This window comes from Actinomadura harenae (genome assembly GCF_003696215.1).
GTDB lineage: Bacteria > Actinomycetota > Actinomycetes > Streptosporangiales > Streptosporangiaceae > Spirillospora > Spirillospora harenae.
The window spans coordinates 168232-213302 of record NZ_RFFG01000002.1 but is presented as its reverse complement, the minus strand read 5'-3'; the positions used below and the strand labels follow the sequence as shown (position 1 = coordinate 213302).

Sequence of the window (45071 nt, the reverse complement as noted above, 5' to 3'; positions counted from 1 at the left end):
AGCTCCAGCCCGCCGCCAAGAACCTGCTCGCCGAACGCGGCTACGACCCCGTCCTGGGCGCCCGGCCCCTGCGCCGCACCATCCAACGCGAGATCGAGGACAACCTCTCCGAAAAGATCCTCTACGGCGAACTGACGGCCGGACAGATCGTGCTCGTCGGTGTCGAAGGCACCGGTGAGAACGCGAAGTTCACCTTCAAGGGCGTCCCGAAGCCGAACGGCGTGCCGGACAGCCCGCCGCCGATCGAGGGCGCGGTCAACTTCAACAAGGACTGAGGTCCCTCACCTTCGAGGTGAGTGAAGTCGATCGCGAAAGCGAGGCATGAGAAAAGCCCGTACCGGAAGGTGCGGGCTTTTCTCGTGGTCACTTGAGGGACGGGCGGTACTCCCGGGACGGATTCTGTCGGACCCGGTTCGTAGTATTTCGAACATGCGATCGAATGTGCTGGGTTCGGCGGCGGAGTTCCGGCGGCGGCCCGCGCGGCGGGTGCGCCCGCCCGTGGACTCCCATCTCGCGCAGGTGTTCATGCGCGATCTGCGCACGCCCGCTCCACCGCAGTTGCCGATCTTCCGCTCGCGGCGGCAGGGCGAACTGCTCGCCCGGCTGCTGCTTGGCCCCGAGCGCGAGATGACCATGCTGGACCTCGCCGTCATGCTGCGCACCGACCTCGGCACGGTCGCCGGTGAGGTCGAGCGGCTGGCCCGCGCGGGCATCCTGCGCCTGCGCCGCACCCCGGCCGGACGGCTCGTCGCGCGCGACACGTCCTCGCCGATGTTCGCGCCGCTGGCGCGCCTGGTGATGCTCGGGTTCGGGCCGTCCGCCGTCGTGACCGAGCACTTCGCGCCGCTGCCCGGCATCGCCGAACTGCACCTTTTCGGCGCCTGGGCCGGGCACTACGCGGACGACGGGTACCCGTCCCGCGGGTCCGAGCCGTCCGGTGAGGTCGAGGTCCTGGTGGTGGGCGACGTCTCGCGCGAGGCCGCCTTCGTCGCCGCGCAGGAGTGCGCGGCCCGGCTCGGCCTGCCCGTCCACGCCGTCGTCCGCTCACGGGCCCGCTGGCGCGAGGACGACGATCCGTTCCTGCGCGAGATCCGCTCCGGGCACGTCCTCCGCATTCCTTTGCCGTGACGCGGGACGCCCTCCGGGAGCGGGACCGGAGGGCGATTCACCCTTTGTTGTGCGGATAATCCGTTGACCGAGCAGTTCTCGTATCGGAAGCATGACCGGCATGGGACTCGACGCCTTCGTGCTGTGCCGTTGCTGGCAGGACGGTCACACCACCGAGCCGCCCGTCCCGCGCGAACGGGTCAGGACGGACGAGTACGGCCCCTACCTGGACGACGGCCCGGACGAGGCCGCGGTCGGCGAGTCGCTGGGCGCGGCGTTCTGGGAATGGAAGACGCACGCCGCGTGCGCGCACGAGGACATGGAGATCGCCAGTGAGCGGATCTCCAACTGGGGCGGCTACCGGTACCTGAAGCAGGCGATGGAGACCGCCGGATGGGAGCGGTTTCCCGTCCTGCGCGAACACCTGCCCGAAGGGAACGGCGGCGAGCTGCCCGCCGAGCGCGCCCAGGAGGCCCTGGACGAGCTGGAGGCCTTCCGCGCGTGCGACGACGTCGGACGCGAGACCGTCCTGCTGGACGAGGACACCGGGACCGTCCTGGCCGCGAGCATCCGCGCGTACGGGGGCGTGTTCGTCTGGGACGGCATCGCCAAGCGCCGCGTCGGCGTGGACGAGCGCGGGCTCTTCGTCGTCGACGACTCGGACCGCGAGCTGTTCCGGGCGCTGCGCTGCACGCAGAAGCGCGTCCGCGCGGGCCGCGTCCGGTTCACGACCGAGGACGGCGAGGAGACGACGCTCGACCTGACCTCGACCGTCGGCGAACGGGACGGCGCGTACCCGCGTCGCCTGAACGTCGTGGAACGGCCGCTGGGCGGGGCGTACTTCGACTACGCGGTGGAGCCGCTGAGACTCGTCTGCGCCGCGTCCGCCCGAACCGGAAATCCGGTCGTCTGGTGCTGAACGCCCACCGTCGGCCCGCGTGCGGTCGGCCCGGGTGACGTCGCCCGAGTGACGTGGGCCGAGTGATGTGAGCCGAGTGGCGCTGGGCCGCGTGACGAGGTCGAGGCCCCGCGGTTGAGCGGGGTCTCGACCTGGTCGCGCCCGGGGTCCGGGCTGAACGTGCGGGTGCGGGTCAGGCCGGTGGGTCCTGGAGGACGCCGAGGGGGTTGCCGTCGGGGTCCTTCAGGGTGGCGATCAGGCGGCCGTTGCCGACGTCGCGGATGTCCTCGACGACGGACGCGCCCGACTCGCCGAGCTCCTGCACGGCCTTCTTGATGTCGTCGACCTCGAAGAAGCAGACGGGGCCGCTCACGGAGGCGTCACCCCGCTTCGGAGTCACGCCGATGTCCTGGCCGCCGACCTTGTAGCCCACGTAGTAGGGCTCGTCGGAATAGGGCTCGACCCCGAGCAGCATGTCCATCCGGGCCTTGGCCGCGGGGACGTCCGAAACCGAGTAGATGATCGTATTGACGCCTGTCATGGAGTTCTCCTTCCCTCTCACCCCCCTGACACGCGGCGGCCCGCGAGTGTGACGGGTCGCTTGCCCAAAACTTGGTGGGATGTCAGCATGAGGGACATGTCCCTTCTGTGTGCGTAGAGAGCACCTCGCCGCTCGTCCCCGTGTCCGGGTGACCGAGGCGGCAGACGGTGTCCTCGCACATTCACGGCGCGCTTTCTGACGCGTCGTTCGCAGAAGGAACATTTCCATGTTCGCCTCCTATGGCGCTGTTCTGCGTTCCCCCCGTGCTGCCCGGGTCTTCGGCGCGGCCCTGTTGGGACGCCTTTCCTATGGAACCGTCGGACTGTCCCTGACCCTGACCTTCGTCCAGGCGACCGGCTCGTATGCGCGTGCGGGGGCGATGCTCGCCCTGTTCGGCGGTGTGAGTTGCCTGCTCACCCCCTGGCGTGCCGGACTGGTGGACCGGTTCGGACCGCGTGCGGCGCTCCGTCCCATGGCCGTCCTGTACGGGCTGGGACTGGTCGGGCTCGTGGTGGCCGCTCAATGGGCCCCGACCCCGGTGGCGGCCGTGGTCGCGGTAGTGGGCGGGGCCTGTGCCCCGCCGCTGGGCCCGGTGATGCGGGCGCTGTGGGCGCGTCTGGTCCCCGACCGGGACATGCTCCAACGCGCCTACAGCCTGGACACGGTCGCCGAGCAGGTCATCTTCACGGTGGGGCCGCTGCTGGCCGGGCTGTTCGTCGTCCTGGCGAGCCCGGCCATCGGCGTGCTGGTCAGCGCCGTGCTCGTGATCACGGGGACGTTCGGCCTGACCACCACCCGCAACACGATCACGCGTCCCGCCGAGGTGGAGACCCCCGCTGAGGGGGAGCGGATCGACGGCGCCGACCCAGGCGCCTGGGGTGTGCTCGGACGGCTCTGGCCGACGCTGCTCGCGATGGCGGCGCTCGGCGCGGCGGAGAGCGGGCTCGCGCTACTGACCGTCGCGTTCGCCGGAGCCGGCGGCGCGGCCTGGGCCGAGGCGGCGATCTCGGTGGCCGGGGTGGCCGGCGGGCTCGTCTACGGGGCCGTGACCTGGAAGATGGCGCCGGGGACGCGGCTGCCGCTGATGGCCGTCCCGATGGCGGTGGCGCTCGCGGCGGCGGGCCTGGCCCCCGGCGTCCTCGCGCTGATCGCGATCGTCTCGGTCTTCGGGTTGTTCATCGCGCCCGCGCTGACCACCGGATACCTGGTCGCCGAGGCCGCGGCGCCGCCGCGGCGCGGCACGGGCGTCGCGTCCTGGGTGAACACCGCGTTCAACGCCGGATCGTCCCTCGGGGCGGCGGGCGTCGGCGCGCTCACCGACCTGGTGCCGCTGTCCCTGTGCTTCGCGTTCGCGGCGCTGCCGGTGCTGGCGTCGTCCGTCCTGGTGCTGGCCGTGATGCGCCGGACGCCCGGACGCGCGGCGGATCAGGAGTCGGGATTGGCCGCGGAGGACGTGCTCGCCGTCTGATAGAGGTTCTTGACCTTGGAGCCGAAGGTCACCGAGTAGGACACGTCGGGTGTGCTGCCACCCTCCTCGTGTCCGCCGATCACGCCGACGACGGTCTTCTCGTCGTCACCGGCCAGGAACGGGCCGCCGCTGGTGCCGTTCGGGAAGCCGGCGCAGGCGAAACGGAGCTGGGTCGTGCTGTACGGCTCGACCCGGTTCCGGCACGACACCGGGAGCTCGGTCGAGGTCGGGTACCCCACCACGCGGGCCTGGCCGCTGACCGGGCCCTCGGCCTCCAGGGTCATCGCACCCGCGACGTCCTGGACCCGCTCGGCGCCGCCGCCCGTGCCCGTGACCTGGAGGAACGCGACATCGGAGTCGGGGTCACCGGACGACGCCCACTCGGGCGGGTCGTAGAACGCGACCGCCCGCCACACGCCGTAGGGCGTCTGGCCGTTGTGGTAGCCCGGCGCGAACGCGACGCCGAGGTCGCCGCGCCGGGAGCCGCCGCCCACACAGTGCGCGGCGGTGACCAGCAGGTTGCGGCCGGGGCTGTCCACGACGCTCGCGGTGCAGGTGTGGTTGGTCAGATTGCCGCTGTCGTCGACGCCGAACAGCGCCCCGACCGCCGGAAGCCCGTTGAACGCGGCGCTGGACGTGTCGGCCGGCTTCACCGAACCGGCGACGGTGTCACTGATGGGCTGGGCGTTGCGCGCGGCCTCGGCGGCCCCGCCTCCGGCGGCCGGGGGCCACGACACGACCGCCAGGCCGGCCACGACCGCCGCGGCGGTCAGCGCGGGGAAGCTCCGATGCGTCCCACGCGCCGCACGTGCCCGCCTGAACAACCCCATCCTGCCCTCCAGTAACCGTCGTCCGCCCATTCATCTCAGCCCGTGCCCGCCCGATGATTGTGCCTATCTGGTTCTGGAGAGGTCCTGGGACGACCCTGACACTTTCCTGAATGCCGCCCCACAATCGATCTACCTCTTCCCCGGCCCTTACGTTGTGCCTGGTCAGAGGGGTGGTGACATGGCCTGACAAACCCACGGACATGCGTCATCGCACCAGTTGTCACGCCTCCCCGGGGGCTCGGGCTAGGCCCTGGTCACGCGTTCGCGTCCTGCCCCTGGGCGGTGGCCTGCGGCTGGGGGTGGGTCTCCTGCCAGACCTGGGTGAGGGCCTCGGTGAAGGTCGCGGTCTCCTGGGCGCCGCTGATCCCGTACTTGCCGTCCAGGACGAAGAACGGGACGCCCTGGACGCCGATCTGGGTCGCGGTCCGCTCGTCCTCGCGGACGGCGTCGCCGTAGGCGTCACCGGCCAGGACGGAGCGGACCTCGGCGGCGTCCAGGCCGGCGCCGGTGGCGATCTCGGTCAGCGCGTCCGCGTCGAAGACGGAGCGCTCGCCGCCGAAGTTCGCCCGGTACAGCGCCTGCCGCAGCTCGTCGCCGAGCCCGCGCTCGGCCGCGAGGTGCAGCACGCGGTGCGCGTCGAAGGTGTTGCCGTTCGGACGGTCCGACGTGTAGGGCAGGCCCTCGGCCGCCGCGAGCCCGGAGACCCGGGCCTCTGCCTGCTCGGCCTGCTCGCGCGACATGCCGTACTTGGCCATCAGCATCTCCAACACGGGCCCGGTCTCGGCGGGGGAGAGGTCCGGGGCGAGCTCGTAGGAGTGCTGCACGACCTCGATCTCGTCGCGGTGCTCGAACCCGGCCAGCGCCGCGTCGAAACGCGCCTGTCCGATGTAGCACCAGGGGCAGACGATGTCGGTCCAGATGTCGACGCGCACGGTGGGGCCCTCCAGGTGGGCATAGGAGATCTACTCCAAGGGCAACACCTCGTCACCGTGCGGCATTTCCGCCGGTCGGAAGCTCGTTCGGGTCATGCGCCCCCCAGGGCCCGCTCCAGCGCGGCGTGATCGTGGTAGTCGCGACTGCGGACGATCAGCCCGTCCCGGACGTGGAGCACCTGGATGTTGCCGACCTCGAACCCGGCGCCCGTGGTCGTCAGCTCACCGGCGTAGGTGAACTCGGCGACGATCACCTCCGGGTCGGCCGTCTCGTGGACGAGCACGTCCTTGACGCGGAGCCGGAGCGGCCCCTGGCCCGCGCTCGCGAAGTGCTCGGCGAGGGCGGCGCGGCCCTCGATACGGATCGGCGCCGGGGGCATGCGGAACGGCTGGTCGACCACCGCGTCGTCGGCGTAGAGGGCGGCCAGCTCGTCCCAGCGGCCGTCCGAGATGCCCTGGTAGAGGCGGTCGAAGACCTCGCGCGGCGTCATGAACGGCTCCCCAGCGCCTCGGCGAACGCGCGGTGGTGGGCGTAGTCGCGCGCCTCGACGATCAGGCCGTCCCGGATCCGCATGACGAAGATGTTCGGGACGGTGAAGCGGACGCCGGTGGCGGTGTTGCGGCCGTCGTAGACGAACTCGGCGACGATCACCTCCGGGTCGGCCGTCTCGTGGACGACGACGTCGCGGACCGTCATCTCGAACGGCATCCCCGGCACCTGCGCGAAGTGCTCGCGCAGCGCCTCACGCCCCTCGAACCGGGACTCCGGATAGGCGAACGGATGGGTGACGAACGCGTCCTCGGCGTAGAGGAGGTGCAGGTCGTCGGTCTTCTTGGCGGCCAGGCTCTCGACCAATCGCAGGAAGACCTCGCTCGGGCTGGGCATGCTGCGCTCCCGTCGTAGAATCGGAGTGTTCACTCCGATTCCAAAAATACGGAGTCACTACTCCGCTTGTCAATCGAGGAGGTGCGATGGGCAGCGAGCCCACGCCCGCCAAGCCGTCCGCTCAGCCGTCCGCTCAGCCGTCCAGTCGGCTGTCCACTGAGCCGCCCGCCAAGCCGCTGCGGGCGGATGCCGCGCGTAATCGCGCGAAGGTCCTGCTCGCGGCCCAGGAGGTCTTCGCCGGGCTCGGCGCCGGCGCGTCCACGGAGGAGATCGCGAAGCGCGCCGGGGTCGGCATCGGCACGGTGTTCCGGCACTTCCCGACCAAGGAGTCGCTGCTGGAGGCCGTCCTCGGCGAGATCCTGGCCGGGTTCGCCGAGCAGGCGAGGCTGCGGACGGAGTCGTCCGATCCGGGTCGCGCGTTCTTCGACTTCTTCCAGTTCGTCGTGGTGGAGGCCGCCGCCAAGAACGCCATCTCCGCCGAGCTGGCCGGGGCCGGAGTCGACCCTCACGCCGGTGCCGACGAGGTGCGCCAAGAGCTGCGGGGGGCGTTGGGCGTCCTTCTGGCGCGCGCGCAGGAGGCCGGGGTGGTGCGCGCAGACATCGGCTTGGAGGAGGTGATGGCTCTGTTGTCCGGGACGTCCCAGGCGGCCGGGAACCTGGACGTCCTCATGCGCGGGCGTGTCCTCGACGTCGTCTTCGACGGCCTCCGCGAGCATCGATCCTGAGTGACGGATGCCCAGGACCGCCTCGGCGGGCCGTCAGGCGGCGACGCGGAGGTAGTGGGCCCAGTATCCAGCCCAGGGGCCGTACGGTTCGCCGAGTTTCCGCACGTCGGCGGGGGTGAGTGAGCGTCCGTAGGCGCGGGACGCGGCGGTGACCAGTTGCTTCTCGGCCGGGACCTCGTCCGTGCGTCCGAAACCCCTGATCAGGATGAAGGTGGCCGACCAGGGGCCGATGCCGGGGAGGCCCAGCAGGATGTCCTTGGCCTCCTCGAAGGGGGCCGTGCGCAGGTGGTCCTCGTCCAGGTCGAGCCAGGCGCGGACGGTGCCCGCGAGGTACTGGCCCTTGCGGGCGTTGCCGACGAGCTCGGCGATACGTCCCGGTGGCAGCGACGCCAGCTGCTCGACGTCCGGGAACGCCCGGTACTGGACGTCGTCCATGGTCACGACGTTGTCGAACGCGGTGGAGAGGGCCTGCTTCTCCTTGGCGGCGACGGGCAGCGCCGTGCGCTGGGACAGGATCGCCCAGACGGCGTTCTCCAGCGGCGTCGGGAATCTCACCTGGTGGTAGCCGTACAGGCGGTCGATCACGGGCGCGAAGCCGGGATCGCGGCGGCCGATCTCGTAGAAGTCGTGGAGGTCGTCGTCCAGGCTGAGCCAGGACGTGATCTGGCGGCGGACCTCCGTGATCTCGTCGTCCGACGGCGCGGGGCCGTCGGACGGGAGGTCGCAGCGCAGGCCCTCGCCGTCCGCGGCGAGCCGGACGGCGAACGTGCGGCCGCCCGCGCGGAGGGCCCGGGTCAGCGTCCCGCCGTCCACGCGCTGCTGCCCGGCGGTCGGGCGGAACCCGGACAGGAAGCGCAGCTGCGGCGCGAAGTCGTAGGGCCGGACGGCGGGAAGCGTGAACGTGATCATGACGCCCTCTCTTTGGCTGCGCGGAGATGATCTGCGTGCATCCTAAAAGCTCGCACCGACACTTCCGGACCTACCCAGGGGATCAGCCGGGGAGGGCGTAGCGGCCGTCGTCGAGCGGGTCGACGAGGCCGTCGGCGATCAGGCCGTCGAGGGCGCGCTCACGCTGGACGGCGTCCGACCAGACCACGTCCAGGGCGGGCTTGCCGACCGGGCCGTGGGCGTCGCGCAGGACGGCGAGCAGGCGGCCCCGGCACTGCCGGTCGGTGCCCGCGTAGGACTGGCCGCGGCGCGGCGGGCCGTCATAGGCCGGACGGCCCCGCGCCTGCCACTCGCACCGGTCCAGGACGGGGCAGTCCACGCAGCGCGGCGAGCGGGCCGTGCAGACCAGCGCGCCCAGCTCCATGACCGCCACCGACCAGCGGGCCGCGGTCGGCGGGTCCAGTGGCAGTAGCGACTCGGCCGTCGTGACCTCGGCGCGGGTCTGCGACTTCGGCGGGTACTCGGCGCCGTCGATCATCCTCGCCAGGACGCGCCGGACGTTGGTGTCGAGCACCGCGTGCCGCTGCCCGAAGGCGAAGCTCGCGACGGCCGCGGCCGTGTAGGAGCCGATGCCGGGCAGGTCGAGCAGGGCCTCGTGATCGTCCGGAACCCGGCCGCCGTGCCGGTCGACGATCGCCTGCGCCGCGGCGTGCAGCCGCAGCGCCCGGCGCGGGTAGCCGAGCCGTCCCCAGGCGCGGACGGCCTCCCCGGACGGCTCGGCCGCGAGCGCGGCGGGCGTCGGCCAGCGCTCCAGCCAGGTGTGCCAGACCGGGAGGACCCGGACCACCGGGGTCTGCTGCAACATGATCTCGCTGACCAGGACGCCCCAGGGGGTCGCGCCCGGCGCCCGCCACGGCAGGTCCCGGGCGTTCGCGTCGTACCAGGCCAGGATCGGTTCGGTGAACTTCCGCATGACGAGGTGCATTGTGGCACGGCGGGTCGCCACGTCCCGGACGATCCCCATATGCATACTGTCCGCATGGACGCGGATACTGAACGTGATCCAGAGGAAGAGTGGGGGATCGACCAGTACTGGCGGCGGCGGGCGATGGCGCTCGCCGGCGTGCTGGGCGTGGTCGGCCTCACCGCCTGGGCCTGCGGCGCGTTCGGCGGCGCGGGAGGCGACGCGAAGAAGGCGCCGACGCAGAGCGTGGCCGGGGTCGGCTCGGCCGTGCCCTCGCCGTCCGCCACGCCCGGCGTGCCCGTCCCGGCCCCGACCGTGACGGTCACCAGGACGCCCAAGGGCGGTGCTTCGCCCAAGGCCGTCGCCCACAAGGACGGCGACGCCTGCGAGGCCCGCGACGTGGTGGTGAACTTCGCCTCCGACGGCGACACCTTCGCCCGTGACGAGCGGCCGTCCTTCCGGCTCACCGTGGTCAACACCGGGCAGAACGCCTGCCGCTACGACGTCGGGACGAGCAGCCTCGACGTCCGCATCACGTCCGGTGCCGACAAGGTGTGGGCGGCGTCGGTCTGCGACGGCGGGTCCGGGTCGTCCGTGCGGACGCTCCGGCGCGGCATCCCGTACGTGACCACTCTGACCTGGGACCGCAAGCGCTCCGGCGCCGACTGCTCGGGCAAACGCGACAAGGCCCGGCCCGGCACGTACGTCGCCGCCCTGAAGGCCGACCATGTGAAACCCCAGAAACAGGTCTTCCACCTGCGCTGACGGCCTCCGGCATAGGGGATTGGTCCTCTGGAACGGGTCGCGGTTGGCCCTGTCCAGTGGACCGCCGTGGCGGCAGGGTGGTTCCCGACCATCACACCGGACGGGGGACCATGTACTTCCAGCACGCGCCGAACCTCTGGGCCGACCACCCGGACCTGGTCGCCGGGGCCGTCGTCGTCGTGGACGGCATCACACCGGACGCCGACGCGAGCGCCCGCGTCGGCGACCACACCGCCGCCGCCCTCGCCCGGCTGGCGGACGCCGGCCAGGAGGCCGAACTCCCCGAGATCAAGGCCTGGCGGCGGACGTTCGCCGCGATGGGCCTCAAGCCGACGCAGTACCGGTGCGCGTCCGAGGCGCTGTTGCGGCGCGTCCGGAAAGAGGGTTCGCTGCCCTCGATCCACCCGCTCGTGGACCTGTGCAACGCGGTCTCGGCGGCGTTCGCGATCCCGGTCGCCGCGCTCGACCTCGCGGCCGTGACCGGCGGTCTCACCGTCCGCCCGGCGGACGGCACGGAGGAGTACGAGACGTTCGGCGGCGAGACCGAGCACCCCGCGCCCGGCGAGGTCACCTACGCGGACGAGGCGGGCCGCGCGCACGCGCGCCGCTGGACGAACCGGCAGAGCGGGCTGTCCGCCGTCCGCCCGGCGACCCGGTCCGTCCTGATCGTGGCCGAGGCCCTGCACGAGACGGCGCCGTCGGACGTCCCGAAACTCGTCGCGACGCTCGCCGGCGAGATCGCCGCCCTCTGGCCGGTCACCCCGACGACGTCGCACGTCACCGCGGCCGCGCCGCGCCTCGACTTCTGATCCGTGACCGTTCGTCCCGGCCGCTTGGGAGGCGGCCGGGACGAACCGGTCAGACGTAGCGTTCGAGGATGGACGACTCGGCGAGACGGGACAGGCCCTCGCGGACGCTGCGGGCCCGCGACTCGCCGACCCCGCCGACGGCCTGGAGGTCGTCGATGGACGCGGCGAGCAGCTTCTGCAGGCCCCCGAAGTGCTCGACCAGGCGTTCCACGACCAGGCCCGGCAGCCGCGGCACCTTCGCCAGCAGCCGGTAGCCCTTCGGGGAGACGGGCAGGTCGAGCGCGTCCGGGCCGGAGAAGCCCATCACCTCGGCGACCGTCGTCAGGTCGAGCAGCTCGTTCGCCGACAGGACGTCGAGGTTCGCGAGGACCGTCTCGACTCCGACCGCGCGCGCCGTGGCGGACGGGTAGTCGCGGACGATCAGCTCGCGGTCGACGTCCACGCCGGAGACCAGCTCGTCGAGCTGGAGCGACAGCAGCCGCCCGTCCGTGCCGAGCTCGACGACGTAGCCCTCGATCTCGTCGGCGATCCGGCGGACCATCTCCAGCCGCTGCACCACCGCGGACACGTCCCGGACGGTGACCAGGTCCTCGATCTCGAGCGCGGAGAGCGTGCCGGACACCTCGTCCAGGCGCAGCTTGTAGCGTTCGAGCGTGGCGAGCGCCTGGTTCGCCTTGGACAGGATGGCCGCCGAGTCCTCCAGGACGTAGCGGACGCCGTCCAGGTACAGCGCGATGATGTTCATCGACTGGCTCACCGAGATCACCGGACGGCCGGTCTGCCGCGCGACCCGTTCGGCCGTGCGGTGCCGGGTGCCGGACTCCTCGGTCGGAATGGTGGAGTCGGGCACCAGGTGCACCGCGGCGCGGACGATCCGGCCGCGGGCGTCGTCGAAGACGATGGCCCCGTCCATCTTGGCGAGCTCGCGCAGCCGGGTCGCGGAGAACTCCACGTCCAGCTCGAAGCCGCCGGTGCAGATCTCACTGACCTGCGCGTCGTAGCCCAGAACGATCAGCCCGCCTGTGTGGCCGCGCAGGATGCGCTCCAGGCCGTCCCGGATCTGGGTGCCCGGGGCCACCGCGGCGAGCGTGGCGCGGCGGCGTTCGTCATGACCCTTGTCGATTGCTGGCACCTGGCCCCCGGAGGTCGCTTACCGGCGTCAGTTTACCGAGAGGGGCGGGCGGGCGGCTCCTCCCCTGGTCGCAAGCGTGACGCGAACGGAATCGGGCTGTGAGGCGGAGCTGTCAGGGGGCCGTGAAGGACACCTGGAGCGCCTGGGTCAGGCTGTCCACCTCCATCACCTTCATCCCCTCGAAATCGCTGAGCTGCGGGTCGGCGCGCCTGAGCGGCGACCCGTCGCCGAGCTCCAGCGACCCGCGCGGGACGACCGCGTGCTTGAACCCGAGCCGCGCCGCCTCGGCCAGCCGCCGCTGGACGCCGGGGACCACCCGCACCTCGCCCGCGAGCCCGACCTCGCCGAGCGCGACCAGCGTGGGCGACAGCGACTGCTCGACGGTCGACCCGGCGACGGCGAGCGCCATCGCGAGGTCGACGGACGTCTCCGACAGCCGCACCCCGCCGACCGTGGAGACGTAGACGTCCTGCTCGTGCATGGAGATCTTGCAGCGCTGGGCGAGGACGGCCAGCACCATCGCGACGCGCGACGCGTCCAGCCCGGAGTGCGCGCGGCGCGGGGACGGCAGGTGCGACTTGGCGACCAGGGCCTGCACCTCCGCGACCAGCGGGCGCCGCCCCTCGAGCGTGACCGTGACGCAGGTGCCGGGCACCGGCTCCTCGCGCCGGGTGAGGAACAGGCCGGACGGGTCGGGCAGCCCGACGAGGCCGACCTCGGACAGGTCGAAGCAGCCCAGCTCGTCCGTCGGGCCGTACCGGTTCTTCACGGCGCGGATCATGCGCAGGCGGCTGTGCCGGTCGCCCTCGAAGTACAGGACGACGTCGACCAGGTGCTCGAGCAGCCGCGGCCCGGCGATCGCGCCCTCCTTGGTGACGTGCCCGACCAGGACGACCGTGATGCCGCGCTCCTTGGCGACCCGGATCAGGTTGGCGGCGACCTCGCGGATCTGGGTGACGCCGCCGGGCGCGCCGTCCACCTCGGACGTCCCGATCGTCTGGATCGAGTCGACGACCATCAGCACCGGCTCGACCGCGTCGACGTGGCCGAGCACCGCCGACAGCTCGGTCTCGGCGGCCAGGTACAGGTCGTCGGTGATCGCCCCGACCCGGTCGGCCCGCAGCCGGACCTGCTCGGCCGACTCCTCGCCGGTCACGTACAGCACCGGCCTCCGCTCGTGCCCCTCGGCGCCCGCGCCGTCGTCGGCGCCGTCGTCCGGTGCGCCTCCGGTGCGGACGGAGGCCAGCGGATCCTGCGCGGAGCCCTGGCCCGTGCGGGCCTGCGGCGGGATGGTCGCGAGCGCCGGAGCGGACGCGAGCGCCGCGACCTCCAGCAGCAGCGTGGACTTGCCGATGCCGGGCTCGCCCGCCAGCAGCAGCACGGCCCCCGGCACGATGCCGCCGCCGAGCACCCGGTCGAGCTCGTCCAGCCCGGTGGGGCGGGTGCGCGCGGACCGCACGTCCACCTTCCCGATCGGACGCGCCGGAGCCGACACCGGACCGGCCGAGACGACCCGCGCGGGCGTGGCGGACGCGGTCTCGACGATCGTGCCCCACGCCTGGCACTCGCCGCACCGCCCCACCCACTTGGACGTCTGCCACCCGCACTCGGAGCAGTGGTAGGTCGCCCGCGCCGTCTTCGCCTTCGCCATGCGCGAAAGCGTACGTCCCGCCACCGACAGACGCCCCGATCCCGTCCCGACCAGGTCAGACTTCGGTCACCTCGTGTGTCCGGCCGATGACCGCGGGCCCGCAACGGCCTACCGTGACGTCCGGGAGCCCGGCCCGGGGGAGCGCCGGCTCACGGTTCCGCCGCGAAAGGACCCGGGGACATGCGCACACTCGCGACCGCGCTCGCACTGACGATCACCGCCACCGCACCTCTGCCCGCCATTGCCGCCGACCACGCCCTCGCCGCCGACCATGCGACCGCCGCCGGGCTTCGGTACACGGCGCTCGGCGACTCGTTCGTCGCGGGCCCCCTGATCCCGACGCAGCACGGCCTGCTCGGCTGCCTGCGCTCGGACCACAACTACCCGTCCCTCGTCGCCACGTCCCTGGGCGCCACACTCACCGACGCGAGCTGCACGGGCGCCGAGACCACCGACATCACGCACCGGCAGGTCACCCCGACGGGTCACAACGCGCCGCAGATCGACTCCGTCCACCGTGACACCGACCTGGTGACCCTCGGCATCGGCGGAAACGACGTCGGCTTCAGCAGGGTGCTCATCAGGTGCGCCGCCGTGAGCCTCACGTCCCCGATGGGCGCTCCCTGCTCCGGCCACTACCACGGCGCCCTCGACAAGCGCATCAAGAAGACCGCCCCGAAGGTCGCGTCCATCCTGCGCCGGATCCACACCCGCGCCCCGCACGCGCGCGTCCTGGTGGTCGGCTACCCGCGCCTGCTGCCCGACGCCACCGGCTGCTGGCCCAAGGTCCCCTTCGCCGCGGGCGACGTCTCCTTCCTCAACACCACCGAACGCCACATGAACGCCATGCTCGCGAAGACGGCCGCCGCCAACAACGCGACCTTCGTCGACACCTACTCGGGCACCGAGGGCCACGACGTCTGCGCCCCGACCGGCTCCCGCTGGGTGGAAGGCGTCCTCCCGACCCACACGGCCGCCCCGGCCCACCCCAACCAGGCCGGCATGCAACAGATCGCCACCCGGGTCCGCTCGGCCTTCAACGCCGCGCGGAACACCTGACGGGTCGCGCGCGGGCCTTCAGATCCCGAGGTTCTTGCGGGTCCGGGTTATGAGGGCGGTCAGGTGGTGGGTGACGGCGTCGGGGCGTTCGAGCATGGCCATGTGGCCGGCGTCGGGGAGGACCTCGAGGCGGGCGGTGGGGATCTTGGCGGCCAGGCGGAGGGTGTGGCCGACCGGGGTGAGGAGGTCGTGTTCGCCGCCGAGGACGAGGGTCTCGATCCCGGTGAGGTGGGCGCACTCGGAGATGACGTCGTGGGTGATCATCGAGTGGAGGAAGCCGAGGACGGCGTCCATGCGGGTGTCGGTGGCCATCTGCTCGGCGAAGGCGACGGCCGTGGGGCTCGCGCCCGGGCCGAAGGCGATGTGGTCCTCGATGAGGAGGACGCCGTCGCGGCCGAGGTGGCGGACCTTCTCGATGAGGGACGAGCCGGCGCCGGCGAGGCGGAGGGCGCGGGGGAGGGTGCGCCGGGCCAGGGCGGCGGCGAGGGCCGGGAGGCCGAGGGTGACCTCCCCGAGGCCGCCGGACGAGGTGTTGCAGAGGGCCGCGGCGACGACGCGGTCGCCGAGGAGGTGGGGGTACTCGTCGGCGAAGCGCTGGACGGTCATGCCTCCCAGGGAGTGGCCGACGAGGACGACCGGGGTGCCCGCCGGGACGGTCTGGTCGATGACGTCCGCGAGGTCGTGGGCCAGGCGGGGCAGGCCGTACTCGTCGGGGGCGCCGCCGTCGGAGCGTCCGTGGCCGCGCTGGTCCCAGAGGACGAGGCGGCCGTGGTCGCGCAGGGCGCGGCGCTGGAAGTGCCAGGAGTCCTGGGTGAGGGTCCAGCCGTGGGAGAAGACGATCGCGAGGTCGGTGCGGTCCTCGCCGTCCACCTCGGCGTAGAGGCGGGTGCCGTCGGACGCGCGGACCGGGGCGGGACGGCCGCGGAGGGACCCGAACGGCTCGGCGGCGTGGGGGTCGGGACGGTTCCGGAGGCGGCGGACGCCACGGCGCTGGGCGGCGATCCCGGCTCCGCCGAGCAGCGCGGCCGAGCCGGCGCCGACGGCGGTCGCGGTGAGGGTGGTGCGGGCGCGCATCGGTCTCCCTGGTCGCGGGGGCGGCGGGGCGGACCCATTGTTGTACACCGCGTCCAGTAGACGGAAGGGGATGTGACCTACCAGTCAGTTGTGCGCCACCAGAGGTTGACCGCGTAGTCGACGGTCAGGCCCTCGTGCCCGCGCTTGAACGCGGCGGCGAGCCGCTCGGGGAACTCGATGCGCAGGACGGCCGCGAGGTCGGCGCGGCTCTGGAACTCCCAGCGGATCATGAGCGGCTCGCGCTGGAAGCCCCGGCGCGTCCAGAAGCGCTCGACGGCGGCCGGGTCGTAGGACGGCAGCCCGCGCCGGAACCAGCCGCCGAAGGTGGAGCGGGTGGCGTCGTTGTCCAGGATGAAGACCGTCCCGCCCCGCCGGACGACCCGGTCCAGCTCGGCGAGGCCCGGCTCGCAGCCAGGACCGAAGAAATAGGCCCAGCGCACGTGCACGACGTCGATCGACGCGTCCGGGAGGGGGAGCGCCTGGGCGGCGCCTACGCGGACGGTCACGTTCTGGAGGTCCTGGACGCGTCGCCGGGCGGCGGCGGCCAGTCCCGCATGCGGTTCCACGCCCACCACGCGGGACGCCTCGGCCGCGAAACGGGGCAGGTGGAAGCCGGTGCCGCAGCCGAGATCGAGGACGGTCCGCCCCGTCCAGGGGGCGATCCCGCGCATCGCGGACTCGATCACGCCGTCCGGGTCGACGGCGCGGTTCTCGATCTCGTAGACCGAAGGGGAGTTCCAGATGTTGGGGCTGGGCACGGCGCCCGGAGCGATCTCGACCACGAGAGCAGAGGGTAGTCACCGCTGAGGTCGGGAAACGCGCTTCCCGTGCCTCCGGGGGGTTGAGGGCGGGGTGTGGGCGCATAGGCTTGCGGCGAACGCAACCCGGCGGCGCCGACGTCGCCCGCCGGCCGGGTGACCGTGCGAATCCAGACGGCGAGGGAGCCTTGACCCCGCAGCACAACGGCAGCGCAGCTCCGGCGATCCACGTCCCGGACGCGCCGATCACGCTGTCCACCGCGTCGGTGTATCCGGAGAAGGTGCCGAGCGCCTTCGAGATCGCCGCCCTGCTCGGGTACGACGGCGTGGAGGTCATGGTCTCCACCGACGCGTCCTCGCAGGACCTCAACGTCCTGCGCCGCCTCTCGGACTACCACCAGGTGCCGATCAAGTCGATCCACGCGCCCTGCCTGCTGCTCACCCAGCGGGTCTGGGGGCGGGAGCCGTGGGGCAAGCTCGTCCGCTCCAAGGAGGTCGCCGAGCAGCTCGGCGCGGACGTCGTGGTCGTCCACCCGCCGTTCCGCTGGCAGCGCGAGTACGCCCGCGACTTCATCGACGGCATCACCCGCATGCAGGACGAGACCGACGTCCACTTCGCGGTCGAGAACATGTTCCCGCTCAAGGCGCGCGGCGCCGAGGCGGGCCTCTACGCCCCCGACTGGAACCCCCTCGACCAGCCGTATCCGCACGTCACGCTCGACCTGTCGCACACGGCCGTGTCCAAGTCGGACGCGCTCGGCATGGCGATCCAGCTCGGCGACCGGCTGCGGCACGTCCACCTCGCCGACGGCCTCGGCGTCACCAACAAGGACGAGCACCTCGTCCCGGGACGCGGCAACCAGCCGTGCGGGCCCGTCCTGGAGCGGCTCGCCGAGGACGGCTTCGGCGGGCAGATCGTCCTGGAGGTCAACACGCGCCGCGCGTCCAGCCGCGCCGAGCGCATGGAGGACCTGGCCGAGGCGCTCGCCTTCGCCCGCCTGCACCTGGCCGCCGCCCACCGCACCTGGGAGGTCAGCGGCAGCGGCGAGGTCTCCCGCCGGACGGGCCGATGACCGGCCCCTCCCCGGCCGCGTCGGCGGCCTCCGACCCCGCCGACGAGTCCGCGCCAGTCGACGAGCCCGCGCCCGCCGACGAGCCCGTGCCCGCCGACGAGTCCGGGGCGGGGCGGCGGGCGCCGGGACGTCCCGCCGGACGGACCGACACGCGTGAGCAGATCCTCACCGCCGCCCGCACGATGTTCGCCGAGAAGGGCTTCGACGGCGCGTCGCTGCGGGCCATCGCCCGTGAGGCCGGGGTCGACCCGGCGCTCGTGCACCACTATTTCGGCAGCAAGGAGGGCGTGTTCGTCGCGGCGATGCGCTTTCCGGTGAATCCGGCCGAGCTGCTGCCGAAGGTGATGGCCGGCCCTCCGGAGCGGATGGGCGAGCACTTCGCCCGCGAGTTCATAGAGATCTGGGAGGACCCGGACAAGCGCGCCCCCATCGTGGCCATGCTCCGCAGCGCGATGACCAACGAGCGGGCCGCCGCGCTGATGCGCGAGTTCGTCACCTCGGCGCTGCTGGAGCGGGTGGCCGCCGTGCGCGGGGTGCCGCTGCTGCGCCTCCAGGCCGCCGTCGGGCAGCTGGTCGGCATGATGATCATGCGGCACGTGATCCGGGTCGAGCCGCTCGCGTCCGCCTCCCAGGACGATCTGGTCGATCTGGTCGCCCCCACCCTCCAGCGCTACATCGGCGCCTCCTGACCCCCTTCCCGCGCCTCCGCTCCCGGGTCCCCCTCCTGCTCCGTCGCTGGTGACGTCGTCGCGCGCGGCCTCTCCGGCGTGCCCGGCGGTCCTTGACCGCGGGGCCGTGCGGACGTAAATTCAACACATGATGAGTTTTGTGCCGGCCGTCGCGGTCGCGGGCCTCCGGGTCGTGCGCGGCGGCAAGCCCGTGCTCCGCGACGTCTCGTTCGAGGCGCCGCGCGGATCGGTCCTCGGCCTCATCGGGCCGAGCGGCTGCGGCAAGACCACGCTCATGCGCTGCCTGGTCGGCGTCCAGATCGTCCAGGCGGGGACGGTCACCGTGCTCGGCGAGCCCGCCGGGTCCCGGGGACTGCGGCGCCGGGTCGGGTACTCGACGCAGATCCCGGCCGTCTACGCCGACCTGACCGTCCGGGAGAACATGCGGTACTTCGGCGCCGTGCTGCGCGCGCCGCGCACCGACCCCGACCGCGTCATCGAGGAGGTCGGCCTCGGCGATCATCGTGACCAGGTGGTCGGGACGCTGTCCGGCGGGCAGCTGAACCGCGCGAACCTGGCCGCCGCGCTGCTCGGCGAGCCCGAGCTCCTCGTCCTGGACGAGCCGACCGTCGGCCTGGACCCGGTGCTGCGCGAGGAGCTGTGGGCCCTGTTCCGCGAGCTGTCCGCGCGCGGCACCACGCTGGTCGTGTCCAGCCACGTCATGGACGAGGCGGGCCGCACCGACCGCCTGCTGCTCATGCGCGAGGGCGAGATCCTCGCGGACGCCTCGCCGCGCGAGCTCACCGAGCGCACCGGGACGGCCGACCTCGACGCGGCGTTCCTGCACCTGATCCACGAGCGGGCCGAGAGCCCGGCATGAGTTCCGGAACGAGGCAGAGATGAGTTCCGTCATGAGTCCGGCGATCACCGCCGCCACCACCAGGCGCATCCTCGCCCAGCTCAGGCACGACCACCGCACGCTCGGCCTGCTGGTCGGCGTGCCGAGCCTGCTGATGATCCTGCTCCGGTACGTGTTCGACACCGGGGCGCTGTTCGACCGGATCGGGCCGATGCTGCTCGGGCTGTTCCCGTTCGTCATCATGTTCGTGGTGGCCTCGGTCGGCACCCTGCGCGAGCGCACCGGCGGCACCCTCGAACGCCTGATGACCACGCCCACCGGGAAGCTGGACTTCCTGCTCGGCTACGCCTTCGCGTTCGGGCTGCTGTCGCTGGTGCAGGTCGGCGTCGTCCTGGTGATCTCGCTGACCTGGCTCGGCCTGGACCTGGCGGGCTCGGTCGCGTCGCTGGTCCTGGTCGCCGTCCTGGACGCGCTGCTCGGCATGGCCCTCGGCCTGTTCGCCAGCGCGTTCGCGCGCACCGAGTTCCAGGCCGTCCAGTTCATGCCCGCGTTCGTCCTGCCGCAGGTGCTGCTATGCGGGCTGCTGATCCCGCGCGACAGCATGGCGCCCTGGCTCCGGGTGATCTCCGACGTCCTGCCGCTGTCCTACGCGGTGGACGCCATGCAGCGGGTGTCGCGCGAGGCGTCCTTCTCCACCTCGCTCCTGTGGGACGTCCTGGTGATCGCGGGCTTCACCCTCGGGGCCCTGGCGCTCGGCGCGGCGACCCTCCGCCGCCGCACCGGCTGACCGTCCGTACCGGCTGACCGTCCGTACCGGCTGACCGCCCGCACCGGCCGACACCGCGATCCGGGCGCGGGGCCCTGACCGGGGAAGACGCGGAAAGAGACCGTGATCGTTCCGCGTGGGTGGGTATGACCTGGGGCGACGCGGGGCGGGGAGAGCCGCCGTCCTGCTCACCGGAAGGACAGACCCGTGCTCCGTCAGGCCCTGCTGGCCGCCTCGCACAGCCGCGCCGCGCGAAGGATCGTGGAGATCGCGCCCGGCACCCGCCGGATGGTCCGGCGCTTCGTCGCGGGCGAGACGACCGACGACGCGCTGGGCGTCACCGCCGAGCTCGCGGACGCGGGCCTGCTGGTCAGCCTGATCGCGCTGGGCGAGGACACCCTGGACACCGGCCAGGCCGACACCAACGTGGACGACTACGCCGAGCTGCTCGTCCGGCTCGGCGAGGTGGGGCTCGCGGGCGTCGCCGAGGTGTCGCTCAAGCTCAGCGCCGTGGGCCAGGCCCTGGACGAGGCGCTCGCCCTGGCCAACGCCCGCCGGATCTGCGCCGCCGCGCGGGACGCGGGGACGACCGTCACGCTCGACACCGAGGAGTACGAGACGGTGGACGCGACCCTGCGCGTCTGCGCCGAGCTGCGCCGCGAGTACCCCGACACCGGGGTCGCCATCCAGTCCTACCTGCGGCGTTCGGAGGAGTACTGCGCCGAGCTGGCGCACGAGGGGTCGCGCGTCCGGCTGTGCAAGGGGGCCTACAGCGCGCCGGAGTCCGTGGCGTTCTCCGATCCGGTCGAGATCGACAAGTCGTACGTCCGGTGCATGCGGGTGCTGATGGCGGGCCAGGGCTACCCGATGCTGGCGACGCACGATCCGCGGCTGATCGAGATCGCGGGCGCGCTCACCACGCTGAACGACCGCGACCCGTCCGGGTTCGAGTACCAGATGCTGTACGGCGTCAGGACGCACGAGCAGCGGCGGCTCGCGGGCGAGGGCGCCCAGGTCCGGGTGTACGCGGCGTTCGGCCGCGAGTGGTACGCCTACTTCATGCGGCGGCTCGCCGAGAAGCCGTCCAACCTGGCGTTCTTCTTCCGGTCGGCGGCGGCCGAGTCCTGACGGGACGCTCGCTACGCTGGGACGCGTTCCCCGACGTCCCATGGCTAGGTGTGCACAATGATTGCGATTCTCGGTGCGGGCAAGATGGGCGAGGCGCTGCTGTCCGGCGTCCTGCGGGCCGGGCGCGGTCCGGGCGAGCTGAGGGCCACCGCCCGCCGGGCCGAGCGCGCCGCGCTGCTGCGCGAGCGGTACGGCGTCGAGACCGTCTCCAACCGGGAGGCCGCCACGACCGCGGACGTCCTGGTCCTCGCGGTGAAGCCGCAGGACATGGCCGCCCTGCTGGACGAGGTCGGGTCGCACGTCCCGGCCGGGACGCTGGTGATCTCCATGGCCGCGGGCATCACGACGGGGTACGTCGAGGAGCGGCTGGGCGAGGGCGTTCCGGTCGTCCGGGTCATGTCGAACACGCCCGTCCATGTGGACGAGGCGATGAGCGTGATCTCGCCCGGCTCGCACGCGGGGGAGGACCACCTCAAGCTCGCCGAGGAGCTGCTCAGCCCGGTCGGCAAGGTGCTGCGCATCCCCGAGTCCCTCCAGGACGGCGCGACCGCCCTGTCCGGCAGCGGCCCGGCCTACTTCTACTACCTCGTCGAGGCCATGGTGGACGCGGGCATCCTGCTCGGCATGCCGCGCGCCGCCGCACTGGAGATGGTGATCCAGTCGGCCGTCGGCGCGGCGATCATGCTGCGCGACTCCGGCGAGCACCCGGTGCTGCTGCGCGAGGCCGTGACCTCGCCGGGCGGGACGACCATCGCCGCGATCCGCGAGCTGGAGCGGCACGGCGTCCGGTCGGCGGTCCTCGAGGCGATCGAGGCGGCCCGCAACCGGGGCCGCGAGCTGGCCGCAGGCTGACCGTCCGGTCCCGATCGAGAGTTTTTTCGGTGGAACTGAGCCGAACGCCCCTTTCCGTTCGTGTTCTAGGTATGGGACTCGTGCTCCGCGTACTCGTGGCCGCCGGGCTCGCCGTGGACGCGGTGGTGCACTGGCGGTTCGCGCCGCAGATGAGGTTCGTCCCCGGTGGGTCGATCCATGCCGACACGATCTTCTACGTGCAGGCGGTCGTGGCCGGGGTGGCCGGGGTGCTCGTTCTGGTGCGCGCGCGCCGCTGGACGTACGCGCTCGCCCTGATCGTCGCGGCGAGCGCGGTCGGCGCCCTGCTCCTCTACTTCTACGTGGACGTCGGCGCGATCGGCCCGATCCCGAACATGCACGAGCCGGTCTGGTACGCGCAGAAGACCCAGTCGCTCGTCGGCGAGGGCGTCGCCGCGCTCGCCGCGCTGGCCGGGATGCTGACCGTCCGGAGGCAGGCCGGTCCGGCCACGGAACGCCGCGTGCCCGAGCGCGTCCACTGACCCCGGGACGCCTCGGGCACGGGGTCCCCCGACGGCGGGCAGCGACGGCAGGGCGCGAGGTCGGCTCTGCGGTCAGGCGACGGCCGCGGCCGGGACGGGGCCCGCGGCCGTCACGCGCGCCACGAACCGCGCGGCCTCGCTCATCGCGGCGCTCGCCTCCGGCAGCATCCGGTTGAGGATCTGGAAGACGTGCATCTGGCCCGTCCAGACCTGGAGCTCGCAGTCGACGCCGGCGCCGGTCAGGACGTCCGCGAGGGCCTCGGCCTCGGGACGCAGCACCTCCGCGCCGCCGACCTGGACGAGGAACGGCGGCGCGTCCCGCCACGGGCAGCCGAGCAGCGCGAGCCGCGGATCGTCGAACCCGGCGGGGCCCACGACCAGGCGCGCGACCCGGCGGGCCGTGGACGCGCTGATGTAGGGGTCGCGGGCGACCTCCTGCTCCCGCGTGGACAACTCGCAGGTCAGGTCGACCCACGGGGAGAACAGGAGCGCCCCGGCCGGACGAGGGAGCCCGGTCCGCAGGATCTCGGCGGTCAGCGACGCGGCCAGGTGACCGCCCGCCGAGTCCCCGGCGAGGACGATCCCGGACGCGGGCACGCCCCGGTCCAGCAGCCACCGGTACGCGGCGGCGGCGTCCTCGAGCGGCGCGGGGAACGGGTGCTCGGGCGCCATCCGGTAGTGCGGGGCGAGGACGGGCAGCCCGGTCTCGACGGCGAGCCGCGAGGTGATCGGACGGTGCGTCCTCGGCGAGCACACCACGTACCCGCCGCCGTGCAGGTAGAGGATCGCTCCGCCCGCCTCCCGCTCCGCCCCGGCGTCGCGGCTGACGACCCACTCGCCGACGAGGGGCGGCGCGTCCTCGCCGGTCTCCACGCGGGGATCGACCAGGGGGAGCACTCGGGCGCGCTGTCCCGCGCGCATGAGGAGGGACGCCGCGTCCACGGTCGAGCGGGCCGCGCGAAGACTCGCGGCATGGCCGGGGACGTGCTGGAGGAGCGGACGCAACCCCAGGTAGAGGACGCGGGAGAGGGCGCGGCTGCGCATGCTCGGACGGTGGTCGTGGGTCCAGCGCTCCGGGTCGTCGGGCGGGGAACCGGGTGCGGCCGCCGTCAGAGGGATGGGCACCGGCGGAGGGGTGGGCAAGGGGGTGGGCACCGGCGGAGGGGTCGCCTCGGCCGGACCCGTGGAGGGTGGCTTCGGGTCCATGAGCACCCCGCTCATCATGTTTCGGGTGTGTTACCTAAATGCCCGGAAAGGTAGATGGTTCACGCCACAACTTTGTTGCGGAGAGGGACGTTTCCGGAGGTGAGGTCATGTTTCCGGAATCGCGCGAACGCGGAGGGTTGATCACCAGTGGTCGTCCCGGGTGGTTCCGGCGGGTCGGCGTGGCGCTACCGTGAGACCCATGACCAGCCCCTCGGCCTCCGGTGAGTGCGACCTCACGGTCTTCTGGGACGAACGGCTCATCTCCTACGACTTCGGCCCGGGGCACCCCATGAACCCCGTCCGGGTCGAGCTGACGATCGCGCTGGCCCGCGAGCTCGGCGTCCTCTCCGGTCCGGGCGTGCGGGTCGTCGGGTTCGAGGCGGCGGACGACACGACGCTCCGGCTCGTCCATGAGGAGGCGTACGTCGCGGCCGTCCGGCACGCGGGCGAGACCGGCCTCCCGGACCCGCGGCACGGCCTCGGCACCGACGACAACCCCGTCTTCCTCGGCATGCACGAGGCGTCCGCGCTGGTCGCGGGCGCGTCGGTGGCCGGGGCACGGGCCGTGTGGCGCGGCGAGGCCGGGCACGCGGTGAACGTGTCCGGCGGGCTCCACCACGCGCTCGCGGGGGCCGCGAGCGGGTTCTGCGTCTACAACGACCCGGCGATCGCGATCGCGTGGCTGCTGGAGAACGGCGCCGAGCGCGTCGCCTACGTGGACATCGACGTCCACCACGGCGACGGCGTCCAGGCCGCGTTCTACGACGACCCGCGCGTCCTGACGATCAGCCTGCATGAGACCCCGCGCACGCTGTTCCCCGGCACCGGCTTCCCGAACGAGACCGGCGGGCGCGGCGCCGAGGGCACGGCCGTGAACGTCGCGCTGCCGCCCGGCACCGGCGACGCGCTCTGGCTGCGGGCGTTCGACGCGACCGTCCCGTCGCTGCTGCGCGCCTTCCGTCCGCAGGTCCTGGTCACCCAGCACGGCGCCGACACGCACGCCCTCGACCCGCTCGCCCACCTGATCCTCACCGTGGACGGCCAGCGCACCGCCTACGCCGCGCTGCACCGGCTCGCGCACGAGGTCGCGGGCGGACGCTGGCTCGCGACCGGCGGAGGCGGCTACGAGCTCGTCCAGGTCGTGCCGCGCGCCTGGACGCACCTGATCGCCGAGGCCGCCGGACGCCCCGTCCCGCCGGACACCGAGACCCCCGGCGCGTGGCGCGACCTGGTCCGGCTCCGCACCGACGAGATCGCGCCGCGCCGGATGACCGACGGCCACCAGACCGTCGGGTTCCGCCCCTGGTCGGACGGCATGGACCCGTCCAACCCGGTCGACCAGGCGGTCATGGCCACCCGCCGCGCGGTCTTCCCCGAACACGGCCTCGACCCTTTGCTGGACCTCTGATGGCGGAGCTGGACCTCTGATGGCGGACGCCCCCACCCGTGACGAGCTGCGCGCCCACCTCGTCCGCACCCTGATCGCCGGGGACGTCGCGACGCCCCGCCAGAACAACCTGCTGCACTACCGGCGGATGGCCGCCGGCAACCCCTACTACCTGTTCGGGCTGCGGCTGTCCGGGCGGTGGAGCGAGCGGGACGTCCTGGCCACGATGGCCGAGCTCTGCGGCGTCGACCCGGATCCGCGCCATTTCTTCGGCGACGACACGATCGACCCCGAGCTGACCCTGGACGCCCTGGAGGCGATGGCCGACCGGATCGGCCTCGCCGCGCGGCGCCGGGAGACCGTCCTGCTCGCGACCGGGCACCCGGCCACGCTCACGCCGGTCTACCAGGCCGTCGCGGAGGCCCTCGCCGCCCGCGGCTGCCGCGTCCTGACCCCGGCCCGAGGCTGGACGTACGAGATCGAGCGCCACGGCGAGCGCGAGAACCGCACCCTCGTCTACGTGCCCGAAGGCGTCGCGATGCTGAGGGACGAGGAGGGCCGCACCCAGCACACCCACGACGCCGCCCCCATGGAGGCCATGCTCGCCGAGCTCCGGAACGGCGGTGAACCAGAGGCCGGCGGCGGGCGGCCGGGGGACGCGATCGGCACCTCGGTGGGAGAAGGCATTAGCGCCTCGGACGGTTTTGCGGCGGCTAAACCTTCTCATTGGCCGGATCTGGCCATAGCGGACCACGGCTGGGCGGGCGCGGCCGGTCAGGCGGGCATCGACACCGTCGGGTTCGCGGACTGTAACGACCCCGCGCTGTTCGCGGGCGCCGCCGAAGGCAAGATCAAGGTGGTCGTGCCGCTCGACGACGGCGTGTCTCCGCACCACTATGCCCCGATGACGGCCTATCTGCTGGAGCGCGCGGGGCTGGCGTGAGGCCCGGATCCCGCAGGTCGCGATGACCGTGAGTCACATCGTGTGACGCCAGGGCACGCGTGGGACGGCTGGGACGGCCGGGACCGCGTCGTTCGGCGGAGTCGCAGGTCAATGCCTGTTCCGGGGATTTCGGTCGTGATCGTTGCACGCTCGGTGCCGTCCCGATGGCGCTCCGTCCGGAACAGCACTGTGGCCTCGGCGTCAGGTCGGGCAGTGCAAATGGGCGGAACTCCCCTCTTGCGACTGTCGGTACACGATTTACGCTGGGGGAAGTACACGTGCGTGATCAAAGTCACCCAAAGGGCCGGTGCGCGGCACGTGTGGAAGAGGGCGTCCGATGAGCTCAGGCGAGCGACCTCTGAGTGAGGTCAGGTTCCTGACCGTCGCCGAAGTGGCGGCGGTGATGCGGGTGTCCAAGATGACCGTCTACCGCCTCGTCCACTCGGGCGAACTCCCCGCGATCCGTGTGGGACGTTCGTTCCGCGTTCCCGAACAGGCTGTACACGACTATCTGCGCGACGCGTTCATCGAAGCCGGATAGCGGGGCACCATCGGGGAAGACGACGACAAGGACGGCCGGTGCCCCTCGGGCCCCGGCCGTCCTGCCGTCCCGCCGGACGGGTCGCGTGTGGCACACCGCGTGGCACATACCGCCGGACCTGCGCAAGTGCGGACGGACCGGGACCGGGTGGTCCCTGGACGGACCCGCTTCGGCTCAGCGGTACCCTTGGGCGACGGACCATGCGCGCAAGGTGGCTCGCCCATCGCGACCCACCTCGTGACATGGCCCGTTCCCTGTACCGCACCCGATACTCCGAGCGAGGTCCCGTGGGCTCTGTCATCAAGAAGCGCCGCAAGCGGATGGCTAAGAAGAAGCACCGCAAGCTGCTCAAGAAGACGCGCATTCAGCGTCGTAACAAGAAGTAAAGACGCCGGCAACACAGCCGTAAGGGGTGGGGCGCACAGTGTCCTCCATGCCCTCCACCGCGGCCCGTGTCGTCCTCGTTACGGGCGTCTCCCGTTTCCTGGGGGCGCGGGTCGCGAACACCCTCCAAGCCGACCCGGGCATCGAGCGCGTCATCGGCGTGGACACGGTTCCGCCGTCGACGCCGCTGGGGCGTACCGAGTTCGTGCGGGTGGACATCCGCACGCCCGGCATCGCCAAGGTCATCTCGTCCGCCGGTGTGGACACGGTGGTCCATCTCAACCTGGTCACCGGCCAGGCCGGACCACGGGCGAAGGCCAAGGAGCTCAACGTCATCGGGACGATGCAGCTGCTCGCGGCCTGCCAGCGCTCGCCCGACATGCGCAAGCTGGTCGTGCGGTCGTCGGCGGCGGTCTACGGCTCCTCGCCGCGTGACCCTGCGGTCTTCACCGAGGAGGACGAGGCGGTCGAGGCGCCCGCGCACGGGTTCGCCAAGGACACCGCCGAGGTCGAGGGCTACGTCCGGGGGCTGACCCGGCGGCGCTCCGATCTGACGGTGTCGGTGCTGCGCTTCGCCAACTTCCTCGGTCCTGGCGTGGACTCGCCGGTCACCCGGTACCTCGCCATGCCCGTCGTCCCCACCGTGCTGGGGTTCGACCCCCGGTTGCAGTTCCTGCACACCGACGACGGGGTCGAGGTGCTGCGCCGGATGACGGTGGAGGACCATCCCGGCCGTTTCAACGTCGCGGGCGACGGTGTCCTGCTGCTGTCGCAGGCGCTGCGCCGCGCGGGCCGTCCGCACGTTCCCGTGCCGGCCCAGTCCATCGCCGCCCTCGGCGGGTTCGGCCGCCGCGTCGGCGGCATGCCCGCGTTCTCCCCGGAGCTGCTGCGCTGGCTCATGTACGGGCGCGTCCTCGACACCGGCAGGCTCGCCGCCGAACTGTCCTGGCGTCCCAAGTACGGTTCGGAGGAGGCGTTCGCCGACCAGGCCGCCCGGCAGGGACGTGGCGTCCTGCTCGACCGGCTGGCCTCGGTGATCGGACGCGGCTGACCGGACGGCGAGGGAGGAGTGACCGGCATGAACGCCCACCACGAGGAACCCTTCGACGCGATGGATGGCGCGCGGGTCATCCCGATCCGTCCCGGTTCCACGGCTCCCCGACCCGCCGCCGCCGACCAAGCCGGCGCGTCCGGCGCGTCCGGCCGCCCGCCGTCCGATGAGCGGAATCCGGTGGAACGGGCGGTCGCGTCCGGACTGTCCTTCCTGCATCGCCGCCTGACCGGCGCCTACGAGGTCGACGAGTTCGGCTTCGACCCCGAGCTCAACGCGTCCGTCCTGCTCCCGCTCGCCCGCGCGCTGTACGACCACTGGTTCCGCGTCGAGCTCGAGGGGCTGGAGAACGTCCCGGCCGAGGGCGGCGCGCTGCTGGTCGCCAACCACTCCGGCACCGTCCCGCTGGACGGGATCATGCTGTCGGTCGCCACCCACGACCACCTGGACCGTCCGCTCCGGCTGCTCGGCGCCGACCTGGTCTACCAGGTGCCGGTGCTGGCCCACCTGGCCCGCAAGGCCGGCCACACCCTCGCCTGCCCCGCCGACGCCGCCCGCCTGCTGGCCAAGGGCGAGCTGGTCGGCGTCTTCCCCGAGGGGTTCAAGGGCATCGGCAAGCCCTACGGCGACCGCTACAAGCTCCAGCGGTTCGGACGCGGCGGCTTCGTCGAGACCGCCCTGCGCGCCGAGGTCCCGATCATCCCGTGCGCCGTCGTCGGCGCCGAGGAGATCTATCCCAAGATCGCGGACCTGAAGCCGCTGGCCCGCCTGCTCGGCCTGCCGTACTTCCCGATCACCCCGACGTTCCCCCTGCTCGGCGCCGCCGGGCTCGTCCCGCTGCCGTCCAAGTGGCTGATCCGGTTCGGCGAGCCGATGTCCCTCGCCGACCACGGCCCCGAGGCCGCCGACGACCCGATGACCGTGTTCAACCTCACCGACCACGTCCGCGAGGTCGTCCAGCAGATGGTCTACGACACCCTCCTCCGCCGGGGCCGTCCCTTCCTCTGAGCGCCCGCGGATGTCGGTCCTGATCATTAGCGTGCGGCGGCATGACCTCCCATCCCCTCGCTCCCGATCTGGCCGCGCTGCGCGCGAAGGTCGCGACCGCGTCGCCCGCGCGTGCCTGGAAGTCCGTCCGGGACCTCGTCGCCTGGGGCGGCGCCGACGCCCTGGAACTGGCGGACGAGTTCGCCGCCGCCACGGACGTCCCCACGGAGAAGCTGCTCCGGTTCTGGCCGAAGGCCCCCGACCAGGACGCGTTCGCGAGGTTCCTTCTCGCCCCGGCGTTCGTCCGGGAAGGGCGGACGGAGCTTGAGCTGCGCAAGCGCACCTCCCTGACGGGCCTCCGGTACCTGGCGAACCTGCGGTCGCTCACGCTGGTCGAGTGCGGGAAGCTCACGGACCTGTCCGAGCTGGCCGGGCTGACCGGCCTTGAGGAACTGTCGCTCTGGCGGGCCTCGGCGATCGCCGACCTCGGGCCCCTCGCCCATCTGAAGGCCCTGAGGTGCGTTGATCTGAGCGACTGCCGCAGCGTGACCGACCTTTCCCCGCTCGCCGGGGCGAAGGCGCTGACGAAGCTGGACCTGAACTACTGCCGGGGGGTCACGGACGTCTCCGTCCTGTTCGGCCTGCGGAGCCTCGAACGGCTCGACCTGTCCCACACCGGGGTGAGCGACCTCGCGGGGTTCGTTGCAGGGTTCCCCGCGCTTCGGGTCCTCAACCTGTACGAATGCCGAGACCTCCGCGACCTCGGCCCGCTGTCCGGGCATCGCGAACTGGCCGAGCTGAACGTGTCCGGCACCAAGGTCGGCTCGGTCACCGGACTGCGCGGCCTCGACTCCCTGGCCGAACTGGGACTCCACTGCCCGCAGCTGACCAGCCTGGACGGCATCGACGCCCTTCCCGGGCTGCGGCGCCTGGCGCTCTCCGGCGCCAAGGGCCTGACGAGCCTGGACGGCCTCGGGCACCACCCCCGCCTGGAGGCGCTGGACCTGCCCTTCGCCCCGCTCCACGACCTGCGTCCGCTCTTCGGGCTCCCGGCCCTGACCCGCCTCACGGTCTTCGGAGCCACGGGCCTGACGTCCCTGGACGGTCTCGAAGGTCATCCGTCCCTCGCCGAGGTCTACCTGTACGGCACGACCGACATGGCCGACTTCGGTGCCCTGGGGGCCATGCCGGCGCTTCGGCGGGTCGTCCTCAACGGCCTCCACCAGCTCGCCGACCTGCGCGCCTTCTCCGGCCTGCGCGACCTGGAGAGCCTCCGCGTCACGCACCTCGACGGCCTGCGCACCCTCGGCGGGCTCGCGGACCTGCCGTCCCTGCGCGAGCTGACGCTCGTCGACTGCGGCGCGCTCGTCGACCTCGGCGCGGCCCTGGACCTGCCGATGCTCGAGGAGGTCACGATCGTCCGCTGCCCCTCGATCCCCCGCGCGACCCTGGCCGCCGTCGAGGCCCACGGCCCTCGCCGACCTTGACGCCCCGGGGCCTCCTCGGGCGCTGAATCAGGACGACTTGTAGTGGTTGCGGAGGGCGATGCCCGCGGCCACACCGCCCGCCAGGGCGCCCAGGCCCGCCGCGGCGGGGAGGGCGACCATGGTGACCTTGCGTCCGGTGCGGAAGTCGTGGATCGGCCAGCCGTGCTCCCGGGCGTGGGCGCGGAGGGCCGGATCCGGGTTGACGGCGTGCGGGTGGCCGACGGCGCTCAGCATCGGAAGGTCGTTCACCGAGTCGCTGTAGGCCGAGCAGTGCGAGAGGTCGAGGCCCTCCCGCTGGGCCAGCGCCCGGATGGCCTCGGCCTTGGCGTTGCCGTGCAGGAGGTTGCCGACCAGGCGCCCGGTGTAGACGCCCGCCTCGGTCTCGGCGACGGTGCCGAGCGCGCCGGTCAGGCCGAGGCGGTGGGAGATGGTGCGGGCCACCTCGACGGGCGTGGCCGTGACGAGCCACACCTGCTGGCCCGCGTCCAGGTGCTGGAGGGCGAGCGACCGGGTGCCGGCCCAGATCCGGTCGGCCATGACCTCGTCGTAGATCTCGTCGCTGAGCCGGACGATGTCGCTGACCTTCTGGCCCGCGACGAACGTCAGGGCCGCCTCCCGCGCGGTGGAGATGTGCTCGGCGTTCTCGGTGCCGCGGACGCGGAACAGCGCCTGGCCCAGCGTGAAGGCGGCCAGGTCGCGGAGGGTGAACAGCTTGCGTGCGGCGAGGCCGCGGGCGAAGTAGTAGATGGACGCGCCGCGCATCATCGTGTTGTCCACGTCGAAGAACGCGGCCGCGCGGCGGTCGGCCTCGGGGGCGGGCGGACGGCGTTCCGCCGCCGCTGCCGCCGCCTCGCCCGCGCTCACGTGGTCCTCGTCACCGCGCTGCCAGAAGTCGAGCTGCCAGATTCGCCGCATGACCCGAGCGTATTCAACCCGTCGCACGCTCGGCCCCGCAGGTCGGTGTCATGCGGTCAGCCCCGCAGGCGGGTGTCATGCGGGGTCAGCCCCGCGGGCGGTGTCATGCGGGGTCAGCCCCGCGGGCGGTGTCATGCGGTCAGCCCCGCAGGCGGGTGTCATGCGGTCAGCCCCGCAGGTCGTCGGGGAGCATCCGGGCCAGCGACCGGACGGCCCGGTACTGGAGCGCCTTGATCGCGCCCGTCTTCTTGCCCATGACGACCGCCGTCTCGGCGACCGAGAGCCCGTGCAGGAAGCGCAGGACGACGCACTCACGCTGCTCCTCGCCGAGCCGCCGGACGGCCGCGAGGACGGTCCGGTGGGTCATCGAGTCGAGGACGGCGCGCTCCGGTCCCTCCTGCGGGTGCTCCGGCTCGACCACGTCGCCGGTGCTGACCTCCAGCCGGTGCCGTCCGGACTTGAAGTGGTCGGCGACGAGGTTGCGGGCGATCGTGACCAGCCAGGCGCCGAAGTCCTTGCCCTGCCAGGTGAAGTCGCTCATCCGCCGCCACGCGCGGAGGAAGGTCTCGCTGGTCAGGTCCTCGGTGAGGGTGTGCGCGCCGACGCGGTGGTAGACGTACCGGTAGACCAGGTCCGCGTACCGGTCGTAGAGCTGCCCGAACGCCTCGGCGTCGCCCTCGCGGGCGCGCATGACCAGGGCCTTGAGCGGGTCGCCCGCCTCCCGGGCGGGGCGCCGGGGCGGGACGGCCGCGGAGCGGCGGGACGGCCGGGAGAACCGGATGTCGAGGGTCAGGCTGCTCATGCAGTTCTCCTCGGTGCGTACGCGGCCCCAGGCGTGAAAGGCCACTGTAGGTATGGGGCGGTATGCGAGGCAATGCCCTCGCCTGTCGGCTGTCGATCGCATCGGAGCCTCCGTTCGAAGTGGGCCTGAAAGCCGATGAATGGGCCGAAAGTGCGCCCGGGTTACCCCTCATCCCTCCGCATCGGGCACCATGGGGCGCGATGCTCAACGCTCTTCTCGCCCTGCTGGCGACCCTGGGTGCCTTAATTGCCACCGGGTTGCTGGTCAAGCGCGCCTCCACGGACCGGATGCTCTTCCTGATCGCCTGGTCGGTCACGCAGGTGGCACTGACCCTGGCGCTCCTGGCCATGACGGCGGGCTTCCTGATGAAGTTCAGCTCGCCCGTCTTCCGGGTCGTCGAGCTCGGCGGGGCGCTGCTCGCGCCCGTCTGGCTCGCGCTCGGCATGGTGGAGCTGATCGCCCGCCTCATCCAGGTGCGGTTCGCGGCCTGGCTCTTCGCGGTCTCCTACACGCTGGTGGCCACGGTCATCCTGCTGGTGGACCCGCTGAAGACCGCCACGCTCACCAAGAGCCTGCCGAAGCCGTCCCAGACCTACGACGCGCTGCCGCTGCTGCTGATCGACGGCGCGCACGTGGTGTCGGTGCTGGCGCTGGTCGGCTGCGCGGGCTTCACCGCCTGGCTGGCGTCCAAGCGGGACGCCGAGGCGCAGGAGCTGATGATCCCGATCGCGCTGGTCGCGCTCGCCGGGGTGCTGGTCGTCAGCGGCACGCGCGGGCTGGTGCCCGCGCCCGCTGCGGTGATCGCGCTCGGCGCCGCCGCCGGGCTGGTCTGGTACGGCTCGATGCGCACCCTCCCGGTCTTCGACGACGACGGCGGGGACGACCCCGACGGCCCTCAGACCGGCTACGACGAGCCGCCCGCGCGTCCCGTCCCGGCGGCGAACGCCATGGCCGCCGCTCCCGACCGTCCGGGGGGACGACGCCGTCGCGAGATGCGCTTCCCCGAGCCGTCCGAGGAGCCGCTGCCCCCGCAGCCCGCCAACGGCGGCCCGGCCGGTCCCGGTGGCCCAGGTGGACCGGGGGGCCCGGGGGGCCCGGGGGGTCCCGCCGGTCAGGGCGTTCCGGGTGGTCTCAGCGGGCCGAACGCGCTGGGCGACATCATGGCCGCCGCGGCCGCCGCCGCCGCGGGCCCGCCGTCCGACCTGTCCCAGATCTGCGGCCGGATCACCGTCTACACGCTGCTGGACGGCCGGGAGGAGACGTTCGACCGGCTCGCCGCCGACCTCGCCGCCGCCGCCCGCTCGTCCGAGCCGGACACGCTGGTCTTCGCGTCGCACCAGGTGGTGAACGCGCCCACGCAGCGGATCTTCTACCAGCTGTTCCGCAGCGAGGCCGCGTTCGCGGCGCACCAGCGCCTCCCGCACCACCTCCGCTTCCAGTCCGAGTCGCGCGCGCACGTCCTGGCGACGAACGTGATCGAGATCCGGCTCGGCGCGGCCAAGATCCTTCCGCTGCCCGGGGACGCCGCGGCCGCGTCCGGCTCCCAGCCCCTGCCCCAGCCCGGGGCGCCGGGGATGCCGCCGTCCGTGCCCCACCAGAGGCCGCTCCGGTGACCGGCGGGCCGGAAGCCGCCGGGGCCGTGCCCGGCGAGGTCGTCGTGACGATGCTGGGCAAGCCCGGCTGCCATCTCTGCGACGTCGCCCGCGAGGTGATCGCACGGGTCGTGGCCGACGAGGGCGTCCGTTTCGAGGAGCGCGACATCACCCGGGACGAGGCGCTCCACGCCGAGTACTGGGAGCAGATCCCGGTCACGCTGGTCAACGGCGTCCAGGTGGACTACTGGCGGGTCAACGAGGCCCGCCTGCGCGCCGCCATCGCCAAGCGCCGCACCTGACCCCGCGTTCGACTGACCCCCGCGTTCGACTGACCCCGCGTTCGACCTGATCCTTCCGTCCGACCTGACCTCCGCGTCCGACTCGTGAGCCTGGCCTCGCGGGTGCGCGGCATCCCGGTTGGTGGGCGTCAAGCCGGAAAGCGGCTGAAAGCCGACTGTTCCGTCAGTCACATTCAGGTCGGGCGAAAGCCGGGGGACGATCAGGTGGAAATGCCCATTTCCGCGCCTCTGACGTGCGATGACGTCGTGGGAACCCGCGGAATCGGCGCGTTCGGTAAGGCGGGGTCGACTTTGTGCGCGTATTCACAAAGGCATAATCTGGAGGGCAGCCTCGGGTCCCGGGCACGGTTCCCGTCGCTTCCGGCCGGACCACGCCGCCCGTGACCGGACCGGACTCAGCGTCGAGCCCCCGAAGAGCAGGCCGTGACATCTCGACAGACCCGCCACCGCGAACGCGTGGACGCCGCCCGACCCCGGGGAATCCCGGAGGCCACCGTGGCCCGGCTGCCGGTCTACCTCAGGGCCCTCCACGCCCTCCAGGACCGGGGCGTCGCCACCGTGTCCTCCGAGGAACTGGCGTCCGCCGCCGGGGTGAACTCCGCCAAGCTGCGCAAGGACCTGTCCCACCTCGGGTCGTACGGCACCCGGGGGGTCGGGTACGAGGTCGAGTACCTCGTCTACCAGATCTCTCGTGAACTGGGCCTGACCCAGGATTGGGTCGTGGCCATCATCGGCGTGGGTAACCTGGGGCGCGCCCTCGCCGGTTACGGCGGCTTCGCCTCCCGCGGCTTCCGCGTGGCGGGCCTGCTCGACGCCGACGAGCAGATCGTCGGTCAGGAGATCTCCGGCCTGACCGTGCGGCACATCGACCGGCTGGAGGACGTCATCGGCGAGCACGGCGTGTCCATCGCCGTGATCGCCACGCCCGCCGGGGCGGCCCAGGGCGTCTGCGACCGCGTGGTGGCCGCGGGCGTCACGAGCGTGCTGAACTTCGCGCCGGTGGTCCTGACGGTCCCCGAGTGGGTCGACGTCCGCAAGGTGGACCTGTCCATCGAGCTGCAGATACTGGCGTTCCACGAGCAGCGCAAGGCCGGCGGCCCGGACGGCGCCGGCGGCAGGCCGTCCGCGCTGGACTCCGGCCCGCCGGAGCCCGTCCACTATGTGGAGGCGGCCGAGTGACGCGCGGCGCTGGTGGAGTCGGGACGGCCCCCGGACGGTCCGCGCCGGGGCGGAGGACGGAGCGGGCGAGGCCGGCCGGTCAGTCGGCCGGTCAGTCGGTCGGACAGATGGACGAGCGGGCGATGAGCGAACGAGAGCGGAGAACCGGCCGATGAGCGTGCTGGTGGTGGGACTGAGCCACCGCAGTGCACCGGTGGCGCTGCTGGAGCGGGCCGCGGTGTCGGGCGACGACCTGCTGAAACTGCTGCACTCGGTGCGCGACTGCGGGCACGTGTCGGAGGCGGCGATCGTCTCCACGTGCAACCGCGTCGAGGTCTTCGCGGTCGTGGACCGCTTCCACGGCGGCGTCACGTCGGTGTCCGAGCTGCTCGCCCTGCACAGCGGCATCCCGCTGGACGAGTTGTCCCGGCACCTGTACGTGCACTACGAGGAGCGGGCCGTCCAGCACGTGTTCGCGGTCGCGAGCGGCCTGGACTCGATGGTCGTCGGCGAGGGGCAGATCCTCGGCCAGATCCGGACGGCGTTCAAGCTCGCGCAGGACGAGCACACCATCGGCCGCGACCTGCACGACCTGCTCCAGCGGGCGCTGCGGGTCGGCAAGCGCGCCCACCACGAGACCGGGATCGACCAGGCCGGGGCGTCCCTGGTCAGCGTCGGCCTGGAGGTCGCCGGGAAGCACCTCGGCCCGGTGGAGGGCAAGCGCGCCCTGGTCGTCGGCGCCGGGTCGATGAGCTCGCTGGCCGCGGCCACGCTGAGCCGCGCCGGCGCGGGCGAGGTCGTCATCGCCAACCGCACCTTCGACAACGCCGTCCGGCTCGCCGCGTCCCTGGAGTCCCCGGCCCGCGCGATCCGGATGGACGAGCTGACCGCCGCCCTCGCCGAGGCCGACCTGATCGTCTCGTGCACCGGCGCGACCGGCCGCGTGATCACCGCCGACATGCTCACCGCCGGGGCACCGGCGGGAGACACGGGCGCGCCCGCGCGGCGCAGGTTCTTCCTGGACCTGGCCCTGCCGCACGACGTGGACCCGGCCGTCCGCGAGGTGCCCGGCGCGGCGCTCGCGGGCCTGGACGACCTGCGGGTCGCGCAGGAGGCGGCCCGGGCCGTCGGCCCGGAGGCGGTCGAGGAGGTCAAGCGGATCGTCTGCGACGAGGTCTCGGCGTACCTGTCCGCGGCGCGGGCGGCGGCGGTCGCGCCGACCGTCGTGGCGCTGCGGTCCAAGGCCGCCGAGGTCGTGGACGCCGAGCTGTCCCGGCTCGCGGGCCGGTTGCCCGACATCGACGAGCGGGCCTACAAGGAGATCGCCCAGACCGTCCGGCGTGTGGCCGACAAGCTGCTGCACGCCCCGACCGTCCGGGTGAAGGAGCTGGCGGCGGCGCCCGGGGGGGACGCCTACGCCGACGCGCTGCGCGAGCTGTTCGGGCTGGACCCGAGCCGGCCCGAGGCCGTGGCGCGCGCCGACAACATCGAAGGAAGCCAGACGTGACGGAATCGGACCGGCGACTGCGGCTCGGCACCCGCAGGAGCCTCATGGCCACCACCCAGTCCGGTCTGGTCGCCGACGCATTGACGCAGGCCACGGGGCATGGCGTCGAGCTGGTCGGGGTAACGACCGAGGGTGATGTATCCAAGGCACTGCTCGCGCAGATCGGGGGGACCGGGGTCTTCGTCAACGCGCTCCGGGACCGGCTGCTCTCCGGCGAGGTGGACTTCGCGGTGCACAGCCTGAAGGACCTGCCCACCGGGCCCGCCGAGGGGATCGCGCTCGCCGCCGTCCCCCGCCGCGACGACCCGCGGGACGCGCTGTGCGGCACGCGCAAGCTGGCCGACCTGCCCGCCGGCGCGCGCGTCGGCACGGGCTCGCCGCGCCGGGTCGCGCAGCTGCGCGCGCTCCGTCCCGACCTGGAGATCGTCCCGATCCGGGGCAACGCCGACACCCGGCTCCGCAAGATCGCCGACGGCGAGCTGGACGCGGTCGTCCTGGCGCACGCCGGGCTGCGGCGCATCGGCCGGCTGGACGACGTCGCCGAGGTCTTCGAGACCGACGCCATGCTGCCCGCGCCCGGCCAGGGCGCGCTGGCGCTGGAGTGCCGGTCGGACGACCCGGAGCTGGTCGCCCTGCTCGCGGCCGTCGACGACCCCGGCACCCGCGCCGCCGTGCTCGCCGAGCGCACCGTGCTCGCCGTCCTGGAGGGCGGCTGCTCGGCCCCCGTGGGCGCGCACGCCGTCGTCTCCGGCGACGAACTGCACCTGACCGCGGCCGTCGTCGCGCACGACGGGAGCCGCCAGGTGCGGCTGTCCGCGACCGGGCGCCCGGACGAGGCCGCCGAGACGGGCCGCGCGCTCGCCGAGGCGCTGCTCGGCCGCGGCGCCGCCGAGCTGATGGGGGAGGGGGATTCGTGAGCCCTGTGAACGGCCCCGGCAACCCGGTGACCGACCCGGACGCCGGACGCGTCTTCCTCGTCGGCACCGGTCCCGGCGATCCGAAGCTGCTGACGCTGCGCGCCGTCGAGGTGCTGGCGGGCGCGGACGTGGTGATCGCGCCGGTCGCGCACGTCCACCCGGAGGTGCTCGCGCACCGCCGCGCGGACGCCGAGCTGGTCGACGACGCCGAGACCGCCGACCCGGTGAAGCTCGCCGTGAAGCACGCCCGCGCGGGCCGCCGCGTCGCCCGGCTGTTCCTGGGCGACCCGGCGCTGGCCTGCGGGATGGCGTCCTGGGGCGAGGCCCTGTACAAGGCGGGCGTCTCGTTCGAGGTCGTGTCCGGTGTGTCGGCGCTGACCGGTGTGCCCGGTTACGCGGGCATCCCGCTGACCGACGACAAGCACCGCGAGGTGCGGTTCATCGACGCGTCCGAGGGCGGGGTCGACTGGGCCGCGTTCTCCGACCCGTCCGCGACGCTGGTGATCGCCGGTGTGGAGCACTCGGTCGCCGAGGTGTGCAAGTCGCTGATCGCGGTCGGCCGCCCGGACTCCACGCCCGCCGCGATGACCATGCTCGGCACCAGCACCGAGCAGGAGACCGTGGTCTCCGACCTGAAGCGCCTGGCCGCCGAGTCCAAGGGCATGGAGGCCCCGGCGATGATCATCGTCGGGGACGTGGCGAAGTGGCGGGACAAGCTCGGCTGGTTCGAGGCCAAGCCGCTGTTCGGCTGGCGCGTCCTGGTGCCGCGCACCAAGGAGCAGGCCGCGTCGCTGTCGGAGCAGCTGCGCTCCTACGGGGCCGTCCCGGACGAGGTGCCGACGATCTCGGTCGAGCCGCCGCGCACGCCCCAGCAGATGGAGCGCGCGGTCAAGGGCCTGGTCACCGGCCGGTACGAGTGGGTGGTGTTCACCTCCACCAACGCCGTCCGCGCGGTGCGGGAGAAGTTCCACGACTACGGCCTCGACGCGCGCGCGTTCGCCGGGCTGAAGGTCGCGGCCGTCGGCGAGGCCACCGCGAGGGCGCTGGTCGAGTTCGGCGTCCAGCCCGACCTGATGCCGTCCGGGCAGCAGTCGTCGGAGGGCCTGGTCGAGGTCTGGCCGCCCTATGACGAGGACCTCGACCCCATCAACCGGGTCCTGCTCCCGCGCGCCGACATCGCCACCGACACGCTCATCGCGGGCCTCACCGGCCTCGGCTGGGAGTGCGAGGACGTGACCGCCTACCGGACGGTCCGGGCCGCGCCGCCGCCCGCGCCGATCCGCGAGGCGATCAAGGGCGGCGGGTTCGACGCGGTGCTGTTCACCTCGTCGTCCACTGTGAAGAACCTCATCGGCATCGCGGGCAAGCCGCACAACGTGACCGTGATCGCCTGCATCGGCCCGCAGACGGCCAAGACGGCCGAGGAGTACGGCCTGCGGGTGGACGTGATGTCGCCCAGGCCGTCGGTCCAGGCGCTGGCCGAGGCCCTCGCGGAGTACGGTGCGAAGAGGAGGGCCGCCCAGATCGAGAACGGCGACCCGCTGCGCAAGCCCAGCCAGATGCGCCGGGGCGCGCGCCGCCGCAAGTAGAACCCCACGGCGGGCGCCCGGTGATCCCGGCGCGCCCGCCGTCGTCCTTTCCTGGAGATGCCTGAGATGTCCGCCCAGTTCCCCGTCGCCCGGCCGCGCCGCCTCCGCCGCACCCCGGCGCTGCGCCGGCTGACCGCCGAGACCCGGCTGCACCCCGCCGACCTGGTGCTGCCGATGTTCGTCAAGGAGGGCATCGACGAGCCGCAGCCGATCTCGTCCATGCCGGGCGTCGTCCAGCACACCCGCGAGTCGCTCCGCAAGGCCGCCCACGAGGCCGTCGAGGCCGGCGTCGGCGGGATCATCCTGTTCGGCGTCCCGGCCGTGAAGGACGCCGTGGGCTCGGCCGGCGACGCGTCCGACGGGATCGTCCAGGTCGCGCTGCGCGACCTGGCCGCCGACCTCGGCGACTCCACCGTCCTCATCGCCGACCTGTGCCTGGACGAGTTCACCGACCACGGCCACTGCGGCATCGTCACCCCGTCCGGCGAGATCGACAACGACGCGACCCTCGAGCGGTACGCGTCGATCGCGGTCGCGCAGGCCGCCGCGGGCGCCGCCGTCGTCGCGCCGTCGGGGATGATGGACGGCCAGGTCGGGGCGATCCGCTCCGCGCTGGACTCGGCCGGGCACGAGAACGTGTCGATCCTGGGCTACTCGGTCAAGTACGCCTCCGCCTTCTACGGCCCGTTCCGCGAGGCCGCCGAGTGCGCGCCGACGTTCGGCGACCGCGCCGCCTACCAGCAGGACCCGGCGAACGCCGACGAGTCCCTGCGCGAGGTCTTCCTCGACCTCGACGAGGGCGCGGACATGGTCATGGTGAAGCCGGCCGGGGCCTACCTGGACATCCTGCGCCGGGTCCGCGACGCCGTGGACGTCCCGGTCGCCGCGTACCAGGTCAGCGGCGAGTACGCGATGATCGAGGCCGCCGCCGCCAACGGCTGGTTGGACCGCGACCGCACCATCATGGAGTCGCTCACCGCGATCCGCCGGGCCGGCGCCGACATGATCCTCACCTACTACGCCACCGAGGTCGCCCGCAAGCTCGGATGACCATGCCGCGAGGTAGGTGATCGTTTGCCGGGGATCACTTCCTCCTAGTCAATTGGAACCGTTTCCGGGGGGTTGCCGTGTCCGGGCGGCCTCCCGCCCGGCATCATCGACTAACAAGGAGCCGGACGGGGCCGGTGATCCCAGGCCCGGTGTGATGGGGGGCGTCAACGTGCTTGCGGTCACGGGCAACAGGAGCAGACGGCGGGCCCGCGAACGGAACCGCGAGCGCCCTCAGCCCCTCGCCACGGCCGCCGCGGCGGCGGCCTACGCCGCGCTCGGCTGGCCCTGCGTACCCGGGGCGCACGCCCCCGAAGGCGGCGACCGCGCCTGTTCCTGCGACCGCGTCGGCTGTCCCGACCCGGCCGCGCACCCCGTCTCCGCCGCCTGGGCGATCCAGGCCAGCGTCGACCCCGCCGTGATCGACCGCTGGTGGACCGAACGCCCCGACGCCAACGTCATCCTGCCGACCGGCCGCGTCTTCGACGTCTTCGACGTCCCGGCCGCGGCGGGCGCCGAGGCCCTCGCCCGCATCGACGCCGAGGACCTCCCGAGCGGCCCGGTCGCGAACGTCGCGGACGAGCGGCACCTGTTCTTCGTCGCCACCCGCGCCCCCGTGGACGAGGACGAGTGGTGGTCCTGCCATCTCGACTGCTCGCCCGAGACCGTCGCCGAGACGCCCGGCATGCGCTGGCACTGCCGCGACAGCTACGTGGTGGCCCCGGCGTCGCGGCTCACCTACGGCCGGACGGTCAGCTGGATCCGCCCGCCGGAGAACGCCCCCCTGCCCGACCCCCTGCGCCTGCTCGCCGTCCTCTCGGACGCCTGCGAAGCCCTCTAGACGGGCCTCTGGGCCGGGGCGCGCACCGTCGGCGGCGCACCGCTGCCCTCCTCGGCGGACGCGTGGTCCTCGCCGGAGACGTAGCCGCTCGCCTGGAGGGTGAAGAGACGCGCGTACGCGCCGTCCCGGGCCATGAGCTCGTCGTGGGTGCCCTGCTCGGCGATCCTTCCCTCGTCGAGGACGACGATGAGGTCCGCCTCCCTGACCGCGCCCAGGCGGTGCGAGATCAGCACGCTCGTCCGTCCTTCGCGGTGCGCGCGCAGCGACGCGTGGACGGCGTGCTCGGCCTCGGCGTCCAGGCCGGAGCTCGGCTCGTCGAGAAGCAGCAGGTCACGGTCGTCGCGCAGGAGCGCGCGGGCCAGCGCGAGCCGCTGCCACTGCCCGCCTGAGAGCATCACCCCCGTCTCGTCCCCGGGGCCGGCGAAGATCCGGCTCAGCATGGTGGCGTAGCCGTCCGGGAGGGCCTCGACGGCGTCGTGGATCCCGGCCCGGCGGGCGGCGGCCCGGACGCGTCCGGGGTCGTCCGCGGCGGTGAGATCGCCCAGCAGGATGTTGTCGGCGGCGGACAGGTCGTACTCCATGAAGTCCTGGAAGACGACGCCGACGCGGTCCCGGAGCTCGGCCGGGGCGAGGTCGCGCAGGTCCACGCCGTCCCAGGCGACCGATCCGCGCGTGGGGTCGTAGAGGCGGCACAGCAGCTTGACCAGGGTGCTCTTGCCCGCGCCGTTCACCCCGACCAGGGCGACGCTCCGGCCGTGCGGGACGACCAGGTCGATCCCGCGCAGCACCCACGGCTGCCCGTCGCCGTACCGGAACCACACGTCCCGCAGCTCGATGCCCCGGCGCAGCTCGGGGACGGGACGCGGGTCCGCGCGCACGGGGAGGTCCGGCCCGGCCCCGGTGACCGTGACGAAATGGCCGAACAGCAGGAGCGCCTGGTGGGCGTCCGCCCAGCGGTCGACGATCTGGCTCAGCGCGGTCTGCACTCCGGCGACGGCCGCGACGAACATCGTGACGTCCCCGGGCGAGAGGTCGCCCTCCGTCGCCCGCCACACCGCCCAGACCAGGCCGCCGGCCGCGACCGCGCCGCCGAGCAGGGCGAGCAGCCCCTGGCGGCGGACCGTGGCCAGGTCGACGCGGCGTTCGGCGGCGTCGGTGGCGCGCAGCTCGGCCAGCATCCGGCCGCGGAAGAAGTCGCCGAGGCCGAACAGCCGGACCTCCTTGGCGGCCTCCGGCCTGGTCAGCAGCTCGCCGTAGAAGATCTGGCGGCGCAGGCCGGGGCTGATGCCCCACATCGTCCGGGCGCGCTCGCGGCTCAGCCCGAGCTGGATCCACGCGGCGGGCAGCGCGGCCAGGAAGATCACCGCGACCAGCACCGGGTTGATCACCAGGAGGGTGGCGACGAATCCGGACAGCAGCAGCGCCGCCTGGCCGATCGCGAGGGAGCCGGAGACGAGGCGGTCCGGCGCGTTCTCGCCGGCCTCGCGGGCGAGGCGCAGCGTGTCCTGGAAGCGGGGGCTCTCGAAGCGGCGCAGTCCGGCGTCGGCGTTCACGGCGCGGAACAGCCGGTCGGACGCCAGGGCCCGCACCGCGCGGCGCAACTGCCGCTGCGCGTACGTGGACAGGTGCGGGACGACCGTGACCGACAGGCCGCAGACGGCGAGCCCGGCTGCGAGCGGGATCAGGGTGGACCTGCCCCGGCCCGAGGTCAGGCCGTCCAGGACGAGTTTGGTGAGCCAGGCGGTCGCGACGGGCGCGAGCCCGGCGAGGACGGCGAGCGCGGCCGAGGCCAGCGCCGCGCGCCGGTGCGCCCGCCAGGTCAGGGACGCGACGCTCGCCAGACGCCGCCTCAACGGCACTTCCGACGGCATTTCTGATGGGGCCTTCGGCGGCGGGGTCACCGCAGGCCGTTCCGGGGGAGGGACGGAGAGGCACCGGCCGGGTCGGGCCCGGCCGGTGCCGTCCGTCCGGACGCGCGGGGCGAGGCGATGGCCGGTCCCACCGCAACAGGGGAGGTCAACGCGACGATCCGCACGCCCGGCCGCCGATCAGCCGCAGTACGTACGGCCGGCGTAGACGCAGCAGTGGATGCCTGTCTCGGTCCACCAGCACGCCTCGGCCCGGGCCTTGGCGGTCGGCAGTACCTTGTCGAGCACTCGGTCGCTGAGTCTGGTGAGGGCACGGACCATGGAGAACCACCTCCAGGACACGCCGGATCGCTCCGGTCGCGGGACTGGTCGGGCGTCGGGGCGGTTCCGGAACCCGCCCGGCGCTCGCTTGCCCAGAAGCTAACCGGCGGCGATCAAGCGCTCAAGAGGCCGGTTCCGCGTTGTGACTTCTGCGATCGGCCGAGAGTGGATCTTGGTGACAGTTGCCGGTTTGGCGCCTGGGAGGGCCCGTCCGGGGCGTCCAGGCCCGTCCAGGCCCGCCCGGGATCGTCCAGGACCGTCCGGAACGCGAACGGCGACCCCGGACGTCCGGGGTCGCCGTTCGCGTCGGCCGGATCAGGCGCCCGTCTTGGGCGCGGCGATCGGGGGCTTGTGGGCCCACTCGGTGTAGTTCGTCAGGAGCCAGTGCGGCTTGGCCCCCGCGCGCAGCTTCAGCTGGACGGGCCGGTTGGCCTTGTCCACGCGCAGGAAGAAGGTGATCTCCTGCGCGCCCGTGGCCCGCGCGAGGTCGGCGTACAGGGCGCCGAAGCCGGGCTGCTGGCCGAGGGCGGCGAGCGATGCCGTCCCCTGGTAGACGGCGCCGGTGTGCTGGAACTTGGTGGAGTTCTCCAGCAGTGCCGTCAGGGCGGAGACGGACCCGGCCGAGCGGATCTGCGCGGCCAGCGACGGGTAGCCCTTGGCCGACACCGGGGTCTGCCGCCACGTCTTGCCCGCGCGCACGTAGGCGTTGCCGCCGATGACGATCGTCCGGCCCGCGCGCTTGGTGTCGCCCGATCCGGTGAGCTGCATCGTGTAGGACGGTTCAGCGCCCGTGACCAGCGTGAACGATCCGTGTGCGGTGACGTTGACGCCCGGACCCGACCGCCGGAACGTGAAGGACGCCGAGGGCGTGCGGGTCGTGGCGTCCCGGATCTGCGCGGCGAGGGCCGCGCCCGGGCCCTGCGGCACGGGCGGCGTGGGGGCCGCGGTGCTGGCCTCCTGGGACGGGTGCGGCGGGTCGTCACCGCTCTTCTTGCCGCCCATCGCGAAGTAGGCGCCGCCGGCGCCCCCGCCGACGACGACGAGGGCGGCCAGGGCCACGACGGCCTTGCGGCGCCCGCCTCCGCGGCCTCCGCCGGACGGCGCGGCGATGCGGTTCTGGCCGGTGACCCGGATCTTGGGCGGGGCGGGCTCGGGGATGGCCGCGGCCTCCCCGACCAGCTCGGCGAGCCGGCCCCGTCCCTGCGCCTCCCAGGACGGCCCGTACGCCGCGACCGCCGCCTCCTCGAGCTCGGCGGCGAAGTCGGCGGCCGAGGTGGGCCGCTTCTCCGGCTCCTTGGCCAGGCCGTGCGCGAGCAGGTCGCGCAGCGGCCCGGGCACCTGGTCGACCGGGATGGGCGTCTCGCGGTGCGCCCTGCCCCAGCCGGAGGCGCTGCGCGCCGTGAACGGCGGCCGTCCGGTCAGGCACTCGAAGAAGATCGCCGCGGCCGCGTACAGGTCGGACGCCACCGACGGTGACGCGCCCTCCCAGAGTTCGGGCGCTGCGTAGGCCGGCCCGGCGGCCGGGCCGAAACCGAGCCCGAAGTCGGTGAGCCGGGCCTCGCCGCCCGGCGCGACCATCACGTTGGAGGGCCGGAGCGCCCCGTGGACGACCTCCCGTCCCTCGCCCGCCGCCAGACCCAGGAGGACGCCGCCGAGCGCCGACAGGGCCGCCAGGGGCCCGGCGGGGCCGCGCGAGGCGAGGATGCGGCGGAGCGAGACGCCCTCCGCGCGCTCCATCACGATCGCCGTCCCGCCGCTCGGCGAGGGGTTCTCCACGAAGTCGTAGAGATCGACGACGTTCGGATCCTCCAGTTGGGACAGCCTGCGCGCCACCATCCGGTACCGCGACAGGAGCGCCTCGTCAGCTTCGAGGCGCTTGTCGAGATAGCGGAT

At 73.0% G+C, this 45071-nt stretch carries 45 protein-coding genes and 1 pseudogene (1 of these 46 running past the window's edge); 30 read left to right on the top strand and 16 right to left on the bottom strand.

Annotation, left to right across the window (positions count from 1 at the left end; all coding sequences use genetic code 11):
- From EBO15_RS02150 to EBO15_RS02140, 3 genes and pseudogenes are all read left to right on the top strand, one after another.
- Nucleotides 1-275: pseudogene (locus EBO15_RS02150) on the top strand (NDP-hexose 4-ketoreductase); the annotation flags it as partial.
- 154 nt (nucleotides 276-429) lie between these two features.
- Nucleotides 430-1128 (top strand): ArsR family transcriptional regulator, encoded by a 699-nt coding sequence (locus EBO15_RS02145; RefSeq protein WP_147481347.1) that lies wholly within the window; start codon nucleotides 430-432, stop codon nucleotides 1126-1128.
- A 91-nt stretch (nucleotides 1129-1219) separates the two neighbouring features.
- Nucleotides 1220-2026 carry a hypothetical protein gene (locus EBO15_RS02140; protein ID WP_122192560.1) on the top strand — a complete coding sequence of 269 codons (807 nt, stop codon included), beginning with the start codon at nucleotides 1220-1222 and terminating at the stop codon, nucleotides 2024-2026.
- 172 nt (nucleotides 2027-2198) lie between these two features.
- Here the strand turns inward: EBO15_RS02140 and EBO15_RS02135 are convergent, their stop codons facing one another.
- Complete coding sequence (locus EBO15_RS02135; RefSeq protein ID WP_122192559.1) at nucleotides 2199-2546, bottom strand: VOC family protein; 348 nt, start codon at nucleotides 2544-2546, stop codon at nucleotides 2199-2201.
- 226 nt (nucleotides 2547-2772) lie between these two features.
- Here EBO15_RS02135 and EBO15_RS02130 point away from each other — a divergent pair, with 226 nt between their 5' ends.
- Nucleotides 2773-4014, top strand: coding sequence for an MFS transporter (locus tag EBO15_RS02130; RefSeq protein ID WP_122192558.1), 1242 nt, complete (start codon nucleotides 2773-2775; stop codon nucleotides 4012-4014).
- Here EBO15_RS02130 and EBO15_RS02125 read toward each other — a convergent pair.
- The 4 genes from EBO15_RS02125 to EBO15_RS02110 form a co-directional block, all read right to left on the bottom strand.
- Nucleotides 3972-4844, bottom strand: coding sequence for a trypsin-like serine peptidase (locus tag EBO15_RS02125; protein WP_122192557.1), 873 nt, complete (start codon nucleotides 4842-4844; stop codon nucleotides 3972-3974). The genes EBO15_RS02130 and EBO15_RS02125 overlap by 43 nt on opposite strands.
- A 254-nt stretch (nucleotides 4845-5098) precedes the next feature.
- Nucleotides 5099-5776, bottom strand: coding sequence for a DsbA family oxidoreductase (locus EBO15_RS02120; RefSeq protein WP_122192556.1), 678 nt, complete (start codon nucleotides 5774-5776; stop codon nucleotides 5099-5101).
- A 92-nt stretch (nucleotides 5777-5868) separates the two neighbouring features.
- Nucleotides 5869-6267 (bottom strand): nuclear transport factor 2 family protein, encoded by a 399-nt coding sequence (locus EBO15_RS02115; protein ID WP_122192555.1) that lies wholly within the window; start codon nucleotides 6265-6267, stop codon nucleotides 5869-5871.
- Complete coding sequence (locus EBO15_RS02110) at nucleotides 6264-6662, bottom strand: nuclear transport factor 2 family protein (protein WP_122192554.1); 399 nt, start codon at nucleotides 6660-6662, stop codon at nucleotides 6264-6266. Before EBO15_RS02110 ends, EBO15_RS02115 begins: the two co-directional genes overlap by 4 nt.
- Before the next feature lie 86 nt (nucleotides 6663-6748).
- Between EBO15_RS02110 and EBO15_RS02105 the strand changes: the two genes are divergently transcribed.
- Nucleotides 6749-7387 (top strand): TetR/AcrR family transcriptional regulator, encoded by a 639-nt coding sequence (locus EBO15_RS02105; RefSeq protein WP_122192553.1) that lies wholly within the window; start codon nucleotides 6749-6751, stop codon nucleotides 7385-7387.
- A 33-nt stretch (nucleotides 7388-7420) separates the two neighbouring features.
- On the opposite strand, the gene EBO15_RS02100 is transcribed toward EBO15_RS02105, so the two are convergent.
- Together EBO15_RS02100 and EBO15_RS02095 are read right to left on the bottom strand one after the other, a co-directional pair.
- Complete coding sequence (locus EBO15_RS02100; RefSeq protein ID WP_122192552.1) at nucleotides 7421-8296, bottom strand: DNA-3-methyladenine glycosylase family protein; 876 nt, start codon at nucleotides 8294-8296, stop codon at nucleotides 7421-7423.
- An 82-nt stretch (nucleotides 8297-8378) separates the two neighbouring features.
- Nucleotides 8379-9248, bottom strand: a complete 870-nt coding sequence (locus tag EBO15_RS02095; protein WP_199744283.1) for an HhH-GPD family protein — start codon at nucleotides 9246-9248, stop codon at nucleotides 8379-8381.
- A gap of 66 nt (nucleotides 9249-9314) precedes the next feature.
- Here EBO15_RS02095 and EBO15_RS02090 point away from each other — a divergent pair, with 66 nt between their 5' ends.
- Nucleotides 9315-10004 (top strand): hypothetical protein, encoded by a 690-nt coding sequence (locus tag EBO15_RS02090; protein WP_122192551.1) that lies wholly within the window; start codon nucleotides 9315-9317, stop codon nucleotides 10002-10004.
- 110 nt (nucleotides 10005-10114) lie between these two features.
- Entirely contained in the window at nucleotides 10115-10813 is a 699-nt protein-coding gene (locus tag EBO15_RS02085; RefSeq protein ID WP_122192550.1) for a B3/B4 domain-containing protein, read from the top strand.
- 49 nt (nucleotides 10814-10862) lie between these two features.
- On the opposite strand, the gene disA is transcribed toward EBO15_RS02085, so the two are convergent.
- Both disA and radA read right to left on the bottom strand, forming a co-directional pair.
- On the bottom strand, nucleotides 10863-11945 hold the full coding sequence (gene disA / locus EBO15_RS02080) for a DNA integrity scanning diadenylate cyclase DisA (protein ID WP_199744277.1): 1083 nt from the start codon (nucleotides 11943-11945) through the stop codon (nucleotides 10863-10865).
- Between the two features lie 112 nt (nucleotides 11946-12057).
- On the bottom strand, nucleotides 12058-13596 hold the full coding sequence (radA, locus tag EBO15_RS02075; protein WP_122192549.1) for a DNA repair protein RadA: 1539 nt from the start codon (nucleotides 13594-13596) through the stop codon (nucleotides 12058-12060).
- Nucleotides 13597-13776: 180 nt separating this feature from the next.
- Here radA and EBO15_RS02070 point away from each other — a divergent pair, with 180 nt between their 5' ends.
- Nucleotides 13777-14655, top strand: a complete 879-nt coding sequence (locus EBO15_RS02070) for an SGNH/GDSL hydrolase family protein (protein ID WP_122192548.1) — start codon at nucleotides 13777-13779, stop codon at nucleotides 14653-14655.
- An 18-nt stretch (nucleotides 14656-14673) separates the two neighbouring features.
- On the opposite strand, the gene EBO15_RS02065 is transcribed toward EBO15_RS02070, so the two are convergent.
- Together EBO15_RS02065 and EBO15_RS02060 are read right to left on the bottom strand one after the other, a co-directional pair.
- Nucleotides 14674-15729, bottom strand: coding sequence for an alpha/beta fold hydrolase (locus EBO15_RS02065; RefSeq protein WP_122192547.1), 1056 nt, complete (start codon nucleotides 15727-15729; stop codon nucleotides 14674-14676).
- 77 nt (nucleotides 15730-15806) lie between these two features.
- The gene (locus EBO15_RS02060; protein WP_122192546.1) at nucleotides 15807-16511 is read right to left on the bottom strand and encodes a class I SAM-dependent methyltransferase; all 705 of its coding nucleotides are present in this window, start codon (nucleotides 16509-16511) and stop codon (nucleotides 15807-15809) included.
- Nucleotides 16512-16675: 164 nt separating this feature from the next.
- On the opposite strand from EBO15_RS02060, the gene EBO15_RS02055 reads away from it, so the two are divergent.
- The 7 genes from EBO15_RS02055 to EBO15_RS02025 all read left to right on the top strand — a co-directional run bounded on the left by EBO15_RS02055 (nucleotide 16676) and on the right by EBO15_RS02025 (nucleotide 22333).
- Nucleotides 16676-17560: a sugar phosphate isomerase/epimerase family protein gene (locus EBO15_RS02055; RefSeq protein ID WP_122192545.1), complete on the top strand. Its 885-nt coding sequence runs from the start codon at nucleotides 16676-16678 to the stop codon at nucleotides 17558-17560.
- Nucleotides 17557-18249 (top strand): TetR/AcrR family transcriptional regulator, encoded by a 693-nt coding sequence (locus EBO15_RS02050; RefSeq protein ID WP_122192544.1) that lies wholly within the window; start codon nucleotides 17557-17559, stop codon nucleotides 18247-18249. Before EBO15_RS02055 ends, EBO15_RS02050 begins: the two co-directional genes overlap by 4 nt.
- 127 nt (nucleotides 18250-18376) lie before the next feature.
- The gene (locus EBO15_RS02045) at nucleotides 18377-19108 is read left to right on the top strand and encodes an ABC transporter ATP-binding protein (RefSeq protein ID WP_233615864.1); all 732 of its coding nucleotides are present in this window, start codon (nucleotides 18377-18379) and stop codon (nucleotides 19106-19108) included.
- Between the two features lie 19 nt (nucleotides 19109-19127).
- On the top strand, nucleotides 19128-19874 hold the full coding sequence (locus EBO15_RS02040) for an ABC transporter permease (RefSeq protein ID WP_233615863.1): 747 nt from the start codon (nucleotides 19128-19130) through the stop codon (nucleotides 19872-19874).
- A gap of 186 nt (nucleotides 19875-20060) precedes the next feature.
- Nucleotides 20061-20981 carry a proline dehydrogenase family protein gene (locus tag EBO15_RS02035; RefSeq protein ID WP_122192543.1) on the top strand — a complete coding sequence of 307 codons (921 nt, stop codon included), beginning with the start codon at nucleotides 20061-20063 and terminating at the stop codon, nucleotides 20979-20981.
- Nucleotides 20982-21038: 57 nt separating this feature from the next.
- Complete coding sequence (gene proC / locus EBO15_RS02030; RefSeq protein WP_122192542.1) at nucleotides 21039-21833, top strand: pyrroline-5-carboxylate reductase; 795 nt, start codon at nucleotides 21039-21041, stop codon at nucleotides 21831-21833.
- Nucleotides 21834-21904: 71 nt separating this feature from the next.
- Nucleotides 21905-22333: a hypothetical protein gene (locus tag EBO15_RS02025; RefSeq protein ID WP_122192541.1), complete on the top strand. Its 429-nt coding sequence runs from the start codon at nucleotides 21905-21907 to the stop codon at nucleotides 22331-22333.
- 72 nt (nucleotides 22334-22405) lie between these two features.
- On the opposite strand, the gene EBO15_RS02020 is transcribed toward EBO15_RS02025, so the two are convergent.
- Nucleotides 22406-23458, bottom strand: coding sequence for an alpha/beta hydrolase (locus tag EBO15_RS02020; protein ID WP_233615861.1), 1053 nt, complete (start codon nucleotides 23456-23458; stop codon nucleotides 22406-22408).
- A gap of 280 nt (nucleotides 23459-23738) precedes the next feature.
- On the opposite strand from EBO15_RS02020, the gene EBO15_RS02015 reads away from it, so the two are divergent.
- The 7 genes from EBO15_RS02015 to EBO15_RS01985 all read left to right on the top strand — a co-directional run bounded on the left by EBO15_RS02015 (nucleotide 23739) and on the right by EBO15_RS01985 (nucleotide 30319).
- Nucleotides 23739-24947 carry an acetoin utilization protein AcuC gene (locus tag EBO15_RS02015; RefSeq protein ID WP_122192540.1) on the top strand — a complete coding sequence of 403 codons (1209 nt, stop codon included), beginning with the start codon at nucleotides 23739-23741 and terminating at the stop codon, nucleotides 24945-24947.
- A 19-nt stretch (nucleotides 24948-24966) separates the two neighbouring features.
- Nucleotides 24967-25869, top strand: a complete 903-nt coding sequence (locus EBO15_RS02010) for a phosphatase (RefSeq protein ID WP_122192539.1) — start codon at nucleotides 24967-24969, stop codon at nucleotides 25867-25869.
- Between the two features lie 337 nt (nucleotides 25870-26206).
- Nucleotides 26207-26410, top strand: coding sequence for a helix-turn-helix domain-containing protein (locus EBO15_RS02005; RefSeq protein WP_026414196.1), 204 nt, complete (start codon nucleotides 26207-26209; stop codon nucleotides 26408-26410).
- Nucleotides 26411-26697: 287 nt separating this feature from the next.
- The gene (locus EBO15_RS02000) at nucleotides 26698-26796 is read left to right on the top strand and encodes a 30S ribosomal protein bS22 (protein ID WP_018654693.1); all 99 of its coding nucleotides are present in this window, start codon (nucleotides 26698-26700) and stop codon (nucleotides 26794-26796) included.
- A 47-nt stretch (nucleotides 26797-26843) separates the two neighbouring features.
- Nucleotides 26844-27845, top strand: coding sequence for an NAD-dependent epimerase/dehydratase family protein (locus EBO15_RS01995; protein WP_122192538.1), 1002 nt, complete (start codon nucleotides 26844-26846; stop codon nucleotides 27843-27845).
- Between the two features lie 27 nt (nucleotides 27846-27872).
- Nucleotides 27873-28853, top strand: a complete 981-nt coding sequence (locus EBO15_RS01990; protein ID WP_122192537.1) for a lysophospholipid acyltransferase family protein — start codon at nucleotides 27873-27875, stop codon at nucleotides 28851-28853.
- 41 nt (nucleotides 28854-28894) lie between these two features.
- Nucleotides 28895-30319 carry a leucine-rich repeat domain-containing protein gene (locus EBO15_RS01985; protein WP_122192536.1) on the top strand — a complete coding sequence of 475 codons (1425 nt, stop codon included), beginning with the start codon at nucleotides 28895-28897 and terminating at the stop codon, nucleotides 30317-30319.
- A 27-nt stretch (nucleotides 30320-30346) separates the two neighbouring features.
- Here the strand turns inward: EBO15_RS01985 and EBO15_RS01980 are convergent, their stop codons facing one another.
- Together EBO15_RS01980 and EBO15_RS01975 are read right to left on the bottom strand one after the other, a co-directional pair.
- Nucleotides 30347-31234 carry an HAD family hydrolase gene (locus tag EBO15_RS01980; RefSeq protein WP_122192535.1) on the bottom strand — a complete coding sequence of 296 codons (888 nt, stop codon included), beginning with the start codon at nucleotides 31232-31234 and terminating at the stop codon, nucleotides 30347-30349.
- Nucleotides 31235-31400: 166 nt separating this feature from the next.
- Entirely contained in the window at nucleotides 31401-32036 is a 636-nt protein-coding gene (locus EBO15_RS01975; RefSeq protein WP_122192534.1) for a sigma-70 family RNA polymerase sigma factor, read from the bottom strand.
- Nucleotides 32037-32236: 200 nt separating this feature from the next.
- Here EBO15_RS01975 and EBO15_RS01970 point away from each other — a divergent pair, with 200 nt between their 5' ends.
- The 8 genes from EBO15_RS01970 (at nucleotide 32237) to EBO15_RS01935 (ending at nucleotide 40989) form a co-directional block, all read left to right on the top strand.
- Nucleotides 32237-33649, top strand: a complete 1413-nt coding sequence (locus tag EBO15_RS01970) for a putative quinol monooxygenase (protein WP_122192533.1) — start codon at nucleotides 32237-32239, stop codon at nucleotides 33647-33649.
- On the top strand, nucleotides 33646-33930 hold the full coding sequence (locus EBO15_RS01965; RefSeq protein ID WP_378238696.1) for a glutaredoxin family protein: 285 nt from the start codon (nucleotides 33646-33648) through the stop codon (nucleotides 33928-33930). Before EBO15_RS01970 ends, EBO15_RS01965 begins: the two co-directional genes overlap by 4 nt.
- A 423-nt stretch (nucleotides 33931-34353) precedes the next feature.
- Nucleotides 34354-35109 (top strand): redox-sensing transcriptional repressor Rex, encoded by a 756-nt coding sequence (locus EBO15_RS01960; protein WP_233615860.1) that lies wholly within the window; start codon nucleotides 34354-34356, stop codon nucleotides 35107-35109.
- A gap of 151 nt (nucleotides 35110-35260) precedes the next feature.
- The gene (locus EBO15_RS01955; protein ID WP_122192532.1) at nucleotides 35261-36595 is read left to right on the top strand and encodes a glutamyl-tRNA reductase; all 1335 of its coding nucleotides are present in this window, start codon (nucleotides 35261-35263) and stop codon (nucleotides 36593-36595) included.
- Entirely contained in the window at nucleotides 36592-37512 is a 921-nt protein-coding gene (gene hemC, locus EBO15_RS01950; protein WP_267898372.1) for a hydroxymethylbilane synthase, read from the top strand. Before EBO15_RS01955 ends, hemC begins: the two co-directional genes overlap by 4 nt.
- 5 nt (nucleotides 37513-37517) lie before the next feature.
- Nucleotides 37518-39101 (top strand): bifunctional uroporphyrinogen-III C-methyltransferase/uroporphyrinogen-III synthase, encoded by a 1584-nt coding sequence (locus EBO15_RS01945; protein ID WP_122192531.1) that lies wholly within the window; start codon nucleotides 37518-37520, stop codon nucleotides 39099-39101.
- A gap of 66 nt (nucleotides 39102-39167) precedes the next feature.
- Nucleotides 39168-40151 carry a porphobilinogen synthase gene (gene hemB, locus EBO15_RS01940; protein ID WP_122192530.1) on the top strand — a complete coding sequence of 328 codons (984 nt, stop codon included), beginning with the start codon at nucleotides 39168-39170 and terminating at the stop codon, nucleotides 40149-40151.
- Between the two features lie 154 nt (nucleotides 40152-40305).
- Nucleotides 40306-40989, top strand: a complete 684-nt coding sequence (locus EBO15_RS01935; RefSeq protein WP_122192529.1) for a bifunctional DNA primase/polymerase — start codon at nucleotides 40306-40308, stop codon at nucleotides 40987-40989.
- Here EBO15_RS01935 and EBO15_RS01930 read toward each other — a convergent pair.
- Complete coding sequence (locus tag EBO15_RS01930) at nucleotides 40986-42848, bottom strand: ABC transporter ATP-binding protein (RefSeq protein ID WP_378238783.1); 1863 nt, start codon at nucleotides 42846-42848, stop codon at nucleotides 40986-40988. The two genes, EBO15_RS01935 and EBO15_RS01930, sit on opposite strands and share 4 nt — an antisense overlap.
- Nucleotides 42849-43493: 645 nt before the next feature.
- Nucleotides 43494-45071, bottom strand: partial view of a protein kinase domain-containing protein gene (locus tag EBO15_RS01925; RefSeq protein WP_158628100.1) — the 3' portion only. It continues 123 nt past the right edge of the window; the window shows 1578 of its 1701 coding nt (coding positions 124-1701); the start codon falls outside the window, past its right edge; it ends in the stop codon at nucleotides 43494-43496.

Bases quoted from the DNA above. Each gene is read 5' to 3' on its own strand.
- EBO15_RS02145 (WP_147481347.1), top strand. From the start codon at position 430: ATGCGATCGAATGTGCTGGGTTCGGCGGCGGAGTTCCGGCGGCGGCCC.
- EBO15_RS02140 (WP_122192560.1), top strand. From the start codon at position 1,220: ATGACCGGCATGGGACTCGACGCCTTCGTGCTGTGCCGTTGCTGGCAG.
- EBO15_RS02135 (WP_122192559.1), bottom strand. From the start codon at position 2,546: ATGACAGGCGTCAATACGATCATCTACTCGGTTTCGGACGTCCCCGCG.
- EBO15_RS02130 (WP_122192558.1), top strand. From the start codon at position 2,773: ATGTTCGCCTCCTATGGCGCTGTTCTGCGTTCCCCCCGTGCTGCCCGG.
- EBO15_RS02125 (WP_122192557.1), bottom strand. From the start codon at position 4,844: ATGGGGTTGTTCAGGCGGGCACGTGCGGCGCGTGGGACGCATCGGAGC.
- EBO15_RS02115 (WP_122192555.1), bottom strand. From the start codon at position 6,267: ATGACGCCGCGCGAGGTCTTCGACCGCCTCTACCAGGGCATCTCGGAC.
- EBO15_RS02110 (WP_122192554.1), bottom strand. From the start codon at position 6,662: ATGCCCAGCCCGAGCGAGGTCTTCCTGCGATTGGTCGAGAGCCTGGCC.
- EBO15_RS02105 (WP_122192553.1), top strand. From the start codon at position 6,749: ATGGGCAGCGAGCCCACGCCCGCCAAGCCGTCCGCTCAGCCGTCCGCT.
- EBO15_RS02100 (WP_122192552.1), bottom strand. From the start codon at position 8,296: ATGATCACGTTCACGCTTCCCGCCGTCCGGCCCTACGACTTCGCGCCG.
- EBO15_RS02095 (WP_199744283.1), bottom strand. From the start codon at position 9,248: ATGCGGAAGTTCACCGAACCGATCCTGGCCTGGTACGACGCGAACGCC.
- EBO15_RS02090 (WP_122192551.1), top strand. From the start codon at position 9,315: ATGGACGCGGATACTGAACGTGATCCAGAGGAAGAGTGGGGGATCGAC.
- EBO15_RS02085 (WP_122192550.1), top strand. From the start codon at position 10,115: ATGTACTTCCAGCACGCGCCGAACCTCTGGGCCGACCACCCGGACCTG.
- radA (WP_122192549.1), bottom strand. From the start codon at position 13,596: ATGGCGAAGGCGAAGACGGCGCGGGCGACCTACCACTGCTCCGAGTGC.
- EBO15_RS02070 (WP_122192548.1), top strand. From the start codon at position 13,777: ATGCGCACACTCGCGACCGCGCTCGCACTGACGATCACCGCCACCGCA.
- EBO15_RS02065 (WP_122192547.1), bottom strand. From the start codon at position 15,729: ATGCGCGCCCGCACCACCCTCACCGCGACCGCCGTCGGCGCCGGCTCG.
- EBO15_RS02050 (WP_122192544.1), top strand. From the start codon at position 17,557: ATGACCGGCCCCTCCCCGGCCGCGTCGGCGGCCTCCGACCCCGCCGAC.
- EBO15_RS02045 (WP_233615864.1), top strand. From the start codon at position 18,377: ATGATGAGTTTTGTGCCGGCCGTCGCGGTCGCGGGCCTCCGGGTCGTG.
- EBO15_RS02040 (WP_233615863.1), top strand. From the start codon at position 19,128: ATGAGTTCCGTCATGAGTCCGGCGATCACCGCCGCCACCACCAGGCGC.
- proC (WP_122192542.1), top strand. From the start codon at position 21,039: ATGATTGCGATTCTCGGTGCGGGCAAGATGGGCGAGGCGCTGCTGTCC.
- EBO15_RS02025 (WP_122192541.1), top strand. From the start codon at position 21,905: ATGGGACTCGTGCTCCGCGTACTCGTGGCCGCCGGGCTCGCCGTGGAC.
- EBO15_RS02015 (WP_122192540.1), top strand. From the start codon at position 23,739: ATGACCAGCCCCTCGGCCTCCGGTGAGTGCGACCTCACGGTCTTCTGG.
- EBO15_RS02010 (WP_122192539.1), top strand. From the start codon at position 24,967: ATGGCGGACGCCCCCACCCGTGACGAGCTGCGCGCCCACCTCGTCCGC.
- EBO15_RS02005 (WP_026414196.1), top strand. From the start codon at position 26,207: ATGAGCTCAGGCGAGCGACCTCTGAGTGAGGTCAGGTTCCTGACCGTC.
- EBO15_RS01995 (WP_122192538.1), top strand. From the start codon at position 26,844: ATGCCCTCCACCGCGGCCCGTGTCGTCCTCGTTACGGGCGTCTCCCGT.
- EBO15_RS01990 (WP_122192537.1), top strand. From the start codon at position 27,873: ATGAACGCCCACCACGAGGAACCCTTCGACGCGATGGATGGCGCGCGG.
- EBO15_RS01985 (WP_122192536.1), top strand. From the start codon at position 28,895: ATGACCTCCCATCCCCTCGCTCCCGATCTGGCCGCGCTGCGCGCGAAG.
- EBO15_RS01980 (WP_122192535.1), bottom strand. From the start codon at position 31,234: ATGCGGCGAATCTGGCAGCTCGACTTCTGGCAGCGCGGTGACGAGGAC.
- EBO15_RS01975 (WP_122192534.1), bottom strand. From the start codon at position 32,036: ATGAGCAGCCTGACCCTCGACATCCGGTTCTCCCGGCCGTCCCGCCGC.
- EBO15_RS01970 (WP_122192533.1), top strand. From the start codon at position 32,237: ATGCTCAACGCTCTTCTCGCCCTGCTGGCGACCCTGGGTGCCTTAATT.
- EBO15_RS01955 (WP_122192532.1), top strand. From the start codon at position 35,261: ATGAGCGTGCTGGTGGTGGGACTGAGCCACCGCAGTGCACCGGTGGCG.
- hemB (WP_122192530.1), top strand. From the start codon at position 39,168: ATGTCCGCCCAGTTCCCCGTCGCCCGGCCGCGCCGCCTCCGCCGCACC.
- EBO15_RS01935 (WP_122192529.1), top strand. From the start codon at position 40,306: ATGGGGGGCGTCAACGTGCTTGCGGTCACGGGCAACAGGAGCAGACGG.